This is a genomic window from Streptomyces sp. NPDC014995, from assembly GCF_043080745.1.
Classification (GTDB): domain Bacteria; phylum Actinomycetota; class Actinomycetes; order Streptomycetales; family Streptomycetaceae; genus Streptomyces.
Genome location: NZ_JBIBVX010000004.1, coordinates 336,419 through 391,682, shown reverse-complemented (window position 1 = coordinate 391,682; position 55,264 = coordinate 336,419). Strand labels below are relative to the sequence as shown.

57 protein-coding genes and 2 pseudogenes (2 of these 59 cut by a window edge) are annotated in these 55,264 nt (G+C 71.5%); 42 read left to right on the top strand and 17 right to left on the bottom strand.

Annotation, left to right across the window (positions count from 1 at the left end; all coding sequences use genetic code 11):
* On the bottom strand, positions 1-201 hold the start of the coding sequence (locus ACF1A1_RS11475; RefSeq protein ID WP_391999068.1) for a nucleoside deaminase. It extends 249 nt beyond the left edge of the window; only the first 201 of its 450 coding nucleotides appear in the window; it begins with the start codon at positions 199-201; its stop codon lies beyond the left edge, outside the window.
* A gap of 329 nt (positions 202-530) precedes the next feature.
* Between ACF1A1_RS11475 and ACF1A1_RS11470 the strand changes: the two genes are divergently transcribed.
* On the top strand, positions 531-1,316 hold the full coding sequence (locus tag ACF1A1_RS11470; protein ID WP_391998956.1) for a CDP-alcohol phosphatidyltransferase family protein: 786 nt from the start codon (positions 531-533) through the stop codon (positions 1,314-1,316).
* A gap of 479 nt (positions 1,317-1,795) precedes the next feature.
* Here the strand turns inward: ACF1A1_RS11470 and ACF1A1_RS11465 are convergent, their stop codons facing one another.
* On the bottom strand, positions 1,796-2,563 hold the full coding sequence (locus tag ACF1A1_RS11465; protein WP_391998954.1) for a MerR family transcriptional regulator: 768 nt from the start codon (positions 2,561-2,563) through the stop codon (positions 1,796-1,798).
* A gap of 285 nt (positions 2,564-2,848) precedes the next feature.
* Positions 2,849-3,823, bottom strand: coding sequence for a zinc-binding alcohol dehydrogenase family protein (locus ACF1A1_RS11460; RefSeq protein WP_391998952.1), 975 nt, complete (start codon positions 3,821-3,823; stop codon positions 2,849-2,851).
* A 107-nt stretch (positions 3,824-3,930) separates the two neighbouring features.
* On the opposite strand from ACF1A1_RS11460, the gene ACF1A1_RS11455 reads away from it, so the two are divergent.
* The gene (locus ACF1A1_RS11455) at positions 3,931-4,260 is read left to right on the top strand and encodes an ArsR/SmtB family transcription factor (RefSeq protein WP_391998950.1); all 330 of its coding nucleotides are present in this window, start codon (positions 3,931-3,933) and stop codon (positions 4,258-4,260) included.
* A gap of 70 nt (positions 4,261-4,330) precedes the next feature.
* Here the strand turns inward: ACF1A1_RS11455 and ACF1A1_RS11450 are convergent, their stop codons facing one another.
* Positions 4,331-4,678 (bottom strand): PLD nuclease N-terminal domain-containing protein, encoded by a 348-nt coding sequence (locus ACF1A1_RS11450; RefSeq protein WP_391998949.1) that lies wholly within the window; start codon positions 4,676-4,678, stop codon positions 4,331-4,333.
* Positions 4,679-4,767: 89 nt separating this feature from the next.
* On the opposite strand from ACF1A1_RS11450, the gene ACF1A1_RS11445 reads away from it, so the two are divergent.
* The 9 genes from ACF1A1_RS11445 (at position 4,768) to ACF1A1_RS11405 (ending at position 12,150) form a co-directional block, all read left to right on the top strand.
* On the top strand, positions 4,768-6,219 hold the full coding sequence (locus ACF1A1_RS11445; protein WP_391998947.1) for a menaquinone biosynthesis decarboxylase: 1,452 nt from the start codon (positions 4,768-4,770) through the stop codon (positions 6,217-6,219).
* Positions 6,216-7,118 carry a menaquinone biosynthesis prenyltransferase MqnP gene (gene mqnP, locus ACF1A1_RS11440; RefSeq protein WP_391998946.1) on the top strand — a complete coding sequence of 301 codons (903 nt, stop codon included), beginning with the start codon at positions 6,216-6,218 and terminating at the stop codon, positions 7,116-7,118. Before ACF1A1_RS11445 ends, mqnP begins: the two co-directional genes overlap by 4 nt.
* Positions 7,119-7,243: 125 nt before the next feature.
* Entirely contained in the window at positions 7,244-7,897 is a 654-nt protein-coding gene (locus ACF1A1_RS11435) for a UbiX family flavin prenyltransferase (RefSeq protein ID WP_391999067.1), read from the top strand.
* Positions 7,898-7,988: 91 nt separating this feature from the next.
* On the top strand, positions 7,989-8,444 hold the full coding sequence (locus ACF1A1_RS11430; RefSeq protein WP_391998945.1) for an Lrp/AsnC family transcriptional regulator: 456 nt from the start codon (positions 7,989-7,991) through the stop codon (positions 8,442-8,444).
* 47 nt (positions 8,445-8,491) lie between these two features.
* Positions 8,492-9,655, top strand: coding sequence for an aminofutalosine synthase MqnE (mqnE, locus tag ACF1A1_RS11425; RefSeq protein WP_391998943.1), 1,164 nt, complete (start codon positions 8,492-8,494; stop codon positions 9,653-9,655).
* 129 nt (positions 9,656-9,784) lie between these two features.
* A complete protein-coding gene (locus tag ACF1A1_RS11420; protein ID WP_391998941.1) occupies positions 9,785-10,435 on the top strand; it encodes a UdgX family uracil-DNA binding protein in 651 nt (216 codons plus the stop codon).
* 43 nt (positions 10,436-10,478) lie between these two features.
* Positions 10,479-11,003 (top strand): GNAT family N-acetyltransferase, encoded by a 525-nt coding sequence (locus ACF1A1_RS11415; RefSeq protein WP_391998940.1) that lies wholly within the window; start codon positions 10,479-10,481, stop codon positions 11,001-11,003.
* 95 nt (positions 11,004-11,098) lie between these two features.
* The gene (locus ACF1A1_RS11410) at positions 11,099-11,410 is read left to right on the top strand and encodes a DUF4229 domain-containing protein (protein ID WP_391998938.1); all 312 of its coding nucleotides are present in this window, start codon (positions 11,099-11,101) and stop codon (positions 11,408-11,410) included.
* A gap of 95 nt (positions 11,411-11,505) precedes the next feature.
* Positions 11,506-12,150, top strand: a complete 645-nt coding sequence (locus tag ACF1A1_RS11405) for a TetR/AcrR family transcriptional regulator (protein WP_391998936.1) — start codon at positions 11,506-11,508, stop codon at positions 12,148-12,150.
* A gap of 26 nt (positions 12,151-12,176) precedes the next feature.
* Here ACF1A1_RS11405 and ACF1A1_RS11400 read toward each other — a convergent pair whose 3' ends face one another.
* Together ACF1A1_RS11400 and ACF1A1_RS11395 are read right to left on the bottom strand one after the other, a co-directional pair.
* Positions 12,177-13,025 (bottom strand): MaoC/PaaZ C-terminal domain-containing protein, encoded by an 849-nt coding sequence (locus tag ACF1A1_RS11400; RefSeq protein ID WP_391998934.1) that lies wholly within the window; start codon positions 13,023-13,025, stop codon positions 12,177-12,179.
* Positions 13,025-14,332: a 3-oxoacyl-ACP reductase gene (locus ACF1A1_RS11395; RefSeq protein ID WP_391998932.1), complete on the bottom strand. Its 1,308-nt coding sequence runs from the start codon at positions 14,330-14,332 to the stop codon at positions 13,025-13,027. The genes ACF1A1_RS11400 and ACF1A1_RS11395 overlap by 1 nt, the downstream gene beginning before the upstream one ends.
* 153 nt (positions 14,333-14,485) lie before the next feature.
* On the opposite strand from ACF1A1_RS11395, the gene ACF1A1_RS11390 reads away from it, so the two are divergent.
* The 3 genes from ACF1A1_RS11390 to ACF1A1_RS11380 all read left to right on the top strand — a co-directional run bounded on the left by ACF1A1_RS11390 (position 14,486) and on the right by ACF1A1_RS11380 (position 18,515).
* The gene (locus ACF1A1_RS11390) at positions 14,486-15,772 is read left to right on the top strand and encodes an acetyl-CoA C-acetyltransferase (protein WP_391998930.1); all 1,287 of its coding nucleotides are present in this window, start codon (positions 14,486-14,488) and stop codon (positions 15,770-15,772) included.
* Between the two features lie 302 nt (positions 15,773-16,074).
* Entirely contained in the window at positions 16,075-17,988 is a 1,914-nt protein-coding gene (locus tag ACF1A1_RS11385) for an AMP-dependent synthetase/ligase (RefSeq protein ID WP_391998929.1), read from the top strand.
* 41 nt (positions 17,989-18,029) lie between these two features.
* Entirely contained in the window at positions 18,030-18,515 is a 486-nt protein-coding gene (locus ACF1A1_RS11380) for a hypothetical protein (protein WP_391998927.1), read from the top strand.
* 1 nt (position 18,516) lies between these two features.
* Here ACF1A1_RS11380 and ACF1A1_RS11375 read toward each other — a convergent pair whose 3' ends face one another.
* Positions 18,517-18,765, bottom strand: a complete 249-nt coding sequence (locus ACF1A1_RS11375) for a DUF397 domain-containing protein (RefSeq protein ID WP_391998926.1) — start codon at positions 18,763-18,765, stop codon at positions 18,517-18,519.
* Positions 18,762-19,625, bottom strand: a complete 864-nt coding sequence (locus ACF1A1_RS11370; protein WP_391998925.1) for a helix-turn-helix domain-containing protein — start codon at positions 19,623-19,625, stop codon at positions 18,762-18,764. Before ACF1A1_RS11370 ends, ACF1A1_RS11375 begins: the two co-directional genes overlap by 4 nt.
* 146 nt (positions 19,626-19,771) lie before the next feature.
* On the opposite strand from ACF1A1_RS11370, the gene ACF1A1_RS11365 reads away from it, so the two are divergent.
* Genes ACF1A1_RS11365 through ACF1A1_RS11355 form a run of 3 tightly spaced genes read left to right on the top strand, consistent with a single transcriptional unit; the run spans position 19,772 to position 20,994 of the window.
* The gene (locus tag ACF1A1_RS11365; RefSeq protein ID WP_391999065.1) at positions 19,772-20,263 is read left to right on the top strand and encodes an ATP-binding protein; all 492 of its coding nucleotides are present in this window, start codon (positions 19,772-19,774) and stop codon (positions 20,261-20,263) included.
* A gap of 2 nt (positions 20,264-20,265) precedes the next feature.
* Positions 20,266-20,829 (top strand): DUF6817 domain-containing protein, encoded by a 564-nt coding sequence (locus ACF1A1_RS11360; RefSeq protein ID WP_391998924.1) that lies wholly within the window; start codon positions 20,266-20,268, stop codon positions 20,827-20,829.
* A gap of 12 nt (positions 20,830-20,841) precedes the next feature.
* A complete protein-coding gene (locus ACF1A1_RS11355; protein WP_391998923.1) occupies positions 20,842-20,994 on the top strand; it encodes a hypothetical protein in 153 nt (50 codons plus the stop codon).
* A 14-nt stretch (positions 20,995-21,008) separates the two neighbouring features.
* Here the strand turns inward: ACF1A1_RS11355 and ACF1A1_RS11350 are convergent, their stop codons facing one another.
* From ACF1A1_RS11350 to ACF1A1_RS11340, 3 genes are all read right to left on the bottom strand, one after another.
* Positions 21,009-21,659 carry a class I SAM-dependent DNA methyltransferase gene (locus tag ACF1A1_RS11350; RefSeq protein ID WP_391998922.1) on the bottom strand — a complete coding sequence of 217 codons (651 nt, stop codon included), beginning with the start codon at positions 21,657-21,659 and terminating at the stop codon, positions 21,009-21,011.
* 91 nt (positions 21,660-21,750) lie between these two features.
* Positions 21,751-22,065, bottom strand: coding sequence for an AzlD domain-containing protein (locus ACF1A1_RS11345; protein ID WP_391998921.1), 315 nt, complete (start codon positions 22,063-22,065; stop codon positions 21,751-21,753).
* Complete coding sequence (locus tag ACF1A1_RS11340) at positions 22,062-22,760, bottom strand: AzlC family ABC transporter permease (RefSeq protein WP_391998920.1); 699 nt, start codon at positions 22,758-22,760, stop codon at positions 22,062-22,064. Before ACF1A1_RS11340 ends, ACF1A1_RS11345 begins: the two co-directional genes overlap by 4 nt.
* 68 nt (positions 22,761-22,828) lie before the next feature.
* Here ACF1A1_RS11340 and ACF1A1_RS11335 point away from each other — a divergent pair, with 68 nt between their 5' ends.
* Positions 22,829-23,392 carry a helix-turn-helix domain-containing protein gene (locus ACF1A1_RS11335; RefSeq protein WP_391998919.1) on the top strand — a complete coding sequence of 188 codons (564 nt, stop codon included), beginning with the start codon at positions 22,829-22,831 and terminating at the stop codon, positions 23,390-23,392.
* Between the two features lie 259 nt (positions 23,393-23,651).
* Here the strand turns inward: ACF1A1_RS11335 and ACF1A1_RS11330 are convergent, their stop codons facing one another.
* Positions 23,652-23,855, bottom strand: coding sequence for a cold-shock protein (locus ACF1A1_RS11330; RefSeq protein WP_003992177.1), 204 nt, complete (start codon positions 23,853-23,855; stop codon positions 23,652-23,654).
* A 286-nt stretch (positions 23,856-24,141) separates the two neighbouring features.
* Between ACF1A1_RS11330 and ACF1A1_RS11325 the strand changes: the two genes are divergently transcribed.
* From ACF1A1_RS11325 to ACF1A1_RS11300, 6 genes are all read left to right on the top strand, one after another.
* A complete protein-coding gene (locus ACF1A1_RS11325) occupies positions 24,142-24,990 on the top strand; it encodes a menaquinone biosynthetic enzyme MqnA/MqnD family protein (protein WP_391998918.1) in 849 nt (282 codons plus the stop codon).
* A gap of 44 nt (positions 24,991-25,034) precedes the next feature.
* Positions 25,035-26,825 carry a protein kinase gene (locus tag ACF1A1_RS11320; RefSeq protein WP_391998917.1) on the top strand — a complete coding sequence of 597 codons (1,791 nt, stop codon included), beginning with the start codon at positions 25,035-25,037 and terminating at the stop codon, positions 26,823-26,825.
* A gap of 63 nt (positions 26,826-26,888) precedes the next feature.
* Positions 26,889-27,470 carry a hypothetical protein gene (locus ACF1A1_RS11315; protein WP_391998916.1) on the top strand — a complete coding sequence of 194 codons (582 nt, stop codon included), beginning with the start codon at positions 26,889-26,891 and terminating at the stop codon, positions 27,468-27,470.
* 223 nt (positions 27,471-27,693) lie between these two features.
* A complete protein-coding gene (locus ACF1A1_RS11310; protein WP_391998915.1) occupies positions 27,694-28,527 on the top strand; it encodes a prepilin peptidase in 834 nt (277 codons plus the stop codon).
* Positions 28,528-28,616: 89 nt separating this feature from the next.
* Complete coding sequence (mqnC, locus tag ACF1A1_RS11305) at positions 28,617-29,831, top strand: cyclic dehypoxanthinyl futalosine synthase (protein WP_391998914.1); 1,215 nt, start codon at positions 28,617-28,619, stop codon at positions 29,829-29,831.
* A 7-nt stretch (positions 29,832-29,838) separates the two neighbouring features.
* Positions 29,839-30,444 (top strand): hypothetical protein, encoded by a 606-nt coding sequence (locus ACF1A1_RS11300; RefSeq protein ID WP_391998913.1) that lies wholly within the window; start codon positions 29,839-29,841, stop codon positions 30,442-30,444.
* A 48-nt stretch (positions 30,445-30,492) separates the two neighbouring features.
* Here ACF1A1_RS11300 and ACF1A1_RS11295 read toward each other — a convergent pair.
* Positions 30,493-30,687 (bottom strand): annotated as a pseudogene (locus ACF1A1_RS11295) (hydrolase); the annotation flags it as partial.
* On the opposite strand from ACF1A1_RS11295, the pseudogene ACF1A1_RS11290 reads away from it, so the two are divergent.
* A pseudogene (locus ACF1A1_RS11290) lies at positions 30,688-30,987 on the top strand (acyltransferase); the annotation flags it as partial.
* Between the two features lie 30 nt (positions 30,988-31,017).
* Positions 31,018-31,713 (top strand): demethylmenaquinone methyltransferase, encoded by a 696-nt coding sequence (locus ACF1A1_RS11285; protein ID WP_391998912.1) that lies wholly within the window; start codon positions 31,018-31,020, stop codon positions 31,711-31,713.
* Positions 31,714-31,740: 27 nt separating this feature from the next.
* Here the strand turns inward: ACF1A1_RS11285 and ACF1A1_RS11280 are convergent, their stop codons facing one another.
* Together ACF1A1_RS11280 and ACF1A1_RS11275 are read right to left on the bottom strand one after the other, a co-directional pair.
* Positions 31,741-32,055 (bottom strand): PASTA domain-containing protein, encoded by a 315-nt coding sequence (locus ACF1A1_RS11280; protein WP_391998911.1) that lies wholly within the window; start codon positions 32,053-32,055, stop codon positions 31,741-31,743.
* Between the two features lie 110 nt (positions 32,056-32,165).
* Positions 32,166-32,690 carry a GNAT family N-acetyltransferase gene (locus ACF1A1_RS11275; RefSeq protein WP_391998910.1) on the bottom strand — a complete coding sequence of 175 codons (525 nt, stop codon included), beginning with the start codon at positions 32,688-32,690 and terminating at the stop codon, positions 32,166-32,168.
* Between the two features lie 104 nt (positions 32,691-32,794).
* On the opposite strand from ACF1A1_RS11275, the gene ACF1A1_RS11270 reads away from it, so the two are divergent.
* Positions 32,795-34,081, top strand: a complete 1,287-nt coding sequence (locus ACF1A1_RS11270) for a geranylgeranyl reductase family protein (protein ID WP_391999063.1) — start codon at positions 32,795-32,797, stop codon at positions 34,079-34,081.
* 630 nt (positions 34,082-34,711) lie between these two features.
* On the opposite strand, the gene ACF1A1_RS11265 is transcribed toward ACF1A1_RS11270, so the two are convergent.
* Positions 34,712-35,536 (bottom strand): C40 family peptidase, encoded by an 825-nt coding sequence (locus ACF1A1_RS11265; RefSeq protein WP_391998909.1) that lies wholly within the window; start codon positions 35,534-35,536, stop codon positions 34,712-34,714.
* Positions 35,537-36,249: 713 nt separating this feature from the next.
* Between ACF1A1_RS11265 and ACF1A1_RS11260 the strand changes: the two genes are divergently transcribed.
* The 15 genes from ACF1A1_RS11260 to recQ all read left to right on the top strand — a co-directional run bounded on the left by ACF1A1_RS11260 (position 36,250) and on the right by recQ (position 54,556).
* On the top strand, positions 36,250-36,609 hold the full coding sequence (locus ACF1A1_RS11260) for an NADH-quinone oxidoreductase subunit A (RefSeq protein ID WP_030494815.1): 360 nt from the start codon (positions 36,250-36,252) through the stop codon (positions 36,607-36,609).
* Between the two features lie 13 nt (positions 36,610-36,622).
* Positions 36,623-37,177 carry an NADH-quinone oxidoreductase subunit B family protein gene (locus ACF1A1_RS11255; RefSeq protein ID WP_055635348.1) on the top strand — a complete coding sequence of 185 codons (555 nt, stop codon included), beginning with the start codon at positions 36,623-36,625 and terminating at the stop codon, positions 37,175-37,177.
* Positions 37,174-37,929, top strand: coding sequence for an NADH-quinone oxidoreductase subunit C (locus ACF1A1_RS11250; RefSeq protein WP_391998908.1), 756 nt, complete (start codon positions 37,174-37,176; stop codon positions 37,927-37,929). Before ACF1A1_RS11255 ends, ACF1A1_RS11250 begins: the two co-directional genes overlap by 4 nt.
* A complete protein-coding gene (locus ACF1A1_RS11245; protein ID WP_391998907.1) occupies positions 37,926-39,248 on the top strand; it encodes an NADH-quinone oxidoreductase subunit D in 1,323 nt (440 codons plus the stop codon). The genes ACF1A1_RS11250 and ACF1A1_RS11245 overlap by 4 nt, the downstream gene beginning before the upstream one ends.
* A complete protein-coding gene (nuoE, locus tag ACF1A1_RS11240) occupies positions 39,245-40,114 on the top strand; it encodes an NADH-quinone oxidoreductase subunit NuoE (RefSeq protein WP_391998906.1) in 870 nt (289 codons plus the stop codon). Before ACF1A1_RS11245 ends, nuoE begins: the two co-directional genes overlap by 4 nt.
* Positions 40,114-41,460: an NADH-quinone oxidoreductase subunit NuoF gene (nuoF, locus tag ACF1A1_RS11235; RefSeq protein ID WP_391998905.1), complete on the top strand. Its 1,347-nt coding sequence runs from the start codon at positions 40,114-40,116 to the stop codon at positions 41,458-41,460. The genes nuoE and nuoF overlap by 1 nt, the downstream gene beginning before the upstream one ends.
* On the top strand, positions 41,457-43,961 hold the full coding sequence (locus ACF1A1_RS11230; protein ID WP_391998904.1) for an NADH-quinone oxidoreductase subunit G: 2,505 nt from the start codon (positions 41,457-41,459) through the stop codon (positions 43,959-43,961). Before nuoF ends, ACF1A1_RS11230 begins: the two co-directional genes overlap by 4 nt.
* A complete protein-coding gene (gene nuoH / locus ACF1A1_RS11225) occupies positions 43,958-45,319 on the top strand; it encodes an NADH-quinone oxidoreductase subunit NuoH (protein WP_391998903.1) in 1,362 nt (453 codons plus the stop codon). Before ACF1A1_RS11230 ends, nuoH begins: the two co-directional genes overlap by 4 nt.
* A complete protein-coding gene (gene nuoI, locus ACF1A1_RS11220; RefSeq protein WP_391998902.1) occupies positions 45,312-45,953 on the top strand; it encodes an NADH-quinone oxidoreductase subunit NuoI in 642 nt (213 codons plus the stop codon). Before nuoH ends, nuoI begins: the two co-directional genes overlap by 8 nt.
* Entirely contained in the window at positions 45,950-46,804 is an 855-nt protein-coding gene (locus ACF1A1_RS11215; protein WP_391998901.1) for an NADH-quinone oxidoreductase subunit J, read from the top strand. The genes nuoI and ACF1A1_RS11215 overlap by 4 nt, the downstream gene beginning before the upstream one ends.
* Positions 46,801-47,100: an NADH-quinone oxidoreductase subunit NuoK gene (gene nuoK / locus ACF1A1_RS11210; protein WP_003974374.1), complete on the top strand. Its 300-nt coding sequence runs from the start codon at positions 46,801-46,803 to the stop codon at positions 47,098-47,100. The genes ACF1A1_RS11215 and nuoK overlap by 4 nt, the downstream gene beginning before the upstream one ends.
* 15 nt (positions 47,101-47,115) lie before the next feature.
* On the top strand, positions 47,116-49,080 hold the full coding sequence (gene nuoL, locus ACF1A1_RS11205) for an NADH-quinone oxidoreductase subunit L (protein WP_391998900.1): 1,965 nt from the start codon (positions 47,116-47,118) through the stop codon (positions 49,078-49,080).
* 5 nt (positions 49,081-49,085) lie between these two features.
* Entirely contained in the window at positions 49,086-50,657 is a 1,572-nt protein-coding gene (locus ACF1A1_RS11200; protein WP_391998899.1) for an NADH-quinone oxidoreductase subunit M, read from the top strand.
* Entirely contained in the window at positions 50,654-52,303 is a 1,650-nt protein-coding gene (gene nuoN, locus ACF1A1_RS11195; protein WP_391998898.1) for an NADH-quinone oxidoreductase subunit NuoN, read from the top strand. The genes ACF1A1_RS11200 and nuoN overlap by 4 nt, the downstream gene beginning before the upstream one ends.
* 219 nt (positions 52,304-52,522) lie before the next feature.
* Entirely contained in the window at positions 52,523-54,556 is a 2,034-nt protein-coding gene (gene recQ / locus ACF1A1_RS11190) for a DNA helicase RecQ (protein WP_391999061.1), read from the top strand.
* 45 nt (positions 54,557-54,601) lie between these two features.
* Here the strand turns inward: recQ and ACF1A1_RS11185 are convergent, their stop codons facing one another.
* Positions 54,602-55,264, bottom strand: the 3' portion of a protein-coding gene (locus ACF1A1_RS11185; protein ID WP_391998897.1) for a M56 family metallopeptidase. Its footprint extends 276 nt past the window's final position; 663 of the gene's 939 nt are visible here — the last part of the coding sequence; the start codon falls outside the window, past its right edge — the gene reads right to left on this strand; the stop codon is at positions 54,602-54,604.

Below are 55,264 nucleotides of genomic sequence, written 5' to 3'. Positions count from 1 at the left end.
CCGGCCCGCCGCGCGGAACGCCGCCGTCTCCGCGTGCGTCGAGGGATCGCCGTCCTGGACGCGCCGGTTGTGGCCGCGGCCCAGGAGGGCGCCGTCGGGGCCGTAGAGCGCGGCGCCGATCGGGATGCCGCCCTCGGCGAGGCCGGTGCGGGCCTCCTCGACGGCGGTGGCGAGCCAGGTGCGTGCCGTGGCCTGATCCATGAGGTCCACCTCCGCGTGATCCATGCCTCACTCCGCCGGGGCGGAAACGCGGGGGCACCGTGCGGCGGACACGCTCCCGGGTCCGGGCGGAAGCCGTCGAGGACGGCCCCCTCGGATGACGACTCGGACGGCCGGAGGGTCACCCGGCTCGGGCCGTCGAACGGCGCCGGGCACAGCACCGTCCGCGGGGTGCGCAGGGTGTCGTCGCGGCCGGTGCCCCTCACGGTGCCGAAATCCCCCGGGAATCGTCCAGGAGCGGGTCAAGTAGCCTGTGCCGATCGCCGCCACCTGTGCGGCAGTTGAGGCCTGGGCGCGTGGGAGGAACGGTCATGGGTGCTGCTCCGGTACTGGAGGAGCTGCGGGAGGTCTGCCAGCCGCAGGCCAAGCTGGCGAGCCGCAACGGCGAACACTGGGCGGGCCGGCTCTACATGCGCCGTGTCTCGCTGCGGTTCACCCGCCAGCTCGTGCGCACCCCGGTCACCCCGGACCAGCTGACCTGGACGATGGTGGTGTGCGGGATCCTGTCCGGCGCCGCGCTGCTCGTCCCCGGCCTGACGGGCGCGGTCCTGGCCGCCCTCTTCATGCAGCTGTTCCTCCTCTTCGACTGCGTCGACGGCGAGGTCGCCCGCTGGAAGGGGCAGAACAGCGCGACCGGCATCTACGTCGACCGCCTCGGCGCCTACCTGGCCGACGCGGCGCTGATGACCGGCTTCGGCTTCCGGGCCGCCGAGTCGGGCCTCGGCGGCTGGGCCGGCTTCAACGGCTGGGTCTCGCTCGGCCTCGCGACCGCGCTCGGTGTGGTGCTGCTGAAGGCCTCCACCGACCTGGTGGACGTGGCCCGCGCCCGCCGCGGTCTCCCCGTCGCCGACGACGAGTCGACCCGTCCCCGCTCGCAGGGTGTCGCCTCGGTCCGCCGCCTGGCCGCCGCCTTCAAGATCCACCGCCTCACCAACGGCATCGAGGCCTCCCTGCTCCTGCTGGCCGTGGCGGTCGCGGACGCGGCCACCGGCGGCATCGAGCCGACCCGCTGGGCCCTTGCCGCCATCGCCGTGATCACGTGGGTGATGGTCCCGGCCCACCTGCTGTCGATCCTGTCCTCGTCCCGACTGCGCTGACCCGGCCTCTCGACGGCCCGGGTGACGGCCGGCCGAGGGGGCTCTTGGGCCCGTAGGAGTCGTGGCGCTGAAGTGGTTCTCGGCCCGGCCCGGGCCGTCCGAGCCGGGGGACTCCTCGATCGACCCAGGTCGTCCGAGCCGGGGGACTCGTCGATCGACCCGGGTCGTCCGAGCCGAGAGGGCTCCTCGGCCGGCCCGGGTCGTCCTCGCCGAGGCGGCTCGGCCCGGCCCGGACTCCGCGCCGACGCGGTCACCGGCGACCCGGGACCGCGCCCCCGTTCCGGTCCCCGGGCCGACGCCCGGGCCGACGCCCGGGCCGAGAGGTCCAGGACTGCTCGGTTCCGGCCGGCTGCCCGTCGGTTCGGGTCGTCCGCGTCGAGGTGGCTCGGCGGTCTCGGGCTGCGCGTTGACGTGGTCGCACCGGCGATCCGGGACCGCCCCCCGTTCCGGTCCCGTGGCCGACGCCCGGTCCGAGCGGTCTACGGATGCTCAGTCCCGCCCGGCTGCTCCGCTCCCCGCGCCCCCTCCGCCCCGAGGTAGCCGTGGAGCGCCCCCGCCCCCGCCAGCATCGCCCGTGTCCTGGCCGTCAGGGTCTCCCCGCGTGCCGCCAGCGTCGACCGCAGGGTGTCGGTGTCGCCCTCCCGGCGCAGGTCCTCCAGGACCGGGCGGATCCGGTCGAAGAGGTGGTGGCTGCGGCGCAGGGCGCGGATCACGCGGGCGTCGCGCACGTCGGCCGGCCCGTAGGCCCGGTAGCCGGTGCCGCGTTCGCGGGGCGGGGTGAGCAGTCCGGCCGCCTCCCACACCCGCAGCGCCGACGTCCGTACGCCGAGCAGCGCGGCGACCTCGCCGATGCGCAGGGGCGAGCGGGGCGCGGCGGCCGGGGGCTCCCCGGCCAGCTCCTCCAGTGCCTCCCCGGTGGCCCGAAGAGCGGCCCGCTCCTCGTGCAGCGCGGCGTGCGCGGCGTCGACGAGGGCGAGCGCGCCCGGCACGTCACCGGCGTGCACGGCCCGCATGATCCGGGTGGCCGCCACCGGCCCGTAGCCCGGTTGCAGCGCCCGGTACGTCAGCAGCGCCCGCCGGTGCGGGGCCCCGAAGGTCCGGTACCCCGACGCGGTGCGCCCGGCCGGGGGCAGCACACCGGCCTCCTCGTAGTTGCGGATCTGCTGCGTCGAGAGCCCGGCGAGGCGGGCCAGGTCGACGGTACGGAGACGGACGGCGCGCCGACCGTCGTCGTTCTGAGGCGTCATCACGGTCGGTTCTACGGCAACGGGGCACTCCCGCGGGTGACTTCCGACGCGGAAGACGGCAGTCACGCAGGCCGCAGGCGCGGGCGCCCCGCCAGACGCCCCCGGGCGCCAGACGCCCCCGGGCGCCAGACGCCAGACGGCAGGCGCCCCACCAGGCCGACGCCGCACACGCCCGCGCAGGCCTCAGGCGCGGGCGCCCCGCCAGGCGCCGCAGGCCCCAAACGGCTGGCGCCCCGCCAGGCCGACGCCCCATCAGGCCGACGCCGCACAAGCCCGACGCCCGGCCTACCCGGTCACCCTCAGCAGCAGCTTCCCCGTGCTCGTCCGGGCGCCCATCAGGCGGTGTGCCTCCGCCGCCTCCGGCAGCGTGAACTCGGCGGTGACGGGCAGCGAGACCGTCCCGTCGGCCACCGTCGCGAACGCCCGCTCGGCCAGCGCCCGCAGCGCGGTCGGGGCGGTCCTGGCCAGGCTCAGGACGGAGAAGCCGCCCACCGAGACGCCCGTCGGGTACAGCTCCGGCTGTCCCACGCTCCACGGCTCGGCCGAGCTCGCGTTGCCGAAGGAGACCAGGCGCCCGAAGACCGCGAGGGAGGCCAGGGAGGCGCGCAGGGTGTCGCCGCCGACGGGGTCCAGGGCCAGGTCCACCCCGCGGTCGCCGGTCGCCGCGCGGACCGCCTTCTCGAAGTCGCCGACGAACACCTCGTCGTAGCCGTGGGAGCGGGCGTACTCGGCCTTCGGCGCCGAGGACACCACGCCGTACACCGCGCCCGCGCCCGCCGCCTTCGCCAACTGGCCCACCACCGTGCCGATCCCGCCCGCCGCGCCCTGCACGAGGACGCTCTCGCCGGGCTGGAGCCGGCCCACGGCGTGGACGAGGGCGTACGCCGTCGGCAGGACCGTGGGCAGGGTGGCCGCCGTGCGCAGGTCCACCCCGGCGGGCAGCGGGAACACGGTCACCGCGTCGGCCACCGCGACGTCCGCGTACGCACCGCCGTCCGTCAGCGCGGTCACCTCCTGGCCGACGGTCAGGCCCTCGACGCCCGCGCCGAGCGCCCGGACCCGGCCGGAGACCTCCAGGCCGGGGCGGAAGGGGAGCGCGGCGACCCGGTAGCCCTCCGCCCGGGCCTTCAGGTCGGCGAAGTTCACGCCCGTGTAGGCGACGTCGACGCTCACCTGACCGGGGCCCGGCTCGGGCACGCCGGCCTCCACCACCTTCAGGACCTCGGGACCGCCGTACTCCTGGAACTCGATCGCGCGCATGCCGGACTCCCGCTCGACTGTTCAACGAAAAGCGAACAGTCGCGAGTGTATGGTTTTCATCGAACAGCCGGCAAGCCGCGCAGGCGGGTCCACGGAAGGAGTCGGGCGTGGCACAGCGCACCGCGAGTCATCGGGCCGCCCCCGAGCACACCCACCCCGACGACGTCCCGCTCCTCACCGCGCTCGCCGCCCTCGCCGATCCCGTACGGCTCACCCTCGTCCGGGAGTTGGCGGGCTCGCCCGAGTGGTCGCGGGCCTGCGGCAGCTTCGACGTGCCGGTCGGGAAGGCGGCCCTCAGTCACCACTTCGCCGTACTGCGCGGAGCCGGCCTGGTCGAGCAGCGCGACGAGGGGCCCAAGCGGGTCAACCGGCTGCGCCGGGCGGAGTTCGACGCCCGTTTCCCCGGGCTGCTGGACCTGGTCCTCGGGGTCGACTGAGCCGACCGGGCCCGGGCCGCCGCGCACTCACCGCGCACCGGGGCGGCAGCCGGTCACCGGCGGGGACGGCTCAGCTCTCGTCCCGCCCGTCGTCCCCCTTGTCCTGCTTGTCCCGCCCGTTCCCCTTGTCCCCGCCGTCCTCGTCCAGGGACTTCAGGAACTCGGGGTTGTCGTCGGGGGCGACCCACTGTCGCTGCGGGCGGCCGCTGCGGACGCCCGACCAGCCCTCGGCGGCCGGGCTGCGCCGCTTGCCCGCGATGAGCCAGGAGATCGAGCCGACGAGGGGGAACAGCAGCACGAGGATCGCCCACAGCGGCTTCGGCATGTGGCGGATCTCGTCGTCCTTCGTGCTGATGCAGTCGATGAACGCGTACACGCTCAGCGCCAGCGGCACGAGGAACATCAGTACCCGGAGCATGGGGGCCTCTCCAGCGAAGTGGTCGTCGGGGCCACGAGCACGGGCCCCAGGTACTGGGCCAGGGTAGCCCCTCGGGGATACTTGACCCCATGGCTTACGACGATCTTCGTTCCCTGCTCAGGGCACTGGAACGTGAAGGCGACCTCAAGCGCGTCAAGGCGGAGGTCGATCCGTACCTGGAGGTCGGGGAGATCGTCGACCGGGTCCAGAAGTCCGGCGGTCCCGCGCTGCTCTTCGAGAACGTGAAGGGCTCCGCGATGCCCCTCGCGATGAACGTCTTCGGCACCGACCGCCGCCTGCTGAAGGCGCTCGGGCTGAAGTCGTACGCGGAGATCACCGACAGGATCGGCGGACTGCTCAAGCCCGAACTGCCGCACGGCTTCGTCGGCGTCCGGGAGGCCTTCGGCAAGCTCGGCGCGATGACGCACGTCCCGCCGAAGAAGGTGAAGGACGGTCCCGTGCAGGAGGTCGTCCTGCACGGCGACGACGTCGACCTCGAGCAGCTGCCCGCCCTCTTCACCTGGCCGAAGGACGGCGGCTCCTTCTTCAACCTGGGCCTGACCCACACCAAGGACCCCGAGAGCGGGATCCGCAACCTCGGTCTGTACCGCCTCCAGCGCCACGACAGGCGCACGATCGGCATGCACTGGCAGATCCACAAGGACAGCCGGAACCACTACCAGGTGGCGGCGCGCAGGGGGGAACGCCTCCCGGTCGCCATCGCCTTCGGCTGCCCGCCCGCCGTCACGTACGCCTCCACCGCCCCCCTCCCCGGGGACATCGACGAGTACCTCTTCGCCGGGTTCATCGCGGGCCGGCGGATCGAGATGGTCGACTGCAAGACGGTGCCGCTCCAGGTGCCGGCGCAGGCGGAGGTCGTCCTGGAGGGCTGGCTGGAGCCGGGGGAGATGCTCCCCGAGGGCCCCTTCGGCGACCACACCGGCTTCTACACCCCGCAGGAGCCGTTCCCGGCGCTGAGGATCGACTGCGTGACGATGCGCAAGCGGCCGCTGCTCCAGTCGATCGTGGTCGGCCGCCCCCCGACGGAGGACGGCCCGCTGGGCCGCGCGACGGAGCGTTTCTTCCTGCCCCTGCTGAAGATCATCGTCCCGGACATCGTGGACTACCACCTCCCCGAGGCCGGCGGCTTCCACAACTGCGCGATCGTCTCGATCGACAAGAAGTACCCCAAGCACGCGCAGAAGGTGATGCACGCGATCTGGGGCGCCCACATGATGTCCCTCACCAAGCTGATCGTCGTCGTCGACTCCGACTGCGACGTCCACGACCTGCACGAGGTCGCCTGGCGCGCCCTCGGCAACACCGACTACGCCCGCGACCTGTCGGTCGTGGAGGGCCCCGTCGACCACCTCGACCACGCCTCCTACCAGCAGTTCTGGGGCGGCAAGGCGGGCATCGACGCGACGAGGAAGTGGCCCGAGGAGGGCTACACGCGCGACGGGGGCTGGCCGGACATGGTGCTGCCGGACCCGGAGACGGCGGCGAAGGTGGACCGCCGCTGGAAGGAGTACGGCCTGTGAGCAGTGCGTCCGCAGCCCTCCCGCAGCCGGGACGCACCAAGGCGTTCCTGCGCCTGGTCATGATCGAGCACTCGGTCTTCGCCCTGCCCTTCGCCTACATCGCCTCCCTGACGGCGATGTTCCAGCTGGACCGGAACATCCACTGGGGCCGGCTGCTCCTGGTCACCGTCTGCATGGTGGGCCTGCGGACCTTCGCGATGGCCGTCAACCGGATCATCGACCGCGAGATCGACGCGAGGAACCCGCGCACGGCCCAGCGCGAGCTGGTGACCGGCGCGATGTCGGTGAAGCACGCCTGGACCGGCGCCCTGATCGCGCTGGTGGTCTTCCTCGGCGCGGCGGCGCTGCTGAACCCGCTCTGCCTGGCGCTGGCCCCGGTCGCGGTCGTCCCGATGGTCGTCTACCCCTACGGCAAGCGCTTCACGAACTTCCCCCAGGCGATCCTGGGCCTGGCCCAGGCGATGGGACCGGTCGGCGGCTGGCTGGCCGTCACCGGCGAGTGGTCCTGGGACGCGGTGATCCTGGGCCTGGCCGTCGGCGTCTGGATCGGCGGCTTCGACCTGATCTACGCCTGCCAGGACGTCGAGGCCGACCGCGAGACCGGCGTCATGTCGGTCCCGGCCCGCTTCGGCATCCCGGCGGCGATCCGGAGCGCGCGGGTCTGCCACGCGGTCACGACGGCCCTGCTCGTCTGGTACGCGCTGGCCACCGGCGCGGGCGCCTTCTTCTGGCTCGGTCTGCTGATCGTCGCGGGCGCCTTCGGCTACGAGCACACCATCGTGCGGCCGCACGACCTGTCCCGTCTGAACAGGGCGTTCTTCAGTGTCAACGGCTTCATCGGGATCGCCCTGTTCGGGTGCGCGCTGCTGGACCTGCTGGTGCGCGGACTCACCGTGTAGTCCGTTCGGGTGAGTTCGGGGGCCCGGGAGGGAAGGCACCCACGGGGACCGCGGGCCCGACCCGTCCTGAAGACCTTTCCGCCCACCGGTACGCTCAAGGTGTGAACGCAGGAGAAACGCAGCGCGTGCCTTGGATCGTGGGGGTGTCCGGGGCGTCCGGTACGCCCTATGCCGCCGCTGTCCTGCGCGCGCTGCTCGCGGGGGGCGAGAGCGTCGACCTGGTCGTCAGCCGGGCCTCGCGGCTCACGCTGCTCGACGAGACACGGATCTCCTTCCGGGACGCGCACTGGCGGGACGACCTCCGGGAATGGCTCGCGCGAGGGGCCGACGGGAAACCGGGCACCTTCGACGTGGACCTGGACGGGGTGCGGTACTGGGGCGCGGGGGACCTGGCCGCCGGGCCGTCCTCGGGGTCGTATCCGACGAAGGGGATGCTGATCGTCCCCGCCTCGACGGCCTGCGTCGCGGGAGTCGCCCTCGGGCTGTCCAAGGACCTCCTCCAGCGGGCGGCGGGCGTGACGCTCAAGGAGCGCCGGCCCCTGGTCGTCGCCGTACGCGAGACCCCGCTGAACGGGCAGACCCTGCGGCACCTCGTCGCCCTGGACGACGCGGGCGCGAGCGTCGTCCCCGCCTCCCCGGCCTTCTACGCGGGCGCCACCCACATCCAGGACCTGGTCGACTTCGTCGCCGGGCGGGTCCTCGACGCGGCGGGCGTCCCGCACCGGCTCTACCGCCGGTGGGAGGGCGAGCTGGGCGGCGGCTCACCACACCCCGCCTGAACACCGGGCAGCGCCGGCAGCACCACCTCGCAGCACCACCTCCAGGAACTCCACGAACTCTCAGACCTCATTCATCGGAAGGCTCGATCGCATGGACGCGGTGGACAGGCAGCTCATCCAGGCCCTGAGGGAGAACGGCCGGGCCTCCTACGCGGAGCTGGGACGCCTCGTCGGCCTGTCGGGACCCAGCGTCACCGACCGCATCAACCGGCTGGAGGCGGCCGGTGTCATCACCGGCTACCGCGCCACCGTGAACGCCGCCTCCCTCGGCCTCGGCGTCACCGCCCTCATCGGGATCTCCCTCTCCGACGCCGCCGACCACGAGGACGTGGCCGCCCGGCTGAAGGACTTCCACGAGATCGAGGACTGCTGGTTCATCGCCGGCGACGACTCCTTCATGCTCAAGGTCCGGGCCAACGACGTCGACGGCCTGGAGAAGATCATCCGGCGGCTCAGCGGGACCAAGGGGGTCTCCCGCACCCGTACCACCATCGTGCTCTCCACGAAGTGGGAGAACCGGGTGGGTGACCTTCCCGAAGAGGTCTAGCGGGCTGGGCGTACGGTTTACACAGACTGTCTACGAGAGGGATGACCATGGACGTCGGGCTCAAGCGCGAGCTGGAGGAGAAGGTCCGCTCCGGTGAGCGGCTGACCCGCGAGGACGGCATCGCGCTGTACGAGTCGGACGACCTGGCCTGGCTCGGCGGGCTCGCCCACGAGGTGCGGACGCGCAAGAACGGCGACGTCGTCCACTTCAACGTCAACCGGCACCTCAACATGACCAACGTCTGTACGGCCTCCTGCGCGTACTGCTCCTTCCAGCGCAAGCCGGGCGAGAAGGACGCGTACACGATGCGCATCGAGGAGGCCGTCAAGCTCGCCAAGGCGATGGAGTCGGAGAACCTCACCGAGCTGCACATCGTCAACGGGCTGCACCCCAACCTGCCGTGGCGCTACTACCCGCGTTCCCTGCGGGAGTTGAAGGCCGCCCTGCCGGACGTCTCGCTGAAGGCCTTCACCGCCACCGAGATCCACCACTTCGAGACCATCTCCGGCCTCAGCGCCTCGGAGATCCTCGACGAGCTGATCGACGCGGGTCTGGAGTCCCTCACCGGCGGCGGCGCGGAGATCTTCGACTGGGAGGTCCGGCAGCACATCGTGGACCACCGCACCCACTGGGAGGACTGGTCCCGGATCCACCGCCTGGCGCACGAGAAGGGGCTCAGGACCCCGTGCACCATGCTCTACGGCCACATCGAGGAGCCCCGTCACCGCGTCGACCACGTGCTGCGGCTCCGCGAACTCCAGGACGAGACCGGCGGTTTCCAGGTCTTCATCCCGCTGCGCTACCAGCACGACTTCGTGGACGTGCGGGACGGCAAGGTCCGCAACCGCCTCCAGGCCCGCACCCAGATGGCCACCGGCGCCGAGGCGCTCAAGACCTTCGCGGTCTCCCGCCTGCTCTTCGACAACGTCCCGCACGTCAAGGTCTTCTGGGTCATGCACGGCGTCCAGACCGCGCAGCTCGCCCTCCAGCACGGCGCGGACGACATGGACGGCTCGGTCGTCGAGTACAAGATCACGCACGACGCCGACAACTACGGCACCCCGAACAAGCTGACCCGCGAGGACCTGCTGGACCTGATCCGCGACGCGGGCTTCCGGCCGGTGGAGCGCAACACGCGCTACGAGATCATCCGCGAGTACGACGGCCCGGACCCGGCCCGCAGGGAGTCGCCGCAGCCGATGCGGGTGTGACGCGACAGGCATGAGTGGAGCTGCCCGGGGGCGCGGGGAACTGCGCGGCAGGCCCCCCGCGACCCGCGGGCGGCGTCCGGACGAAGCCCCCCTCGTTCGCCCGCCGGGAACGAGGGGTACTCGTCGCGCATGGCTGTCACGAAGGCCCCCGAGGACGCCTACACCGCCGCCCCCTTCGTCCCGGACGGGGCCGGTCTCCCCGACCTGCGCCGGGCCGCCGCCGGCTGTCGGGGCTGCCCGCTGCACCGGGACGCCACGCAGACCGTCTTCGGTACCGGGAACGCCCACGCGCGGGTGATGCTCGTCGGCGAGCAGCCCGGCGACCAGGAGGACCGCCAGGGCGAGCCGTTCGTCGGCCCGGCGGGGAAACTGCTCGACCGGGCGCTCGCGGAGGCCGGCATCGACCCCGGCGAGGCGTACGTCACCAACGCGGTGAAGCACTTCAAGTTCACCCGGGCCGAGCCCCGCAAGCGCCGCATCCACAAGGCGCCGACGCTGCGCGAGATGACGGCGTGCGGCCCCTGGCTGGCCGCCGAGCTGGCGGTGGTGGAGCCGGAGCTGATCGTGGTGCTGGGGGCGACGGCGGGCAAGGCGCTGCTGGGCTCGGCGTTCCGGGTCACTCAGGTGCGCGGGACGGTCCTGGAGCGGGAGATCCACGGCCGCCCCGAGCGGCTGGTCCCGACGGTGCACCCGTCCTCGGTGCTGCGCGCCGACGACCGCGAGGCCGCGTACCAGGGCCTGGTCGCCGATCTGAGGGTGGCGGCTCGCGTCCTGTCGTGAGCATCACGGTGATCACCTCAGGCGTAAGGGCTACCATCCTCTCGTGTCCCTTACCTTCACCCTCGACCCCGCCGTCACCCCGACCCTGCGCGACGGCCTCCTCGACCTGTGGGCGGACGTCACCAACGCGGGCGGCGCCGTCGGCTTCGTGCCGCCGGTGACGCGGGAGGAGATCCGGCCCGAGGTGGTCCGGTACCTCGCGCAGCTGGCCGAGGGCCGTACCCGGCTGCTCGTCGGGCACGACGAGTCCGGGCAGCTCGCCGCGACCGTGTTCCTCACCTTCAACACGCACCGGCTGATGACGCACTGGCTGTGGCTGTACACGGTGATGGTGCACCCCCGGCACCAGGGCAGGGGCTACGGCCGCGACCTGCTGGCCGCCGCCGCGGACGCGGCCCGCACCTTCGACGGCATCGAGGCGGTACGCCTCACCTGCCGGGGCGGCCTGGGCCTGGAGGACTTCTACGGCTCCTGCGGATACAAGGAGGTCGGCCGCGTCCCCGGCGCGATACGCGTGGCGCCGGGCGACGAACGGGACGACATCACCATGCTGCTGCCGCTGCGCTGACGGGGCCGAGGGGGGCACCACCCCCCTCCAAGATCCGCGGCCCGGCGTGCTTCACTGGACGACGGCCCCTTTTGGAATCGGAAGAGTGGATTGAGATGCTCCGCTACACGTTGATGCGCCTCGGTGTCTTCGCAGGCTGCCTCGTGGCCGTCTGGGGGCTCGTCTACTTCGGTGTGGTCCCGCGCGGCCTCGGCTCCTCCAACGGCATGTGGATCATCCTGCTCGCGATGGTGATCTCCGCCCCGATCAGCTTCGTGGCGTTGCGCAAGGAGCGCGACCGCGCCTCGGAGACGGTCGTGCGCCGGGTGGACCGGATGAAGGCCGGCCTGGCGGCCAACCGCGCGCAGGAGGACGAGGCCGTGGACGCCGCCCACGGCCAGGTCCGGGCCCAGGAGCAGACGTCGTAAGGGAGTTGGGCCCGGCCGGCCCTCGCCGGAGGGCCGCTGCCGGATCCGGCCGTCGGGTCGCGGGGCCTGCTGCGCGCACCCCCTAGGCTGACCCCATGGGTGCCGTGAAGACCAAGCGGATGCCGCGGGCGGTCCGTGAGCAGCAGATGCTGGACGCAGCCGTGGAGATCTTCGGGCGGCGGGGGTACATGGCCGCGTCGATGGACGAGATCGCCGAACTGGCGGGCGTGTCCAAGCCGTTGGTCTATCTGTACCTGAACTCCAAGGAAGACCTGTTCACCGCCTGCATCCGGCGCGAGGCCAAGGCCCTCGTCGAGGCGGTGCGCGCGGGAGTCCACACCGGCCTGTCCGCCGACCGCCAGCTCTGGGACGGTCTGCTGGCGTTCTTCGCGCACACCGGCGAGCACCCGCACGCCTGGTCCGTGCTGCACCTCCAGGCCCGCACCCACGGCGAGCCGTTCGCCGCCGAGGTCGCGGCGATGCGCGCGGAGATCGTCGCGTTCGTCACCCAGCTGATCGTCGTCGCCGCCCGGGACGCGCACCGCGACCCCGACCTCCCCGAACGCGAGGTCGCCGGTCTCGCCGAGGCCCTGGTCGGCGCCGCCGAGTCGCTCGCCGCCTGGGCCAACGTCACCGACGGCGTCACGGCCCGCCAGGCGGCGGCGACGCTGATGAACTTCGCCTGGGCGGGGCTGGGGAACCTCATGGCCGGCCGGCCATGGTCACCGCCGGAGGCGTAGCCCATTGCCGCGGGCCCGGCCCCTGGTCAACCGAGCCGGTCCACCCGCCCGCTCACGTGCACCCGCCCCGCGTCCCCCGCCCCCCGCAGCTCGAACCGGCTCCCGTCCGCGGCGAAGGCCACCGTCGCCGGCAGCGGCACCGGTGCCCGGAACTCCGTGCGGATCCGCGCCGCCGGCGGGGTGCCGTGGGCGGCGAGGCAGCGGGCCGCGGTCCACATGCCGTGGGCGATGGCGCGCGGGAAGCCGAAGAGGCGGGCGGTGAGCGGGTACAGGTGGATGGGGTTGCGGTCGCCGGAGGCGGCACCGTAGCGGCGGCCCACGTCACCGGCGAGCCGCCACTCGTCGAGGACGGGCAGGGGGTCCGGCACGCGCCGTACGGGCTGCTCGGCCGAGGGCGTCCCGCTCGTGCGGTGCCGGGCCAGGTACGCGCTGGTCGACTCCCACACCGTCTCGCCCACGTCCCGCAGTTCGGTGACGACGCGGGCCTCGGTGCCGCGCCGGTGCGGGACCAGTCGGTCGACGTACACGGTGAGTTCGTAGGTGCCGGTGGCCGGCAGGGGCCGGTGGCGGGTGATCTCGATCGACGTGTGGACGAGGCCGAGCAGGGGCAGCGGGAAGGCCCGGTCGCTCATCAGCCGCATGGCCAGCGGGAAGCCGAGGACGTGCGGATAGGTGACCGGCAGACAGTCCTCGCCGGTGGGGAAGCCGCAGACCCGCTCGTAGGCGGCCAGCCGGGCCAGGTCGACCCGCAGGCCCGGCAGGAGCAGACGGGTCCGCGGGTGGCCGGCGTCCGGGCGCGGGCGCTTGAACGGGGACAGCAGGGCGCCGCGCGCGAGGAGCGGGCCGAGCGCGGGCGGGCTCGTCAGCGTCGGCATCACGCCCCCAGCAGGCTCTGGCCGCACACCCGCACGACCTGCCCGTTGACCGCCCCGGAGTCCGGACGGGCGAGCCAGGCCGTCGTCTCGGCGACGTCGACGGGCAGCCCGCCCTGGGCGAGGGAGTTCATCCGGCGTCCCGCCTCCCGGATGAACAGCGGCACCGCGGCCGTCATCCGCGTCTCGATGAAGCCCGGCGCGACCGCGTTCACCGTCACCCCGTGCTCGGCGAGCGCGCGGGGCGCGAGGGCGCGGACCAGTCCGGCGACGCCCGCCTTGCTCGCCCCGTAGTTCGTCTGGCCCGCGTTCCCCGCGAGCCCGGCGATGGAGGCGGTGGCCACGATGCGCCCGCCCGGCCGCAGGGCGCCCTTGGCGAGCAGCGCGTCGGTGGTCCGCAGCACGCTCGCGAGGTTGACGTCGAGCACCGCACTCCAGCGCTCGGCGGGCATGTTGACCAGCCGGCGGTCGCGGGTGATGCCCGCGTTGTGGACCAGCACGTCGAGCCCGTCGGGGAGTTCGGCGGCGATGCGCTCGCCCGCGTCGGCGGCCGTGATGTCGAGGGAGAGGGCGAGGGCACCGCCGCCGAGCCGTTCGGCGACCCCGCGGGCGTCCGCCTCGGCCTGCGGTACGTCGAGGACGACGACCCGGGCGCCGTCCCGGGCCAGGGTCCGCGCGACCGCCTCGCCGATGCCCCGGGCGCCGCCGGTGACGAGGGCGGTGCGGCCGGCGAGGGGGCGGTCCGGGTCGGCGCGGTCCCCGGCCGGCCCCGCGCCCACCCCGATCACCTGGCCGCTGACGTAGGCCGACTTGGGGGAGAGCAGGAAGCGCAGGGTGGACTCGGCGGCGGCCGCGTCGGTCAGGCGGACCAGGTTCACCGTCCTGCCCCGGCCGATCTCCTTGCCCAGGGAGCGTGTGAAGCCCTCCAGGGCCTGCTGTACGGCGGCCTGGTGGTGGTCGTCGGGGTCGAGGGGCGCGCCCAGCAGCACGACCCGCCCGCTCTCCGCGACGGACCGCACCACGGGATGCAGCAGGGCGTGCACCTCGGCGAGGGTGTCCACGTCCCGCACGCCGGTGGCGTCGAGGACGACGGCGGCCGGATCCGACGCGGCGGCCTCCGGCCCCGTGCGGGCCAGGACGGCGGCGAGGTCGAGGCGGGACGTCCCGGCCGTCAGGTGCAGCAGGCCGCCCGGCAGGGAGGACTGTGCGGGCGACCAGCGCCTGAGCACCGCCGGTTGCGGCAGGCCGAGCCGTCGGGTGAGGAAGCGGCCGGGTGCGGTGGCGGTGAAGCTCAGATAGCGGTCGGCCACGTCCAACTCCTGGGTGCCTGCTGTTCCGGTGGCTGTGTCGGTGTCGTGCTCCGGGGCGGGTCCGGGGCATGCCCCGGGTTCTTACCCCGTCTCCTTACTCTGGAGTAAGGTTACCGGCGGTAAGTCTATGCCACAGGTGAGGAGCAGGTCGAGATGAGCCCCCTGAAACGGCCGGAGGCCCGTCGCGTCGCGGTCGTCGGCGGCAGCCGCGTCCCCTTCGCCCGCTCCGACGGCCCGTACGCCACCGCCTCCAACCAGGAACTGCTCACGGCGGCGGTCGACGGACTGGCCACCCGCTACGGACTCGACGTGCCCGGCTCCGTGGGCGAACTGGTCGCCGGCGCCGTCCTCAAGCACAGCCGCGACTTCAACCTCGCCCGCGAGACCGTCCTCGGCTCGAAGCTGGACGCGCGCACCCCGGCGTACGACATCCAGCAGGCCTGCGGCACCGGGCTCCAGGCCGTCGTCGCCGCCGCCAACAAGATCGCCCTCGGCCAGACCGAGTCGGCCGTCGCGGGCGGCGCCGACACCGCCAGCGACGCCCCGCTGGGCGTCAACGACCGCCTGCGCCGCATCCTCCTCGAAGCCCGCAGGGCCAGGTCCACCGGCGCCCGCCTGAAGGCCCTCGCGCAGGTGCGCCCCTCCCACCTGATCCCCGACATCCCGCGCAACGCCGAGCCGCGCACCGGCCTGTCCATGGGGGAACACGCGGCGGTCACCGCCCGCGCCCGGGGCATCGGCCGCGCGGCGCAGGACGAACTGGCGGCGACCAGTCACCAACGGCTGGCGGCCGCCTACGAGCGCGGCTTCTTCCAGGATCTCGTCGTCCCCTTCCGCGGCCTCGCCCGCGACCAGAACCTGCGCCCCGACTCGACGGCGGAGAAACTCGCGCGGCTGAAGCCCGTGTTCGGCCTCGACGCCCCCGGCCCGACGATGACGGCGGGCAACTCGACGCCGCTGACGGACGGCGCGGCCGTGGTGCTCCTGGCCTCGCAGGAGTGGGCCGAAGCGCGGGGCCTGGAACCGCTGGCCTACCTGACCGCCTACGAGACGGCGGCCGTGGACTTCGTGCGCGGTGACGTCGCCGGCGGCGAGGACGGGCTGCTGATGGCGCCCGCCCACGCCGTGCCGCGCATGCTGGAGCGGGCCGGTCTCGGCATCGAGGACTTCGACCTGGTCGAGATCCACGAGGCGTTCGCCTCCCAGGTGCTGGCGACGCTGGAGGCCTGGGAGAAGCGGGGGCTGGCGCCGGTCGCCCGGGACCGCCTGAACGTGGCGGGCTCGTCCCTGGCGACCGGCCACCCCTTCGCGGCGACCGGCGCCCGGATCGTGGCCACCCTCGCCAAGCTGCTCGCCGAGCGGGAGGGGCCGTCGCGCGGCCTGATCTCGGTGTGCGCGGCCGGAGGGCAGGGGGTGACGGCGATCCTTGAGCGGCCGTGACGGTCCGGTGTGCACCCGGCGGGTCAAGGCGGGGTCAACGAAACGTCAAATCGCTGCCCCACCAGGGAGGTTGGCGCACCCGAGCGAACGTGAGCGCATTTCACACAACCCCCGACGTTGCACATCCCCGACCCCGGACCATCCCCGAAAACGCACAGCCTCCCCACGCGAACGCCGTACGATCCGCTACCTAACCGGTGGTAACCCCATTCTTCGGGTCCAACCGGTGAACGCCTCGGCATGCGAGGCACGTATCTCATGCAGCAAGCAGTGCCTCAGGCTGCACGCCCAGGGAGCCGCCCGTGTCCACCCCGTACCCCGCCTCCACCGATTTCTACGACGCTCCCCCCGCCCTGGTGGAACCCGAGACGCGGCGACTGGACGGGGCCGTACGGGAGGCGTCCGTACCGGCCTTCGCGCGGCCGGTGACCTACGGGTCGCTCGCCGACCTGCCCTTCGAGAACGCGGAGGCGGCCCCCGACGCGGTGGTCCTCAGCCGCAAGTCGCAGGACGGCCGGTGGACGGACGTGACGGCGCGGGAGTTCGCCGCCCAGGTGCACGCCGTGGCCAAGGGGCTGATAGCCGAGGGTCTGATGCCGGGCGACCGGATCGCCATCATGGCCCGTACGACGTACGAGTGGACGCTGCTCGACTTCGCCGCCTGGGCGGCCGGCCTGGTCACCGTCCCCGTCTACCCCACCTCCTCCGTCTTCCAGGTCCGCTGGATCCTCCAGGACTCCGGCGCGGTCGCCCTGGTCACCGAGACGGTCTCCCAGGCGGCGGCCGTCGGCCCCGAACGCGACCGGCTGCCCGACCTCCACCACGTATGGGTGATGGAGAAGGGCCACGTGGAGCGCCTCGCCGAGCTGGGCGAGCACACCCCCGACGCCGAGGTCGACGTCCGCCGGGGGATGCTGGTCCCCGACACCCTCGCGACCCTGATCTACACCTCCGGCACCACGGGCCGCCCCAAGGGCTGCGCCCTCACCCACGGCAACTTCTTCGCCGAGGTCGACAACGCGATCGAACTCCTCTATCCGGTCTTCAAGTCGGACACCGAGGACCTCTCCGTCCTCCTCTTCCTCCCCATGTCCCACGTCTTCGGCCGGATGGTCGCCATCGCCTGCGTCCGCGCCCGCGTCCGCCTCGGCCACGCCCCGAGCCTCAAGGCCGAGGACCTCCTGCCGGACCTGGCCGCGTTCAGACCCACCTGCCTCCTGGCGATCCCCTACATGCTGGAGAAGATCTTCAACGGGGCCCGCGCGAAGGCGGAGGCGGGCGGCCGGCTCTCCACCTTCGACCGCGCGGCGAACACGGCCATCCGCTACGGCGAGGCGGTCGAGGCGCAGAAGACCGCCACCGGCTCCGGCCCCGGCGCCGCCCTCCGCGCCGCCCGCACCTTCTACGACCCGCTGGTCTACCGCCGTATCCGCAACGCCATGGGCGGCCGCGTCCGCCACGCCATCTGCGGCGGCTCCCCGCTGGGCCGCCGCCTGGCCGCGTTCTACCTGGGCGCCGGCATCGAGATCTACGAGGGCTACGGCCTCACGGAGACCACGGGCGCGTCGACGGTCACCCCGCCGCTGAAGCCCCGCCTGGGCACGGTCGGCTGGCCCCTGCCCGGCACGAAGATCCGCATCGCGGCGGACGGCGAGATCCTCATCGCCGGCGACCACGTCCTGCGCGGCTACTGGGACCCGGCGGCCGGCGGCGTCGTCCCCGCCGCCCCCGACGGCTGGCTCGCCACCGGCGACCTCGGCGAACTCGACGACGAGGGCTATCTGACCATCACCGGCCGCAAGAAGGAGATGATCATCACGGCGGGCGGCAAGAGCGTCGCCCCCGCCCCGCTGGAGAACTGGCTGCGCTCCCACCCTCTGATCTCCCAGGCCATCGTCCTCGGCGACGGCCGCCCCTACGTCTCCGCCCTCATCACCCTCGACCCCGACGGTCTCACCCACTGGCGCCAGATGAACCGCAAGCACCCGGTACCGCCGGAGCTGCTGATCGGCGACGAGGAGCTGAACGCCGTCCTCCAGCGGGCCGTGGACGAGGCCAACAAACTCGTCTCGCGCCCCGAGTCCATCCGGCGATTCGCCGTCCTGCCCCGGGACTTCAGCGAGCAGGAGGGCCACCTCACCCCGTCCATGAAACTGCGGCGCGAGGTGATCATGCGGGACTTCGCGGACGCGGTGGAGGGACTGTACGCGCGGTAAAGGGCTCGCGTGGCGCGGTGCGGCGGGCGAGGATGCCGCTCGTGAACGGCATCCTCAACCGCGTCGAGTTCTTCCACTACCCCTGGGCCGACAACCCGGCCGACAACCCGGCGCACCTCCTCTGGGGCATCCGGATCGACGGCACCGACCTGCGCGCGTACGCGGCGGACGCGACGCGTGGCCTGTGGTGGGCGGAGCTGGAGGGGGAGTTCGAGGACGACGAGAAGGAGATCGAGGAGCACGTCCGGGACCAGCACGGCGGCCTGCCCGTGCGCGAGTTCGAGGACCGGCCGGACCACTTCCTGGCCCCCGCCGACGCCACGCCCCTCCTCGGCTGCCCGTGCGGCATCTGGGGCTGCTGGCCCCTCATGGCCCGCGTCACCGCGACCCCCACGACGATCACCTGGTCGTCCTTCCGCCAGCCGTACCGGGAGGAGTGGGGAGAGCTGCGGATCGGCCCGTTCACCTTCGACCGCACGGCGTTCGAGGCGGCGCTACTGGACGCCGCCTCGGTCCCGGGGCACTGAATCACGCCCTCGCGGCGGCGTACGTGACGAAGTCGGCCCAGGCGGTGGGGGAGAGGGCGAGGTGGGGGCCGTCCGTGTCCTTGGAGTCACGGACGTGGATGGTGGCGGGGCAGGCGGCCACCTCCAGGCATTCGCCGCCTTCGCCACCGCTGTACGTCGACTTGCGCCAGGTGTAGGCGGTTTCCACACAATCGCCACCCTCGCCGTCGCTGTAGCTGGACTTGAACCAGGTGAGGTTCTCGCTGTTCATAGCTCCTCCAGCTTCTTTTCGATCAACCTGCGGGTCTCCGTGGGCGAGAGAGCCATCGCCCGCATGATCCCATAGCGTTCGGCGATCTTCCTGACCTCTTCTGGGTCGGTAATAAGCCGGGGGTAGCCCTGTGCCTCCGTGTATGCCACCTGTGGATGCTTCTTGGGGGTCAGTAGGTTGAACGCGCTGCCCAGGTTGGGGTGGTCCTCCACCCTGGTCGGCATCACCTGAATCTCGACGCTCCGCATGGTGCTGACCATCAGCAAACGCTGCAACTGGGCCGTGTGAACCTCTCGTCCGCCGATCGGTCGCTCCAGTACAACTTCCTCGATCACATAGCTCACGACCGGCGCAGGCCAGCGTTCGAAGATCTGCTGGCGTGTGATCCGATCGGCGACACGCTTCTCGATCGTCTCCTCGCTCAGCAAGGGACGCCGTTTCGCGAACACGGCGTGCGCGTGCTCAGGCGTCTGAAGAAGCCCGTGCACTGCGTGGTTTGAGTAGTGGTGCAGCTCAACTGCCTCCGCCTCCAAGGCTGCGTACCCCCGATACCACTCCGGATGCCTAGTCCGAACCCGCCCCATCGCCTCCCGAACCTCGGGAATCGCCTGCCTGAACAGCCCGCCGGCGTCCAGCAAGCCATCCGCCTGTTCCAACACCTCAGGGCGGATGATTCGCACCCCCCTCTCCATGGAGGAGATCGCATCGGGCCCGTATCCGACCAGTTGCCCGAACTCCCTCTGGGTCAGCCCCTTCCGCTCCCTCAGAAGTTTCAGCATCTTGCCCAGCGCCGTGAACAACCCCGTCGTCCCGTCGGACTCCGCCGGTGTCTCCGGCCTCCGCTCCCGTTCGTCCTTCATGCCACCCCACCGCCTTCACGTCCCTGTGGTCACGACCGACGACCCGTACGGACACCCGATCGCAGCCGTACGGCTACGGAGAGTCGCCAAGTCGCCCCTGGCCAGCGTAGATACAACGGACCAGGCTCAGTCGGGTGAACTCCGAAATCTCCACCCAGATCTCCACCCCCCTCGGGGAACTGACCCTGCGCCTCAGCTCGACGCCCCGGGGCGCCCGCCTCGCCCGGCGGCTCACGGCGCAGCAGCTCGACGCGTGGGGTTACCCGCACGACGGCGAGGCGAGCGACATCGCCCAGCACGTCGTCGCGGAGCTGGCCGCCAATGCCGTCACGCACGGCAGGGTGCCGGGGCGGGACTTCGAACTGCGTCTGCTGCTGCTCCCGGGGGGCACGCTGCGGGTCGAGGTGAGTGACGCGCGGGGGGACCGGAGGCTGCGGATCGTGACGGACGCGGACGCGGAGGGCGGCCGGGGGCTGATCCTCGTGGCCGTCCTGGCCCGTACCTGGGGCGTCGCGGAGCGGGAGGTCGGCAAGACGGTGTGGGCCGAACTGCCGCTCAGCCCGCCGGAACGGCCCGCCTACGCTACTGGGGTGCTGACCTCCACGACGACCCGTCCGCTCCCGACGAAGGGAACCTGACCATGGCTGAGGACGATGCGGTCGCCCGAGCCGAGGCGCTGCTGCGGGAGTTGGGTGCGGGCGCGCTGGCCCATCCCGGCGGCACCCTCCTCGCCCACCTGCGCCGCGTGCGCTCCCGGCTCGCGGGCTGGCAGGCCCGTCCCGCCCTCCAGCTCGCCGGTCTCTGCCACGCCTTCTACGGCACCGACGGTTTCCCCACCGCCCTGCTCCCGCCGGCCCGCCGCAGCGAACTGGCCGACGTCATCGGCCGGGAGGCCGAGGCGATCGTGTACCTGTACGCGAGCTGGGACCGGGCGGCCGGCTATCCGACGCCCGCCGAACCCCAGGCCCGCTTCCGCGACCGCTTCACGGGCACCCGGCAGCTCCCGGCCCCACACCTGCTCCGCGACTTCGCCGACCTCACCGCCGCCAACGAACTCGACCTCGCCGACCACGACCCCGCCTTCCGCGACCGGTACGGCCCGGATCTCCTCGCCCTCTTCACCCGCCTCCGCCCACTGCTGAGCGAGGCCGCCTGGGACGACTGCCGACGGGTTCTCGCCGCCGAGGAGCCCCGGGAGCCGTGAAGGAGTTGACACATGGCGCTGCTCGCGCAGCCGGGTGGCTGCGCGAGCAGCGGGTGTGATGACCGGGTACCGCTTGGAGAAGCCGCCCTTGGCTTCGAGAATCGCCAAGTTGCGCCAGGCCGCATTCGGAACACCGCCGCGATCGTGCTGTGGGGGAAAAGCTGAGCGGTGTCGCGGCACTAGGCGGGCCTGCGGGCGATGAGGTAGGCCTGGGGGGCGCTCTCGTCGCGATCCGGTTCCGGCTCGCGAACCGTCCGGACACGGACGTCGAAACCGGCCGCTGCCAGCAGCTCGGCCATCCGCTCCGGCCTGCGCCGCTGGAAGTCCAGTGCCACCGGGTGGCCCCAGGGCCGGTCGAGGTGGCGGGGCTCGTCGCCGACCTGGAAGGCGAGGAGCAGATGCCCGCCCGGGGTCAGGACGCGGTGGAACTCGGCGAAGAGGGCGGGGAGTTCGTCCACCGGAGTGTGGATGGAGGAGTACCAGGAGACGACCCCGTCGAGCGAGCCGTCCGCGTGCCCTTCCAGCTTCAGCATCGAGCCGCGCTCGAACCGGATCCCCGGGTTCTCGCGGCGCGCGATCGCGAGCATCGACTCCGAGAGGTCGAGGCCGGACACCGACAGGCCGAGCGAAGCGAGGAGACCCGTGATCCCGCCCGGCCCGCAGCCCAGGTCGGCCACCCGCCCGCCCGTGCCGACCAGTTCGGCGTACACGGTGAGGACGGCCCGGTCCATCGGGTCGGCCGCATGCGCGTCGCGGAAGTGGTCGGCGTAGTCGTCGGCGATGGCGTCGTAGAAGGCGCGGGTGGCGGTGAGGTGGTCGGCGTGGGTCATGGCCGGAGCCTACTCAGGACGCTCCTCGCTCCGGCGCCCCTCTCGCCGCGCACGGGCGGCGAGGGCGGCGCCGCTGGCCGTGCCGGGCTTTTCATGCCACGCCCAGCGCCCGCAGCCCCGCCGTCGTCAGCGCGGCGCCCAGCACCACCACCGCGAACGGCGCCCGCCGCCACGCCAGTACGGCACCCACCAGCACCCCGGCCGGCCGGGCCCACCCGGCGAAGCCGCCGGCCTCGGTCAGCGCGCCCGTCGCCAGCAGCGCGACCAGCAGGACCACCGCACCCGCCGACAGCAACCCGCGGACCCGGGCGGGCAGTTCGACCCGCCCGTGCAGCGCGGGCCCGACCAGCCGGAAGGCGTACGTCCCCACCGCCAGGACCAGGATCACGGCGGCCGACGCACTCATACGGCGGCCCCCTCACGGCCGTACAGAAACAGCCCGGCGAGCGCCAGCAGCACCGGCACCCCGGCGGGGACGACGGGGGTCGCCGCCAGGGCGAGGAGTGCGCCGAGGGCCGCCGAGCGCCGTAGGGGCCGGTCCTCGCGGAGGGCGGGGAGGACCAGGGCCACCAGCACGGCGGGGAAGGCGGCGTCCAGGCCGTAGGTGGCGGTGTCGCCGAGGGCGGTGCCGGCGAGCGCTCCGGCCAGGACGCCCGCGTTCCACACGGCGAACAGGCCGAGCCCGGAGATCCAGAAGGCGGCGCGGCGGCGGGCCGGGTCCGGCTGTGCGAGGGCGAAGGCCACGGTCTCGTCGGTCACGAGGTGCGCGCCGAGGAGCCGGGCCGCGCGGCCGGGACCGAGGAGTTCGGCGACGGCGAGGCTGAAGGCGACCGTACGCGTGTTGAGGAGCAGACCGGTGGCCGCGGCGGCGAACGGCCCGCCCCCGGCCAGCAGCACGCCGACCGCGCTGAACTGCGCGGAGCCCGCGTACACCACCAGCGACATCACCACCGGCACCCAGACCGGCAGGCCGCCCGCGACGGAGATCGCGCCGAAGGAGACACCGACCACTCCACTGGCGAGCCAGACGAGGGAGCTGTCCCGGACGAGCGCTGTGCGAGCCTGGCGGGGAGTACGGGATGTTCGTTGTGGCGAACGCATGTTTTCTACAATGAACAGAGCCGACCGTGTTCGTCAAACCGAACGATCGTACCGTTGGAGCGAACGACATGTCCGATGTCCCCTCCCGCCTCCCCCTCGACTGGATCGCCGCCTCCCTGCGGCGCGAGCGCACCCGGGCCGGGCTGTCCCTGTCCGAGCTGGCCAAACGGGCCGGCATCGCGAAGTCCACGCTGTCGCAGCTGGAAGCGGCGAGCGGGAATCCGAGCATGGAGACGATCTGGGCGCTGGGTGTCGCGCTGGGGGTGCCGTTCAGCGCACTGGTGGAGCCGCCGGCGCCGGCCGTCCGGGTGATCCGGGCGGGGGAGGGACCCGCGGTCGCCTCGGAACAGGCGCCGTACGTGGCGACCCTGCTGTCGGCCAGCCCGCCGGGCGCCCGGCGGGACCTCTACCACCTGCGGGCCGAGCCGGGGGCCGCCCGGGTGTCGGAGCCGCACATCCCGGGCACGGTCGAGCATCTGATCGTGAGCACGGGGAGGGTCAAGGCGGGGCCGGCCGGGGAGACGGTGGAGCTGGAGCCCGGGGACTACATGACGTACCGGGGTGATGTGCCGCACTCGTACGAGGCGCTGGCGCCGGGGACGACCTTCGTGCTCGTCATGCAGCACGTGTGAGACGAGGCGGGGCACACGCGGGAGAGCGGAAGAGCGGAAGAGTTTGCCGGGAATTCACCGCCGAATGGCGGAAAGGGGGCCCGGGTGGCCGAAAGGGCTCGGGCGGCGGGAACGGACCGGGCGGCGGGAACGCCTCGGCCGGCCGAAAGGGCTCGGGCCCGGGAAAGGGGCCGTGCCGCGGAAAGGCAGGAGCCCCGGCCATGCGGCGCGGGGCTCCTTGGGTACTGCTCTCAGACTGCGATCACACGAGGTGTCACGATCACACGGGGGTGACGTTCTCCGCCTGCGGGCCCTTCGGGCCCTGGGTCACGTCGAAGGAGACCTGCTGGTTCTCCTCGAGGGAACGGAAACCCGAGGCGTTGATCGCGGAGTAGTGGACGAAGACGTCGGGGCCGCCGCCCTCCTGGGCGATGAAGCCAAAGCCCTTTTCGGCGTTGAACCACTTCACGGTTCCGGTAGCCATAAGCCCTCCTTGGGCCCAAAGGGTTGCCCTGCTCCAGAACCTGCAAGTGTGAAAACAGTGCTGCACAACTGCATACTTCTGAAAACGACGAGAGCCCGCGGTCACATGCTCCGCAGGCTCTGTACTGCAAGGGAAACCAAACTGCAACTTGCGGCGAGCCTAGCACGCGGGCAGCCGAAAGCAATAGAGGTCAAGATCACGTCACCCGAATGTTTGAACGTCGAGTCCGGTGGTTGACCCAGGGGGCGGAGTCCGCAGCGTACCCGGCGGGGTCTAGTCTCGCGATGTGGACATTTCTCGCACCCGGCCGCGTGTCGGCCACATCCAGTTCCTGAACTGCCTGCCCCTCTACTGGGGGCTCGCGAGAACCGGCACGCTCCTCGACTTCGAGCTGACCAAGGACACCCCGGAGAAGCTCAGCGAGCAGCTGGTGCGGGGAGACCTCGACATCGGTCCCATCACCCTCGTGGAGTTCCTGAGGAACGCGGACGACCTGGTCGCCTTCCCGGACATCGCCGTCGGCTGCGACGGCCCGGTGATGTCCTGCGTGATCGTCTCGCAGGTCCCGCTGGAGCGGCTGGACGGCGCCCGGGTCGCCCTCGGCTCCACCTCGCGCACCTCCGTGCGCCTGGCCCAACTGCTGCTCTCCGACCGCTTCGGCGTCCGGCCCGACTACTACACCTGCCCGCCCGACCTCAGCCTCATGATGCAGGAGGCGGAGGCGGGCGTCCTCATCGGCGACGCGGCGCTGCGGGCCAACCTGCTGGACGGGCCGAAGTACGGCCTGGAGGTGCACGACCTCGGGGCGCTCTGGAAGGAGTGGACCGGCCTGCCGTTCGTCTTCGCGGTCTGGGCCGCACGCCGCGACTACGTGGAACGCGAGCCGTTCATCACCCGCAAGGTCCACGAAGCCTTCCTCGACTCCCGCAACCTCTCCCTGGAGGAGGTCGGCAAGGTCGCCGAACAGGCGGCCCGCTGGGAGGCCTTCGACGAGCGGGTCCTGGAGGAGTACTTCACGACGCTCGACTTCCGCTTCGGGGGACCGCAACTGGAGGCGGTGACCGAGTTCGCCCGGCGGGTCGGGCCGACGACGGGCTTCCCGGCGGACGTGAAGGTGCGGCTGCTTCAGCCGTAGCGCCGTAGTCTGCCGGCGGGACGTACGGGGGAGGGATGGACGTCATGCAGCCGCTCGGAGCCGACGAACCCACCGGCGTGGGCCCCTACCGGCTGCTCGGCCGGCTCGGGTCCGGCGGGATGGGCCGCGTCTACCTGGGGCGCAGTGCCGGTGGCCGCACGGTCGCCGTGAAGATCGTGCACCCCCACCTCGCCCTCGACGAGGAGTTCCGCGCCCGCTTCCGGCGCGAGGTCGAGGCCGCCCGGCGGGTGGGCGGCGCCTGGACCGCGCCGGTGCTGGACGCCGACCCGGAGGCGGGCGTGCCCTGGGTCGCCACGGCGTACGCGGCCGGTCCCTCACTGGCGTCGGCGGTCGCCGGCGGCGGCGGACGCGCGGGTGGGGACGGAGGTGCGGGAGGGGGCGCACTGCCCGCGCACACGGTACGGGTGCTGGGGGCGGGGCTGGCGGAAGCGCTCGCGGCCGTCCACGAACTGGGGCTGGTGCACCGGGACGTCAAGCCGTCCAACATCCTGCTGACCGTCGACGGGCCCCTCCTCATCGACTTCGGCATCGCCCGGGCCACGGACGGCACGGCGTCACTGACGTCGACCGGGGTGTCCGTCGGCTCGCCCGGCTACATGGCCCCCGAGCAGATCCTCGGCAAGGGCGTCACGGGAGCGGCCGACGTCTTCTCCTTGGGGGCGGTGCTGGCGTACGCGGCGACCGGCGAGCCGCCGTTCCCCGGGGACTCCTCCGCTGCCCTTCTGTACAAGGTCGTCCACGAGGAGCCGGTGCTCGGGGAGTTGGACGGTGAGCTGCGGGAGGTGGCCGAGGCCTGCCTCGCGAAGGACCCGGGGGCCCGGCCGACCCCCGGGGAGGTCGCCCGGCGGCTCGCGCCTCAGGGGGCGGCGCGGCTGGTGGCGGGCGGGTGGCTGCCGGGGACGCTGGTGGAACAGGTGGGCCGCAGCGCCGTAGAACTGCTGAACCTCGAGGCGACGGGGGCGGGCCCGGTCTCCGGGCCGGTGGACTTCAGCAGTCCGTCGGTGACGGCGGGGCACCTCGGTTCGCCGCAGGCGCCGCCGACGCGGGCGCCGGCCACGGTGGGGGAGCCGGGGCCGCCGCGAACGCCGTCGACGGTGGGGGAGTCCGGGCCGCCGCGAACGTCGTCGACCGTCGGGGAGTTCGGGCCGCCGCCCGTGATGCCGGCTCCGGCGGACGCGGTTCCCGCGCCCCGGCGGGGCGGGGAGAGCAGGGAGCGGCCCGGAAAGGTCTCCGTGACCGTGGCGGCCGCCGCGACGCCCGGGGAGGGCGGACGCGGGCGGCGGCTGAGCTGCTCCGTCGCGCTGGCGGTCGCGGGAGCGATGGCCGCGGTGACGGTGGGGACGGTGTTCGTGCTCGACCTGCTGCCGGGGTCGTCCGGTGACGGCGGGAACGACGCCGCCGGCAGCGTGCCCTCCTCGGCCCCCACCGCCGGCCCGACCGCGGGCGAGGGCAGCACGCCCACCACCCTGCCCTCCGGTTACGTCGGCACCTGGGAGGGCCAGGGCAGCGGCCTGGACGGCAAGCTCCCCATGGGCACCTTCCGGGTGACGGTCCGCCAGGCGAAGGTGGGCGAGGAACTGGGGCAGCTGCGACAGACGGACCTGCTCGGCGGGGTCTGCCTCGACGTCCTGACCCTGAAGCAGGTGAAGCCGACCGAGGTCCTCGCCACGTCGGTCGGAGCGAAGACCAACCACGGCGGCTGCAACCCGACCCCCCACACCATCCACCTCACCCGCACCGGAGACGACCTCACCTACTCGTCGGACAGCACGGCGGAGGGCAAGCCGGTGGCGCGGATGTCGAGGGTCGGGTAGCGGGCTCCGGGGCGTCGGCCACCGCAGGGGTGTTCGGAACGCCCGGAAAGGGAGTGGGAGAGGATGCGAGACCCGAAGGCGACCCGTTTCCGGGCCCGTGACGGCTGGGGGATCGCCGGTGGCGTCCTCGTCGCCGCGCTCCTCCTGGTCGTCCTGCTGTCCGTGCTGGGCGTCCTGAAGCGGATCGTGCGGGCGACGGCCCCCCTGCTGGTGGACCTGCCCGGCGGAGGCTGGGCGGCCGGCGGTGTGCTCGGGCTGCTGTCCCTGGCCGGCTGGGCCGGCGGCGGGTGGTTCTCCGCCCGGGAACGAAAGCGGGCCCCCGGTACCCGTACGGGGCGAGCCGGGTTCGCGGTCGGGGGCGGGGTGTGCTGGACGGTGGGGTTCGGCGCGGCGATGTACGTCCTCGGCGCCCTGCCCGGCCGCAACTGCCGCTCCGGCGCCGCGATGTGCGCGTACATCCCGGGCACGGGCGGCGTCCTCCTGGCGTACGCGGCCACGGTGGCCGTCGGCGGCTGGCTCTGGTACCGCCGGTACCGGACGGCGACGGACACACACCGGGCCCAGGAGCGGGCCCGGCTGAAGAGGCTGCGCAAGAAGGGCAAGGGGAAGAGCCGCAGCGCGGTGCGGGCCCGTCAGGGACGCTGAGGCCCGAAGGGCGCGGCCCGGCATCCCGGTTGTTCGCGGGGTGTGGACGTTCCGGAGCGCGTGCCGCCGTACCCCGGTGGCAGTAGGCTCCATGCGCCCGAGCCCCGCCCCGGTAACGACCCTGCCCGCACCCGACCCAGGGCACCGCCATGGCGCGACACAGCACTTCACGCCCGACGGGAAGTCCGACGGGAAGTCCGACGGGAAGTCCGAGGGGTCCGGAATGAGCGAGGTCACACCGTTCGACGCCGTGCTGATCGCCGTCGCGGCGGTGTGGGGCGCGGTGACGGGGGCGCTGCTGCCACGGGCGGCCTACCGGTTCTCCGTGCCCCACGAGGAGGAGGACCGGGCCTCGGCCGGGGACCCGGGGCCGGTTGAGGATCCGGGGCCGGTCGAGGACCAGACGGCTGTCGGGGAACCGGCGGGCTGGCGGAGCACCTGTCCGAACGGGCACCCGCTCCGCGGCTGGACCGGCCCGGCCCGCTGCCGCGCGTGCGCCGGCACGGCCGCGTCGTACGGCCCTGGCACCCCCCTCCTCGCCACCCTCACCGCGCTCCTCTGCGTCACTCTCGCCCTCGCCACCGGCATCCGCCCCGAGCTGGCCGTCTGGCTGGTGCTCGCGCCCGTCGGCGTGCTGCTCGCGGTGGTCGACCTGCGGGTGCGGCGGCTGCCCGACCCGCTGACCCTCCCGCTCGCCGCCACCGCCCTGGCGCTGCTCGGTGTGGCCGCGCTGCTGCCCGAGCACGCCGGGGACTGGACGACCGCCCTGCTGGGCTCGGTCGCGCTGAGCGCCGGCTATCTCGTGCTGCACCTCCTCAACCCCGGCGGCATGGGCCTCGGAGACGTGAAACTGGCCCTCGGCGCGGGCGCCGCACTCGGCTGGTACGGCTGGGCCACCGTCATGCTGGGCACGTTCGCCGGGTTCCTGCTCGGCGCGCTGTACGGCGGCGCGCTCCTCGTCGCGGGCCGGGCCGGCCGCAAGACGGCGATCCCGTTCGGGCCGTTCCTGATCGCGGGCGCCTTCGTGGGGCTGCTGATCGGTGCGTACGCGGCCTGACACCCAGCAGCGGAAACGGCTGGCGTAGGCTGGTTCGGTCCGTGCGTCAACCCTTGACGATCCACACCCTTGACGAAAGGGACGCCCCGGTGACCGAGAAGGCCGACCTCACCTCTGTTGATGTCACAGCCGTCCTCGACCGAGCCGCCGCGGGCGGACGGATCACGCCCGAGGAAGCGCTCGCCCTCTACCGCGACGCGCCCCTGCACGCGCTGGGCGCCGCCGCCGACGCCGTACGCCGCCGCCAGTACGCCGGGACCGAGCACATCGCGACGTACATCATCGAGCGGAACATCAACTACACCAACGTGTGCGTCACGGCGTGCAAGTTCTGCGCCTTCTACGCCGCCCCGAAGGACCGGGCCAAGGGCTGGACGCGCGACCTGGACGACATCCTGCGCCGGTGCGCGGAGACCGTGGAACTGGGCGGCACCCAGATCATGTTCCAGGGCGGACACCACCCGGACTACGGCGTCGAGTACTACGAGAAGCACTTCTCCGCCATCAAGAAGGAGTTCCCGCAGCTCGTCATCCACAGCCTGGGGGCGAGCGAGGTCGAGCACATGGCGCGGATCTCGAAGGTGTCCGTGGAGGAGGCGATCCAGCGCATCCACGCCGCCGGTCTGGACTCCTTCGCCGGTGCCGGCGCCGAACTCCTGCCGGAGCGCCCGCGCAAGGCCATCGCGCCGCTGAAGGAGTCCGGCGAGCGCTGGCTGGAGATCATGGAGGCCGCGCACAACCTCGGCGTCGAGTCCACCTCCACCATGCTGATGGGCACGGGTGAGACGAACGCCGAGCGCATCGAGCACCTGCGGATGATCCGTGACGTGCAGGACCGGACGGGCGGCTTCCGCGCCTTCATCCCGTACACCTACCAGCCCGAGAACAACCACCTGAAGGGCCGCACCCAGGCGACCCTCTTCGAGTACCTGCGGATGATCGCGGTCGCCCGCCTCTTCCTCGACAACGTCCGCCACATCCAGGGCTCCTGGCTGACGACCGGCAAGGAGGTCGGCCAGCTGTCCCTGCACTACGGCGCGGACGACCTCGGCTCGATCATGCTGGAGGAGAACGTCGTCTCCTCGGCCGGCGCCAAGCACCGCTCCAACCGCCTGGAGATCATCGACCTGATCAGGAAGGCGGGCCGCGTCCCGGCGCAGCGCTCCACGACGTACGAGCACCTGGTCGTCCACGACGACCCGGCGAACGACCCCGTCGACGAGCGGGTCGTCTCCCACATCTCCTCGACGGCGATCGCGGGCGGCACGGCGCACCCCGAGCTGAAGATCCTCGCGTCCAACTAGCCGCCCCATGCTCACGATTCACGCGGACTCCACGGGATGGGCGCTCGCCGTCGAGGGCGCGTGGATCGCCGAGGCGGGCCCGCTGGAGAAGCTCGTCGCCGACCGGCCGCGGGCCCGGGTGCGCCAGTGGCCCGGCATCCTCACCCCCGGGCTCGTCAACCCGCACGGCACGGAGCTGCTGGAGGAGACGTACCACCCGGATCCGCGCGAGGCCGACGAGCTGGGCACCGAGCCGCTGACCGGGGACGCGCTCGCGGCCCTGGCCATGAACGACGCCCGCTGGGGGGCGAGCGCCCGGCGCGGGGTGCAGCGCATGCTGGCGAACGGCACCGTCGCGGCGGCCTGCGAGGAACTCCGCAACCGCGCCGTACGGGATGCTGTGCGCCGCTCCGGCCTGGGGGTCGTGGGGCGGCTCGGACGTCCGGGCGGGGTGCCCTCGCTCGACCCGTACGCCAGCGGCCTGCCGGTGGAGTTCGCGCAGCCGAGGGAGCGCGGCTCCGCCGCCCGGTTCGCCGTCTTCGACGTCCCGGACGAGGCCGCGCTCGCCGCACGCGGAGTCGCGACCTGCGTGGCGACGGTGGTCGAGGGGCGCCTGGTGTACCGACGGCGTTAGGGGCCCTCGCCCGATGGGCGACCCGGGCGGGCATGGCGCGAGGACCCCTCAGCCGGTGAACGCCTCCGCGAACGCCCCCGAACCCTGTTCCACCCCGCTGCACTTGGTCAGCGCGTCGTCCTGACCGGCGTCCCCGTCCGCACACTCCCGGTCGCGGAAGGTCGACCACATCGACACCCAGGAGATGCCCTTCCCCTCGGCGAACGTCCGCACCTGCGCCGCGTCCGCGAGCGTCAACGTCTCGCGAAGGCGTACTTCCGGATCGACTTCGCCCGGCTCAGCCGCTTCCGGCGCACGGACCGGGTCGTCACCGTCTTCGACGCGCGGGCGGTGACGATCTACCTCTGGCACGAGATCGCCCTGATCCTGGCGGTACCGCTGACCGACCGCTTCTGGGACGTGCCCGCGTTCGTGAGGTACCTGCCGCTGGACAGCCAGTGGTTCATGTTCGGCGTCGGCCGGCTGCTGATCGTGGTCTTCGTGCTGCTGTGCGGGTGGGTCGAGGACGTGGCGGCGAGAAAGAGGCCGAGGCTGCTGCCGTGATGCTCGGAGCGGCCCTGCCACAATGGGCGGGTGACCCGCGCCTCCCTGAACAAGCAGCCGCACGAAGTCGCCTCGATGTTCGACGACGTGGCGGAACGGTACGACCTGACGAACGACGTCCTCTCGCTCGGCCAGGACCGGAGATGGCGCAAGGAGGTCGCCCGGGCGGTCGACGCCCGTCCCGCGCAGAAGGTCCTGGACCTGGCGGCGGGCACGGCCACCTCCTCGCTGCCGTTCGCGCGGACCGGCGCCTACGTCGTCCCCTGCGACTTCTCCCTCGGCATGCTCCAGGTCGGCAAGAAGAAGCACACCTGGCTGCCGTTCACCGCGGGTGACGCGACGAGGCTGCCGTTCAAGGACGACACCTTCGACGCCGTCACCATCTCCTTCGGGCTGCGCAACGTGCAGGACTTCGACGCCGCCCTGCGGGAGATGTACCGGGTGACGCGGCCCGGTGGACGGGTCGTGATCTGCGAGTTCTCGCACCCGACCTGGGCGCCCTTCCGCACCGTGTACACCGAGTACCTGATGCGCGCCCTGCCGCCGGTCGCGCGCACGGTGTCCTCGAACCCCGACGCGTACGTCTACCTCGCCGAGTCCATCCGAGCCTGGCCCGACCAGCCCGCCCTGGCCGAGCACCTGCGCAAGGCCGGCTGGTCCAAGGTCGCCTGGCGCAACCTGACCGGCGGCGTGGTGGCCCTGCACCGGGGCTTCAAGGAGAGCTGAGGGGCTGAGGGGCCCGGGGGGCCGTGACTACCCGCTGATCGCCTCGAAGGCGTCTCCCGGCCGGTCCAGCTCGCGTTCCAGCCCGCCCCCGCCGGGTTTCGGCAGACGCGGCTCGCGTACGCCCGCACCCCCGCCGCCCTCGCCCTCGGCGAAGTCGAACCACACGGTGACGACCGCGCCGCGCGGCACCTCGACACCGGGCGGCGGGTACTGCCGTACGACGTAGTCGACGACCGTGCGGTGGAAGTCGGGCCGGTCGGGTGCGGCCAGCAGCACTCCTCGCGCCGTAGCCGCTTCGCGCGCGTCCATGGCCATCAGGCCGACGAGCCTCGGCACGCGCACTTCGGGTGTTTTGGGCCGTATGAGCACAGATGTCACCCCCAGCGGTACCGGAAGGGTAACCGCCTGGAGGTGCCGTCCGGAAGCGTCCGGTGTCTTTCTGTAGCAATCGACTACAGAGAGTCGCCATCCTGGAGGTCGAGGCGGTAACAGTGCCCCTCCCGGCGCGACTCGGGCGTCGAGAAGACCTCCGCCAGCCGCATACCGAGCCGTCGCGTGACCGCGATGGAGCGGGCGTTGCGCGCGTCGACCATGGCCACGACGCTCGGCACCCCGGCCGCCCGAAGCCGCTCCAGCGTCATCCGCGCGGCCGCGGTGACATACCCCTGGCCCCAGTGCTCCCGCCCGAGCCGCCAGCCGATCTCGATCTCACCCGTGGGACCCCACTCCCGCTCCCAGGGCTGGGCGCCGGTGAAGCCGATGACCCGACCGGACTCGTCGAGCATGGTCCACAGACAGAAGCCGCGCTCGGCGTCGTGCCGGCGCTGGCGGGCGGTGAGCTCCTCGTAGACCGACAGCCCGGCGGACCTGCCGCCGTGGAACTCCATGACGTCCGGATGGTCGAAGACCCGGTGCCACGCGACCGCGTCCTCGTCCGTGGGGACACGCAGCCGTACTACGGGGAGAACTCGGTTCACGGGGGCAGCCCTTCAGATGGGTGATCAATTCTGCTGAATAGACTGCCCGTGTCCAGTGCCGGTCGGCACGAAGATGTCGAACTTGGGGAGATCCCGCCGTGACCGTGACTGAGCCCCTCTCCGAAAACACCGCCGATGTGATCGTCGTCGGGGCGGGGCCGGCCGGCTCCACGACCGCGTACCACCTCGCCAAGGCCGGACTCGACGTACTCCTGCTGGAGAAGACCGAGTTCCCGCGCGAGAAGGTCTGCGGCGACGGCCTCACCCCGCGCGCCGTCAAGCAGCTCGTGGCCATGGGCATCGACATCTCCGAGGAGGCCGGCTGGCTGCGCAACAAGGGCCTGCGCATCATCGGTGGCGGCGTGCGCCTCCAGCTGGACTGGCCGGATCTCGCCTCCTTCCCCGACTACGGTCTCGTCCGCAAGCGCGACGACTTCGACGAGCAACTGGCCCGGCAGGCGCAGAAGGCGGGCGCGCGGCTGTACGAGCGCTGCAACGTCGGCGCCCCGATCATCGACGACCGCACCGGCCGCATCACCGGCGTGCACGCCAAGCTGGGCGAGGAGAAGCGCGAGGTCACCTTCCACGCCCCGCTCGTGGTCGCCGCCGACGGCAACTCCACCCGGCTGTCCCTGGCGATGGGCCTGCACCGCCGTGAGGACCGCCCGATGGGCGTCGCGGTGCGCACGTACTTCACCTCCCCGCGTCACGAGGACGACTACCTGGAGTCCTGGCTGGAGCTGTGGGACCGGCGCGGGCCGGGCGAGGACCGCCTCCTCCCGGGCTACGGCTGGATCTTCGGCATGGGTGACGGCACCTCCAACGTCGGCCTGGGCGTCCTCAACACCTCCGACTCCTTCAAGGAACTGGACTGGCGCGAGGTCCTGAAGGCCTGGTGCGCCTCCATGCCGGAGGACTGGGGCTACACGCCGGAGAACATGACGGGCCCGATCCGCGGCGCCGCCCTGCCCATGGCCTTCAACCGCAAGCCCCACTACACCAAGGGCCTGCTGCTCGTCGGTGACGCCGGCGGCCTGGTGAACCCCTTCAACGGCGAGGGCATCGCCTACGCCATGGAGTCCGGCCAGCTCGCCGCCGACGTCATCGTCCAGGCCCACGCCCGCGCCACCCCCGGCCAGCGCGAACTGGCCCTGCGGCGCTACCCGCAGATCCTGGCGGACACCTACGGCGGCTACTACACGCTGGGCCGCGCCTTCGTGAAGCTCATCGGCAACCCGAAGGTCATGAAGATCGCCGCCCAGCGGGGCCTGACCCACCCCCTGCTGATGAAGTTCACCCTGAAGCTGCTCGCGAACCTCACGGACCCGACGGGCGGCGACGCGATGGACCGCATCATCAACGGCCTCAGCAAGGTGGCACCCAAGGCGTGACGCGGACGGACGGTCCGTGGGACGACCGGTCCGGCGGTGGGATGACCGGTCCGTGGGACGACCGGCCGTCGGAACGACCGGTCCGTCGGACGACCTGACCGGCGGGCGGACGTGACCGGGAGGCGAACGTGACCGGGCGGGGGCAGGCCCGGTCACGCGGTGAGGGAGTGCTGCCCGGCGGCCCCCTCCGGGGTGGACGTTACTGGCGCCGAGTTGACGCCGTATCCGGCATGTCGGACACGGATTGTGTGGCGGGTATGTCGCCGAAATGTGATGGGGAGTTCGGGGCCGGGGGCCGAGGGTCGGGGGTCGGAGGTCGGGGGCGGCAGGTCCGGAAGCCGGGAGGTCCGGAAGCCGGAGGCCCAGGAGGCCGGGCGCCAAGAGGCCGGGGACCAGGAGACCAGGGGTCCGGGCAGCTCGGGGGCAGGGGGCACGGGGCAGGGGTCACGGAGGCCCGGGGCAGCGGGCAGGGAGGCCCGGACGCCTGGTGCCAGGGGCCGGGAGGCCGGAAACACCTGGAGGGAAGCCGGGGCCCGGGGACCGGGGGCCGGCAGGCGCACGGCAGCCGGAAGGGCCGCTGCCCCCGAGCGGCTGCGGCCCTTCGTCCCGTCTGTCGTGCGCGGGCGCGCGTCAGAGCACGCGCACCGCACCCGACGCCGGGTAACCGGACAGGTCCTGGATGACGACGCCCTTGGACGGGTTGGCCGCGTCGAGGTACTGGCCGTCGCCGATGTAGACGCCCACGTGGTAGGCGGAACCCTTGCCGCCCCAGTACAGGATGTCGCCGACCTGGAGGTTGGACAGGGACACGTCGGTGCCGACCATCGACTGGTCCTGCGAGACCCGCGGCAGGTCGACGCCGACCTGCTTGAACGCGGCCTGGACGAGCGAGGAGCAGTCCCACGCGTTGGGTCCGGTGGCGCCCATGACGTAGGCGTCGCCCACCTGGGCCTTGAGGAAGGCGATGACCGTCGCCACGCTGCCGCTGGCCGGCGCGGAGACGGACGTGGACGCGGAAGCGGACAGGACGGTCCGCTCCGAGGAACGGGAGGCAGCGGCTTCGGCGGCCGCCCTGCGGGCCTCCTCGGCCTTCTTCTTCGCCTCGGCCTTCTTGGCGGCGACGAGGTCCTTCTTGGCCTCCTTGGCCGCCGCGGCGGCGGCCGCGTCGCGCTCGGCCTCCAGCTGGTAGTTGGCCGCGGCCTGCTGCGTGGCCTGGGCGGACTGCGCGACCTGAGCGGCCACGTCACCCGTGAGCACGGGCAGTTCGAGCGTCTGCGTCACCGGCTCGGCGGCGTTGGCCGAACCAGCCGCCGTGGCGACGGCCAGCGTGCCGAGGACACCACTGGCGACTCCGGCCCGCATCGCGATCGTCGACGCGCTGCGGCGGGGCTTCCGGTGGCTGCGTATGTGAGCGGTGTGGGACATGGGTACAACCGGTACCAGGGGCTCCTTCATACCTTCAAGAAACGTGTGCTGCGCCACATTTACTCAATGGCACCTCCGAACACCGGGCACGCCGCTCTTTATTGACGCCGTAACGGACATTGCGGACTCGGGTGATCAAGCCTGTGATCATGGGCTTTCGCTGTTACGCCCGAATTGCCCCGCACCTACCACTGGTTGCGACTGTTGGCCAAGCCCGGTTCCTGGGCGCCCCTCGCGGATGTGGTGGAGGTCACGGAACGGTTACCCGTCCGCCCGCGTCCCGCGCGAACGGAGTGGCCGGTTCCGCTCGTGAACGCGTGCACGTGCCCAGACCTGCCTTCTCGGCTCCCCCCGAGGCGTGAACGCATCCTCTAGCAGGGGGTCACGTCCAGCGCCAATTTGCATGCAAGGGAAGTTTCTTGATATGGAGACGCCCCCGTCTGGCCTGCGGTGACGAGCATGAATGTCACTTCTTGTGATCACTCTGACGCTTCCCGTACGAAGATCACCACTGGTATGACTTCATGATCCTTCGTCAGGTGGTGGAGATCACAAAGCTTGTGCAATACCCCGTGTCGCAGATCACAGAGCGGCAGGCATAAGATGCGAGGCAGTTGGGCTTGTGACCTGCTTCACATGTTCGCGATCTTCGCCGGGACCAGCGGGGCTTGTGGGTCATGTGAGACGGAAGTGAGTCCATGCCATCGCCAGCAGTCAGTGCCGACTGAGAGGAGCGAGGAGCGGTGAACGCGTATGCGCCCATCCTCGTACTGGGAGCCCTCGGGGCAGGCTTTGCGATCTTCTCCGTGGTCATGGCCACGTTGATCGGGCCGAAGCGGTACAACCGCGCCAAGCTCGAGGCCTACGAGTGCGGTATCGAGCCGACCCCCACGCCGGCCGGCGGCGGGCGCTTCCCCATCAAGTACTACCTGACGGCGATGCTCTTCATCGTCTTCGACATCGAGATCGTCTTCCTCTACCCCTGGGCCGTCACCTTCGACGCCCTGGGGCTTTTCGGGCTCGTGGAGATGCTGCTCTTCGTGCTCACCGTCTTCGTCGCCTACGCGTACGTGTGGCGGCGCGGCGGCCTGGAATGGGACTGAGGGGCCTTTAGTCATGGGACTCGAAGAAAAGCTGCCGAGCGGATTCCTGCTGACCACCGTCGAGCAGGCCGCGGGCTGGGTGCGCAAGGCGTCGGTCTTCCCCGCCACGTTCGGCCTCGCCTGCTGCGCCATCGAGATGATGACCACCGGTGCCGGCCGCTACGACCTGGCGCGCTTCGGCATGGAGGTCTTCCGCGGTTCGCCCCGCCAGGCGGACCTGATGATCGTCGCGGGCCGGGTCAGCCAGAAGATGGCGCCGGTGCTCCGGCAGGTCTACGACCAGATGCCGAACCCGAAGTGGGTGATCTCCATGGGCGTGTGCGCGTCCTCGGGCGGCATGTTCAACAACTACGCGATCGTCCAGGGCGTCGATCACATCGTCCCCGTCGACATCTACCTCCCCGGCTGTCCACCGCGCCCGGAGATGCTCATGGACGCGATCCTCAAGCTCCACCACAAGATCCAGAACTCCAAGCTGGGCGTGAACGCCGAGGAGGCGGCCCGCGAGGCGGAGGAGGCGGCTCTCAAGGCCCTGCCCACGATCGAGATGAAGGGGCTGCTGCGGTGAGCGACGCTAACGGCACCGGCGGAGAGGCGAACGGGACCAACCCCGAGCGGGACCTCTCCGCGTCCAACCTCCCCGGCCAGCGAGGCCAGGGCGGCGAGGAGATCCGCGTCCAGCGCGGCATGTTCGGCGCCAACAACGGCGGCGACACCTCCGGCTACGGCGGCCTGGTCCGCTCGGTCCGGCTCCCGGGACCGGCGAGCCGGCCCTACGGCGGCTGGTTCGACGAGGTCGCCGACGAACTCGAGGGCGCGCTGGAGGAACAGGGCCTCCTCCCCGAGAACGCGATCGAGAAGACGGTCGTCGACCGCGACGAACTCACCTTCCACATCGAACGCGAGCACCTGCCGCGGGTCGCCCGCACCCTGCGCGACGACCCGGCCCTGCGCTTCGAACTCTGCACCGGCGTCAGCGGCGTCCACTACCCGAACGACAAGGGCCGCGAACTGCACGCCGTCTACCACCTGCGCTCGATCACCCACAACCGGCTGATCCGCCTCGAAGTCAGCGCCCCGGACGGCGACCCGCACGTCCCGTCCCTGGTCTCCGTCTATCCGACCAACGACTGGCACGAGCGCGAGACCTACGACTTCTTCGGAATCGTCTTCGACGGTCACCCGGCCCTGACGCGGATCATGATGCCGGACGACTGGCAGGGCCATCCCCAGCGCAAGGACTACCCCCTCGGCGGCATCCCCGTCGAGTACAAGGGCGCCCAGATCCCGGCTCCGGACCAGCGGAGGTCGTACTCGTGAGCACGCAGTCAGCATCGGCACGCGAGACCACCGAGGGGACCGTCTACACGGTCACCGGTGGCGACTGGGACGAGGTCGTCCAGTCCGCGGCCCGCGCCGACGACGAGCGCATCGTCGTCAACATGGGCCCCCAGCACCCCTCCACCCACGGGGTGCTCCGCCTGATCCTGGAGATCGAGGGCGAGACGGTCACCGAGGCCCGCTGCGGCATCGGCTACCTCCACACCGGCATCGAGAAGAACCTCGAGTACCGGACCTGGACGCAGGGCACCACGTTCGTGACGCGCATGGACTACCTGACGTCCTTCTTCAACGAGACCGCCTACTGCCTCGCCGTCGAGAAGCTCCTCGGCATCGAGGACCAGATCACCGAGCGAGCCAAGATCATCCGGGTGCTCCTGATGGAGCTGAACCGGATGTCCTCCCACCTGGTGTGCATCGCCACCGGCGGCATGGAGCTGGGCGCCACCACGATCATGATCTACGGATTCCGTGATCGTGAAATGATTCTCGACATCTACGAGCTCATCACGGGCCTCAGGATGAACCACGCGTACATCCGCCCCGGCGGACTCGCCCAGGACCTGCCGCCCGGCGCGGTGGACCAGATCCGCGAGTTCGTGAAGAAGATGAAGAAGAACCTCCCGGAGTACGACAAGCTCGCCACCGGGAACCCCGTCTTCAAGGCCCGCATGCAGGACATCGGCTACCTCGACCTGGCCGGCTGCATGGCCCTCGGCGTCACCGGCCCGATCCTGCGCTCCACCGGCCTGCCGCACGACCTGCGCAAGGCACAGCCCTACTGCGACTACGAGACGTACGACTTCGACGTCCCGACCGCCGACTCCTCCGACGCCTACGGCCGCTTCCTGGTCCGCCTCGAGGAGATGCGCCAGTCCCTCAGGATCGTCGAGCAGTGCCTGGACCGGCTACAGCCCGGCCCGGTCATGGTCGGCGACAAGAAGATCGCCTGGCCGGCCCAGCTCGCCCTGGGCCCGGACGGCCTCGGCAACTCCCTCGACCACATCAAGAAGATCATGGGCACCTCCATGGAGGCCCTGATCCACCACTTCAAGCTGGTCACCGAGGGCTTCCGCGTCCCGCCGGGACAGACGTACGCGGCCGTCGAGTCGCCCAAGGGCGAGCTCGGGGTGCATGCCGTGTCCGACGGCGGCACCCGCCCCTACCGGGTCCACTTCCGCGACCCGTCCTTCACCAACCTTCAGGCCATGGCGGCGATGTGCGAAGGCGGCCAGGTCGCCGACGTCATCGTCGCCGTCGCGTCCATCGACCCCGTGATGGGAGGCGTCGACCGGTGACCACCTCTTCTTCCGAGCGGGGCGTCAGCCTGGGCATGCCCGAGCTGCCCGCGCCCGCGTACCCGGACGACGTCCGAGCCCGGCTCGAGCGGGACGCGCGCGAGATCATCGCCCGCTACCCCGACTCCCGGTCCGCGCTCCTGCCGTTGCTGCACCTCGTGCAGTCGGAGGAGGGACACGTCACGCGCACCGGGATGCGGTTCTGCGCGGACATGCTGGACCTGACCACCGCCGAGGTCACCGCGGTCGCCACCTTCTACACCATGTACCGGCGTCGGCCGAGCGGTGACTACCAGGTGGGCGTCTGCACCAACACCCTCTGCGCGGTGATGGGCGGCGACGCCATCTTCGAGGAGCTCCAGGAGTACCTCGGCGTCGGCAACGGCGAGACCACCGGCGACGGAAAGATCACCCTGGAGCACATCGAGTGCAACGCGGCCTGTGACTACGCGCCGGTCGTGATGGTCAACTGGGAGTTCTTCGACAACCAGACCGTGCAGAGCGCGAAGCGCCTGGTGGACGACCTGCGGACCGGACGTACGGTCTCGCCCACGCGCGGGGCGCCGCTGTGCACCTTCAAGGAGACCGCCCGGATCCTGGCGGGCTTCCCCGACGAGCGCGAGGGCGCCGTCGAGGCGAGCGGCAGCGCGGGACCGGCGTCGCTGGTGGGCCTTCGCCTGGCGAGGGGAGAGACCGCACCCGCGCGCGTGGTCCACCCGCGCGACGGCGGACCGCACGACGAACCGCAGCGGGCCGTGCACGAGCCGTCGCCGGCCGAGCACCTCAGTTCGCACGACGCGCCGCAGGACACATCGGCCTCCGACCCGGCCCACCCGGCAGGGCCTACCGCCGAGGAGGGGGAGTGATGACCTTGGCACCCGAGCTGAAAGACACCGGCCCCGAGAAGCTGCTCGCACCCGTGCTGTCGGCCTTCTGGGACGAGGACAGGTCCTGGACGCTGGACGTCTACCGGAGGCACGAGGGGTACGAGGGGCTCCGCAAGGCGCTCGCCATGTCGCCGGACGACGTGATCGCGTACGTCAAGGAGTCCGGTCTGCGCGGGCGCGGTGGCGCGGGATTCCCGACGGGAATGAAGTGGCAGTTCATTCCGCAGGGTGATGGAAAACCGCACTATCTAGTTGTCAACGCCGACGAGTCGGAGCCCGGAACCTGCAAGGACATCCCGCTCCTCTTCGCGAACCCGCACAGCCTCATCGAGGGCATTGTCATCGCGTGTTATGCCATCAGGTCGTCGCATGCCTTCATCTATCTGCGTGGTGAAGTCGTCCCCGTGTTGCGGCGGTTGCACGAGGCCGTGCGCGAGGCCTATGCGGCCGGCTACCTCGGCGAGAACGTCCTGGGCAGCGGACTCGACCTCGAACTCACCGTGCACGCGGGCGCGGGCGCGTACATCTGCGGTGAGGAGACCGCGCTGCTGGACTCGCTCGAAGGCCGCCGGGGTCAACCGCGGCTCCGTCCCCCCTTCCCTGCTGTCGCGGGCCTCTATGCCTGCCCGACTGTGGTGAATAACGTCGAATCGATCGCGTCAGTTCCCGCCATTCTGAACAACGGCAAAGAATGGTTCAGGTCGATGGGCAGCGAGAAGTCCCCGGGCTTCACGCTGTACTCGCTCAGCGGGCATGTCGCCAGCCCAGGCCAGTACGAGGCCCCGCTCGGCATCACCCTCCGCCAGCTCCTCGAGATGAGCGGCGGCATGCGACCGGGCCACCGCCTCAAGTTCTGGACGCCGGGCGGCTCCTCGACACCGATGTTCACCGACGAGCACCTCGACGTCCCTCTTGATTACGAAGGAGTGGGCGCCGCGGGTTCCATGCTCGGCACGAAAGCTCTCCAGTGCTTCGACGAGACGACCTGCGTCGTGCGTGCCGTCACCCGCTGGACCGAGTTCTACGCCCACGAGTCCTGCGGCAAGTGCACGCCGTGCCGCGAAGGCACCTACTGGCTCGTCCAGTTGCTGCGGGACATCGAGGCCGGCAAGGGCGTCATGTCCGACCTCGACAAGCTCAACGACATCGCCGACAACATCAACGGCAAGTCCTTCTGCGCCCTCGGCGACGGTGCCGCCTCGCCGATCTTCTCCTCGCTCAAGTACTTCCGCGAGGAGTACGAGGAGCACATCACGGGCCGCGGCTGCCCCTTCGACCCGGCCAAGTCGACGGCCTGGGCCGACCGCACGGAGGTGAACGCATGACCGTGACCACCAACGCTCCCGCCGGTGGGGGAGAGGCGGCGGTCCCGCCGGAGGACCTCGTCACGCTGACCATCGACGGCGCGGAGATCAGCGTGCCCAAGGGCACGCTGGTCATCCGGGCCGCCGAACAGCTCGGCATCGAGATCCCGCGCTTCTGCGACCACCCCCTCCTCGACCCGGCCGGCGCCTGCCGCCAGTGCATCGTCGAGGTCGAGGGCCAGCGCAAGCCCATGGCGTCCTGCACGATCACGTGTACGGACGGAATGGTGGTGAGGACCCACCTCACCTCGCCCGTGGCCGAGAAGGCACAGCACGGCGTGATGGAGCTGCTCCTCATCAACCACCCGCTGGACTGCCCGGTCTGCGACAAGGGCGGCGAGTGCCCCCTGCAGAACCAGGCCATGTCGCACGGCAACGCCGAGTCCCGCTTCGAGGGCCGCAAGCGCACGTACGAGAAGCCCGTGCCCATCTCCACGCAGGTGCTGCTCGACCGCGAGCGGTGCGTGCTGTGCGCCCGCTGCACCCGCTTCTCCAACCAGATCGCGGGCGACCCGATGATCGAGCTGATCGAGCGGGGCGCGCTCCAGCAGGTCGGCACCGGTGAGGGCGACCCCTTCGAGTCGTACTTCTCCGGCAACACCATCCAGATCTGCCCGGTCGGCGCGCTGACGTCGGCGGCGTACCGATTCCGCTCCCGGCCCTTCGACCTGATCTCCTCGGACTCGGTGTGCGAGCACTGCTCCGGCGGCTGCGCCACGCGCACCGACCACCGGCGCGGCAAGGTCATGCGGCGCCTGGCCGCCCCGGACCCCGAGGTCAACGAGGAGTGGATCTGCGACAAGGGGCGCTTCGCGTTCCGGTACGCGCAGCAGCGGGACCGGCTCGAGACGCCCCTCGTGCGGAACGCCGAAGGGGTCCTGGTACCGGCGTCCTGGCCGGAGGCGTTGCAGATCGCGGCCCAGGGGCTGCTCGCCTCGCGCGGCCGGACCGGTGTCCTGACCGGCGGCCGCCTCACCATCGAGGACGCGTACGCGTACAGCAAGTTCGCGCGCGTGGCGCTCGACACCAACGACATCGACTTCCGCGCGCGCGTGCACAGCAGCGAGGAGGCCGACTTCCTGGCGGCGAGGGTGGCCGGACACGGCCGCGACCTCGACGGTACGGGCGTCACGTACACCTCGCTGGAGAAGGCACCCGCCGTCCTGCTGGTCGGGTTCGAGTCGGAGGAGGAGGCGCCCGGCGTCTTCCTGCGGCTGCGCAAGGCCTGGCGCAAGCACGGGCAGCAGGTGTTCTCGCTGGCCACGCACGCCACCCGGGGTCTGGAGAAGGCGGGCGGCACGCTGCTGCCGGCCGCTCCGGGCACCGAGACCGAGTGGCTCAACGCGCTGTCCGCGGGGGTCGGCCTGGAGGGGGCCGGCAGCAGGGCCGCCGAGGCACTGCGCACCGAGGGCGCGGTGATCGTCGTCGGCGAGCGGCTGGCCGCCGTGGCCGGCGGGCTCACCGCCGCCGCACGGGCCGCGACCGCGACCGGGGCCGACCTGGTGTGGATTCCGCGCCGGGCCGGCGAGCGGGGCGCGATCGAGGCCGGTGCGCTGCCGTCGCTGCTGCCGGGCGGACGTCCGGCCACCGACCCGCGCGCGCGTGAGGAGGTCGCGGCCGTCTGGGGGCTCGCCGAACTCCCGCACCGCTACGGCCGGGCCACCGAGCAGATCATTGAGGCCGCCGTCGGTGGGGAGCTGCAGGCCCTGCTCGTCGCCGGGGTGGAGATCGCCGACCTGCCCGACCCGGCACGCGCGCGTGAGGCGCTCACCGAGGTCGGCTTCCTGGTGTCGCTGGAGCTGCGGCCCACCGAGATCACCGAGCACGCCGACGTCGTCCTGCCCGTGGCCGCGGTCGCCGAGAAGGCGGGCGCCTTCCTCAACTGGGAAGGCCGGGTGCGCTTCTTCGAGGCCGCGCTCAAGCCCGACCAGCTGACCCGCCGCCTGGCGTCGGCCGACGCGCGCGTGCTCCAGATGCTGGCCGACGCCATGGACGTCCACCTGGGCCTGCCGGACCTGCGCACCGCGCGCGCGGAGCTGGACCGGCTCGGCGCCTGGGACGGGCCGCGGGCCACCGAGCCGCTGGAGGGCGCGGGCTTCCTGCCGCGGCCCGCCGCCGGTGAGGCGGTGCTCGCCGGACACCGGCTGCTGCTCGACCAGGGCGTCCTCCAGCAGGGCGACGAGGCGCTCGCCGGGACGCGGCACGCCGCGTACGCGCGCGTGTCCGCTGCCACGGCCGCCGAAGCCGGCGTCGGGGACGGCGACGTGCTCGCCGTGACCGGCCCCGTCGGAACGGTGGAGCTGCCCGTCAGGATCACCGAGATGCCCGACCGGGTGGTGTGGCTCCCGCTCAACTCCGTCGGTGGGGGCGTCGCCTCCGACACCGGGGCCCGGCTCGGTTCCCTCGTCCGCATCGGCCCGGCGACGCTCGCCGCCGAAGCCCCCCAGGAGGTGGAGGCATGAGCCCGTACCTCGCCCTTGAAGACCTCTCGATGTTCGGCCGCGACCCCTGGTGGCTGGTCCTCGTCAAGGCGGTCTTCTGCTTCGCCTTCCTGATGGTGACCGTGCTGTTCTCCATCGTCTGGGAGCGCAAGGTCGTCGCCTGGATGCAGCTGCGCATCGGCCCCAACCGGCACGGCCCCTGGGGCATGCTCCAGTCGCTCGCCGACGGCGTGAAGCTGATGCTGAAGGAAGACCTCATCGTCAAGCGCGCGGACAAGGTCGTCTACGTCCTCGCACCGATCGTCGCGGCCATCCCGGCCTTCATGGCGATCGCGGTGATCCCCTTCGGCCCGGCCGGCAACGAGGTCTCGATCTTCGGCCAGCGCACCACCATGCAGCTCACCGACCTGCCGATCGCGATGCTCTACATCCTCGCGGTCGCCTCGATCGGCATCTACGGCATCGTCCTGGCGGGCTGGAGTTCCGGATCCACCTATCCGCTGCTGGGCGGCCTGCGCTCCTGCGCGCAGATGATCTCCTACGAGATCGCCATGGGTGCCGCCTTCGCCTCGGTGTTCCTCTACTCCGGGTCGATGTCGACGTCGACGATCGTCGAGCAGCAGCAGGACCGCTGGTACATCATCCTGCTGCCGGTCTCCTTCATCCTCTACATCGTCACGATGGTCGGCGAGACCAACCGCGCCCCCTTCGACATGCCGGAGTCCGAGGGCGACCTGGTCGGCGGCTTCAACACCGAGTACTCGTCGATCAAGTTCGCGATGTTCATGCTCGCCGAGTACGTGAACATGGTGACGGTCTCGGCCGTGTCGGTGACGCTGTTCCTCGGCGGCTGGCGGGCACCCTGGCCGATCAGCACCTTCTGGGAGGGCGCGAACCACGGCTGGTGGCCGATGCTCTGGTTCACGGTCAAGGTGCAGCTGCTGCTGTTCTTCTTCATCTGGCTGCGCGGCACGCTCCCGCGGGTCCGCTACGACCAGCTGATGAAGCTCGGCTGGAAGGTCCTCATCCCCGTCTCGGTGACGTGGCTGATGCTCGTCGCGACCGTGCGGACCCTGCGCAACGAGAACTACGACTTCGCCGACATCGCCCTCTACGTCGGCGGCGCTGTCCTGGTCCTGCTGCTGCTCTCCTTCATCGCGGACATGTTCCGCGAGCGCGGCAAGCAGGCCGAGGCGCCCGCCGAGCCCGCCGGCTTCGACCCGATGGCGGGCGGGTTCCCCGTACCGCCGATGCCGGGGCAGGAACTGCCACCGGTCCCCAGGCGCCGCCCGCGCCGGGAGCGGGAGCTGATTGTCAGTGGCGGGTCGGACACTGTCAGTGACGGATCGCTGGATGGAAAGGAGGCGTCCGATGGCTGAGGAGCCCAAGGAGACCAAGCCCGGTTTCCAGAACCCCGTCGCCGGCTTCGGCGTGACCTTCAAGGCCATGTTCAAGAAGCGGCTGACCGAGCAGTACCCGGAGCAGAAGAAGACCACGGCTCCGCGGTTCCACGGACGGCACCAGCTCAACCGCCATCCGGACGGCCTGGAGAAATGCGTCGGCTGCGAGCTGTGCGCCTGGGCCTGCCCCGCCGACGCGATCTACGTCGAGGGAGCGGACAACACCGACGAGGAGCGCTACTCGCCGGGCGAGCGGTACGGGCGCGTCTACCAGATCAACTACGCCCGCTGCATCCTGTGCGGCCTGTGCATCGAGGCGTGCCCCACGCGCGCGCTCACGATGACCAACGAGTTCGAGCTCGCCGACTCCAGCCGCGCCAACCTGATCTACACCAAGGAGCAGCTGCTGGCCGGCCTCGAGGAGGGCATGGTCGACACGCCGCACGCCATCTACCCGGGGATGGACGAGCAGGACTACTACCGGGGCCTGGTGACGGAGGCCGCGCCCGGCACCGAGCGGCAGGTCGCCGTCTCCAAGGGCGAGGTCCCGCAGGAGGCCGCCTCGACGTTCGGTGACGGCGAGCCCGCCTCCGAGGAGGTGATCGGCCGATGAGCGCGCAGCTCGCCGCCTACTCCACCTCCACCGGCGAGGCGTTCCAGTTCTGGGTGCTCGGCACCGTCGCGGTGATCGGCGCCCTGTGCACCGTCTTCATGAAGAGGGCCGTGCACAGCGCGCTCTGTCTCGCCGGCACCATGATCGTCCTGGCGGTGTTCTACCTCGCCAACGGCGCCTACTTCCTGGGCATCGTGCAGATCGTCGTCTACACCGGCGCGATCATGATGCTGTTCCTGTTCGTGGTGATGCTCGTCGGCGTCACGGCGGCGGACTCCCTGAAGGAGACCATCAAGGGCCAGCGCTGGCTGGCCCTCGTCTGTGGCCTCGGATTCGGCATCCTGCTCGTCGCCGGTATCGGCAACGCCTCCCTGACGGAGTTCAACGGCCTGGCCGACGCCAACGCGGGCGGCAACGTGGAGGGACTCGCGGCCCTCATCTTCACCAAGTACGTCTTCGCCTTCGAGATCACCGGCGCCCTGCTGATCACGGCCGCCGTCGGCGCCATGGTGCTCACCCACCGCGAGCGCACCGAGCGGGCCAAAACCCAGCGTGAGCTGGCCGAACAGCGCGTCCGCGAGGGCAAGCACGTACCCCCGCTGCCGGCGCCCGGTGTGTACGCGCGGCACAACGCCGTGGACATCGCGGGCCTGCTGCCCGACGGCACCCCGTCGGAGCTCACGGTCAGCAAGACGCTGCGCGAGCGCGGTCAGATCCGTGACGTGTCCACCGAGGCGCTCAACGACCTCAAGGCGCTGGAGCGGCGCGCGGAGGAGCGCCTGGACCGGACCGCGATCGAGCCGCCGCTCTTCAAGGGGAACTCCCAGCGGACCGAGGAGGCGTCGAAGTGAACCCGGTCAACTACCTCTACCTCGCCGCCCTGCTGTTCACGATCGGCGCGACGGGCGTGCTGATCCGGCGCAACGCGATCGTCGTGTTCATGTGCATCGAGCTGATGCTCAACGCCTGCAACCTCGCGTTCGTCGCCTTCTCCCGGATGCACGGCAATCTCGACGGCCAGATCATCGCCTTCTTCACGATGGTCGTCGCCGCCGCGGAGGTCGTGGTCGGACTCGCGATCATCGTGTCGCTGTTCCGTTCCCGCCACTCGGCCTCGGTCGACGACGCCAGCCTGATGAAGCTGTAAGGGGTCGGAAGAATCGTGGAGAACCTGATTGCGCTGCTGATCGCGGCGCCCCTGCTCGGAGCGGCCGTCCTGCTGGTCGGCGGCCGCCGGCTCGACGCCGTCGGCCACTGGATCGGCACGCTGCTCGCGGCCGTCTCCTTCGCGCTCGGCCTCGTCCTCTTCGCCGACCTGCTCGGCAAGGACGCCGGCCACCGGACGCTGACGCAGCACCTGTTCAGCTGGGTCCCGGTCGAGGGCTTCCAGGCGGACGTCGCCTTCCGCCTCGACCAGTTGTCGATGACGTTCGTGCTGCTGATCACGGGCGTCGGCTCGCTGATCCACCTGTACTCGGTCGGGTACATGGAGCACGACGAGCGGCGCCGCCGCTTCTTCGGCTACCTGAACCTGTTCCTCGCGGCGATGCTCCTGCTCGTCCTCGCCGACAACTACCTGCTGCTGTACGTCGGCTGGGAGGGCGTCGGTCTCGCCTCCTACCTGCTCATCGGCTTCTGGCAGCACAAGCCCAGCGCCGCCACCGCCGCGAAGAAGGCCTTCCTGGTCAACCGCGTCGGCGACATGGGCCTGGCGATCGCCATCATGCTGATGTTCACCACCTTCGGCACCTTCGCCTTCGGCCCGCTGCTCGGCACGCACGAGGAGGCGGGGCTCGCCGGTGACGCGACCGAGGGCCAGCTCACGGCCATTGCCCTGATGCTGCTGCTCGCGGCCTGCGGCAAGTCCGCCCAGGTGCCGCTGCAGTCCTGGCTCGGGGACGCGATGGAGGGCCCGACCCCGGTCTCGGCCCTCATCCACGCGGCGACGATGGTCACGGCGGGCGTCTACCTGATCGTCCGCTCCGGAGCGATCTTCAACGCGGCGCCCGACGCGCAGCTCGTCGTCACGATCGTCGGTGCCGTCACGCTCCTGTTCGGTGCGATCGTCGGTTGCGCGAAGGACGACATCAAGAAGGCGCTGGCCGGCTCGACCATGTCGCAGATCGGCTACATGGTGCTGGCCGCGGGCCTCGGCCCCATCGGCTACGTCTTCGCGATCATGCACCTGGTGACGCACGGCTTCTTCAAGGCCGGCCTGTTCCTCGGCGCCGGCTCGGTCATGCACGGCATGAACGACGAGGTCGACATGCGCAAGTACGGCGGCCTGCGCAAGTACATGCCGGTCACCTTCGTCACCTTCGGCCTCGGCTACCTCGCCATCATCGGCTTCCCGGGCCTGTCCGGCTTCTTCTCCAAGGACAAGATCATCGAGGCGGCGTTCGCCAAGGGCGGCACCGAGGGCTGGATCCTCGGCGGCTGCGCGCTGCTGGGCGCGGCCATCACCGCGTACTACATGACGCGCGTGATGCTGATGACGTTCTTCGGCGAGGAGCGCTGGAGGAACCAGCCCACTCGCTCACCGGAGGCGCCGAGTGCCGAGCCCGCGGCCGAGCACCGCGGGGAGCACGCCGAGCCGCACCCGCACGAGTCGCCCAAGGTCATGACGATCCCGATGATCGTGCTGGCCGTCGGCTCCGTCTTCGGCGGCGCCTTCTTCAGCATCGGCGACCGCTTCCTGCACTGGCTGGAGCCCGTCACCGGGCACGATCACGGGCACCCCCCGGTCAGCGCCCTGACGGTCACCCTCGCCACCATGGTGGTCCTGGCGCTCGGCGTCGCCCTCGCCTACCTCCACTACGGCCGCCGCCCGGTCCCGGTCGTCGCCCCGCGCGGGTCTCTGCTCATCCGGGCCGCCCGGCGCGACCTGCTCCAGGACGACTTCAACCACGTCGTCCTGGTCCGCGGCGGCGAGCACCTCACGCGGTCCCTGGTGTACGTCGACCACACCCTGGTCGACGGCGTCGTCAACGGCACGGCGGCCTCGGTCGGCGGCCTCTCCGGGCGCATGCGCAAGCTCCAGAACGGCTTCGCGCGCTCCTACGCGGTCTCGATGTTCGGCGGTGCGGCGGTCCTCATCGCCGCGACCCTGCTGATGAGGGCGGTCTGATACCGATGTCCTTTCCTCTGCTGACAGCGACGGCGGCGCTCCCCGCGATCGGGGCGGTCGCCACGGCCGCCGTCCCGGCCGCGCGGCGCAACGCCGCCAAATCACTGGCGCTGCTCTTCTCGCTCGCCACGCTCGCCCTGGCGATCGTCGTCCTGGTCCGCTTCGACCCGGGCGGCGACCGCTACCAGCTCACCGAGTCCCACTCCTGGATCGCGGACTTCGGGGTCAGGTACGAGCTGGGTGTGGACGGCATCGCGGTGGCGCTCATCGCGCTCACGGCGCTGCTGATCCCGTTCATCATCCTGGCGGGCTGGCACGACGCCGACCCGCTGGAGACCGGCAGCAGGCGCTGGCGGCCGACCCAGGGCTTCTTCGCCCTGATCCTGGCCGTCGAGGCGATGGTGATCCTCTCCTTCGAGGCCACCGACGTCTTCCTCTTCTACATCTTCTTCGAAGCCATGCTGATCCCGATGTACTTCCTCATCGGCGGTTTCGGGGACCGTGCCCACGAGCACGGCGAGGAGACGGCGTCCACGCAACGGTCGTACGCGGCCGTGAAGTTCCTGCTCTACAACCTGGTCGGCGGGCTGATCATGCTGGCCGCGGTGATCGGGCTGTACGTGGTCGCGGGGAACTTCTCGCTCACGGAGATCGCCGAAGCCCGGGCCAACGGTTCGCTCGAGATGGCGACGAACACCGAGCGCTGGCTGTTCCTGGGCTTCTTCTTCGCCTTCGCGGTGAAGGCGCCCCTGTGGCCGCTGCACACATGGCTGCCCAACGCCATGGGGGAGGCCACCGCCCCGGTCGCCGTCCTGATCACGGCGGTCGTCGACAAGGTCGGCACCTTCGCGATGCTCCGCTTCTGCCTCCAGCTCTTCCCGGAGGCGTCGAAGTGGGCGACGCCCGCCATCCTCGTCCTCGCCGTCATCAGCATCATCTACGGCGCGCTGCTCGCCGTCGGCCAGCGCGACATCAAGCGGCTGGTGGCGTACGCGTCGATCTCGCACTTCGGGTTCATCATCCTGGGCATCTTCGCGATGACCAGCCAGGGCCAGTCCGGTGCGACGCTCTACATGGTCAACCACGGCATCTCGACGGCCGCGCTGATGCTGGTCGCCGGCTTCCTGATCTCTCGGCGCGGCTCGCGGCTCATCGCCGACTACGGCGGTGTGCAGAAGGTCGCTCCGGTGCTCGCCGGCACGTTCCTGATCGGCGGACTCGCGACCCTCTCGCTTCCGGGCCTGGCTCCCTTCGTGAGCGAGTTCCTGGTCCTGGTCGGCACGTTCGCGCGGTACCCGGCGATCGGCGTCATCGCCACCTTCGGCATCGTCCTGGCCGCGCTCTACACCCTCGTCCTCTACCAGAGGACGATGACGGGCCCGGTGAAGCCCGAGGTCTCCACGATGCCGGACCTCCGCGTGCGTGAGCTCGTGGTCGTCACCCCCTTGATCGTGCTGCTGATCTTCCTGGGCGTCTACCCGAAGCCCGTCACGGACATCATCGATCCGGCGGTCAAACAGACCCTGTCGGACGTACAGAAGAAGGACCCCCAGCCCGAGGTGGAGGCGGCCAAGTGAGCACAGCAGCCGTCCACAGCCTGTGGACAACCGCGGCCGACCCGATCTCGAAGATCGACGCGCCGAAGATCGAATACGCGCAACTGTCGCCCACCCTGATCGTCGTGGGAGCGGCGATCATCGGGATCCTGGTCGAGGCCCTCGTGCCGCGCAAGTCCCGCTACTACACCCAACTCTTCGTGTCCGTCGTCGCGTTGACCGCCGCGTTCGCCGCGGTGGTGGCGCTGGCGGCGGACGGGTACGGCACCACCAAGGCGCGCATCGCGGCGATGGGCGCGATCGCCGTCGACGGGCCGGCCCTGTTCCTCCAGGGCACCATCCTGCTGGCCGCCCTGGTCGGTCTGTTCACCTTCGCCGAGCGTCGGCTCGACCCGGCGGCACACGGCAACCGCGTCGACTCCTTCGCCGCGCAGGCCGCGTCCGTGCCGGGCAGCGACAGCGAGAAGGCCGCGGTCAAGGCGGGCTTCGCGACCACCGAGGTCTTCCCGCTGCTGCTCTTCGCGGTCGCGGGCATGCTGGTCTTCCCGTCGGCCAACGACCTGCTGACCCTCTTCATCGCCCTGGAAGTCTTCTCGCTGCCGCTGTACCTGCTGTGCGCGCTGGCCCGCCGCAAGCGGCTCATGTCGCAGGAGGCAGCGGTCAAGTACTTCCTGCTCGGCGCCTTCGCCTCCGCGTTCACCCTGTTCGGCATCGCCCTGCTCTACGGCTACGCGGGCTCCGTCTCGTACGCGACGATCGCGCAGGTCGTCGACGGCACGGTCACCAACGTCAGCCCGGCCCTCGCCGACACCATGGGCAACGACGCGCTGCTGCTCGTCGGCGCCGCGATGATCGTCATGGGTCTGCTGTTCAAGGTGGGCGCGGTGCCGTTCCACATGTGGACGCCGGACGTCTACCAGGGCGCGCCGACCCCGGTCACCGGCTTCATGGCCGCCGCGACCAAGGTGGCCGCCTTCGGCGCGCTGCTGCGCATCCTGTACGTCGTCCTGCCCGGCCTGCGCTGGGACTGGCGGCCGGTCATGTGGGGCGTCGCGATCGTCACCATGCTGGGCGGCGCGATCGTCGCGATCACGCAGACCGACATCAAGCGGCTGCTGGCGTACTCGTCCATCGCGCACGCCGGATTCATCCTCGCGGGTGTCATCGCGACCACCCCGGACGGCGTCTCGTCCGTCCTCTTCTACCTGGCGGCGTACTCGTTCGTGACGATCGGCGCGTTCGCGGTGGTGACGCTGGTGCGGGACGCGGGCGGCGAGGCCACCCACCTGTCCAAGTGGGCCGGACTCGGCCGTCGTTCGCCGCTGGTGGCGGCCGTCTTCGCGGTGTTCCTGCTCGCCTTCGCCGGCATCCCGCTGACCTCCGGCTTCGCCGGGAAGTTCGCCGTGTTCAAGGCGGCGGCGGAGGGCGGCGCGGCGCCGCTGGTCGTGGTCGGCGTGATCTCGTCGGCGATCGCGGCGTTCTTCTACATCCGGGTCATCGTGCTGATGTTCTTCAGCGAGCCGCGGCCGGAGGGGCCGACGGTGGCCGTGCCGTCGCCGCTGACGACGACGGCGATCGCGGTGGGCGTGGCGGTCACCCTGGTGCTCGGTGTGGCACCGCAGTACTTCCTGGACCTGGCGGGCCAGGCGGGGGTGTTCGTGCGCTGAGGCTCTCCGGACCGTGCAGGCCGGCCCGGCACCCGTTCGCGGGGTGCCGGGCCGCTGTGCTGCCGGGAGTCTCGCCCGATCGGACACCAGGTCATCACCGCACGCAACTGATCGGATACGGAGCGGGTGAGGGTGAGCCTGTGGATAACTCCGGCGGTGTCGGTGCGGGCCCCTATCGTGGAGGCAGTGGTCGAGGGACCACGTACGGGGGACGGGACTATGCGCGGGACGGGCGGGATCATCGAGATGCCAGGAACCACCGGGACACCGGGGACGGAGAGCGAGGCGCTGGCCACGCTGCACCGGGTCTTCGGCTACGACGCTTTCCGCGGCGAGCAGGAAGCCGTCATCGAGCACGTGGTGGCCGGCGGGGACGCCGTCGTCCTCATGCCGACCGGCGGCGGCAAGTCGCTGTGCTACCAGATCCCGGCCCTGGTGAGACCGGGTACGGGTGTCGTCGTCTCGCCGCTGATCGCGCTGATGCAGGACCAGGTGGACGCCCTGCGGGCCCTGGGTGTGCGCGCCGGGTTCATGAACTCCACGCAGGACTTCGACGAGCGGCGCGTGGTCGAGGCCGAGTTCCTGGCCGGCGAGCTGGACCTGCTGTACCTGGCGCCGGAGCGGCTGCGCCTGGACTCCACGCTGGACCTGCTCTCGCGCGGCAAGATCGCGGTCTTCGCGATCGACGAGGCGCACTGCGTGTCCCAGTGGGGCCACGACTTCCGCCCCGACTACCTCACCCTGTCCCTGCTCGGCGAGCGCTGGCCGGACGTCCCGCGCATCGCGCTCACGGCGACGGCCACGCACGCGACGCACCAGGAGCTCACCCAGCGGCTGAACATGCCGACGGCCCGGCACTTCGTGGCGAGCTTCGACCGGCCCAACATCCAGTACCGGATCGTGCCGAAGGCCGACCCCAAGAAGCAGTTGCTGAGCTTCCTGCGCGAGGAACACGCGGGCGACGCGGGCATCGTGTACTGCCTCTCGCGCAACTCCGTGGAGAAGACGGCCGAGTTCCTCTCCCGCAACGGCATCGAGGCGGTGCCGTACCACGCGGGCCTGGACGCGGGGACGCGCGCGGCGCACCAGTCCCGGTTCCTCAGGGAGGAAGGCCTGGTCGTGGTCGCGACCATCGCCTTCGGCATGGGCATCGACAAGCCGGACGTGCGGTTCGTCGCCCACCTCGACCTGCCGAAGTCGATCGAGGGCTACTACCAGGAGACCGGTCGTGCGGGCCGTGACGGACTGCCGTCGACGGCCTGGATGGCGTACGGCCTCAACGACGTCATACAGCAGCGCAAGCTGATCCAGTCCGGAGAGGGCGACGAGGCGTTCCGGAGGCGGGCGGCGGCGCACCTGGACTCGATGCTGGCGCTGTGCGAGACGGCCCGGTGCCGCCGCGGACAACTCCTCGCCTACTTCGGGCAGGAACCCGACCCGGCGGGCTGCGGCAACTGCGACACCTGCCTGACGCCCCCGGAGACCTGGGACGGCACGATCGCGGCACAGAAGGTGCTGTCGACGGTGGTGCGGCTGCAGCGCGAGCGCGGACAGAAGTTCGGCGCGGTGCAGATCGTCGACATCCTGATGGGCAAGCGCACGGCCAAGGTGATCCAGTTCGACCACGACCAGCTGTCCGTGTTCGGCATCGGCGAGGAGCTGACCGAGGGCGAATGGCGCGGCGTCGTACGGCAGTTGCTGGCGCAGGGGCTGCTGGCGGTCGAGGGGGACTACGGCACGCTGGTGCTGACGGAGGACAGTGGCGCGGTGCTTCGGCGCGAGCGGGAGGTGCCGCTGCGCAAGGAGCCGAAGAAGCCGACGGCCGCCAAGTCGGGCTCGTCGTCCGCGTCGGGCCGCGGGGACCGCAAGGCCAGGACGGTCGCGGCCGAGCTGCCCGGGGAGCTGCTTCCCGCCTTCGAGGCCCTGCGTGCCTGGCGCGCCGAACAGGCCCGCGAGCAGGGCGTCCCGGCGTACGTCATCTTCCACGACGCCACGCTGCGGGAGATCGCCACGGTGTGGCCGACGTCGGTGTCGCAGCTCGGCGGGATCAGTGGCGTCGGCGAGAAGAAGCTGGCGACGTACGGGGAGGGCGTGGTCGCGGTGCTGGCGTCGCTGGGCGGTGCGCCGGGCTCGACTCCGGGTGCCGCGTCGGAAGCGGACGGTCCGGACGGCCCGGGCGGCTCCGACGGCCCCCATGGCCCGCACGACTGGCCCGACATGGAGGCGGAGCCGGAGCCCGAGGACTGGATGTAGGGGATCGGACGTAGAGGACTGGCTGTAGAGGACTGGACGTGGTGTTCAGGCCAGCGCCGTCAGTCCGGGTGCGAAGGTGATCAGCAGGGGCAGCAGCGGGACGAGCGCCGCCACCGTCGTCGTCAGCGCGCGGTGCCGGCGGAGCAGCCGTGGGGGCGGCTGGAGGAGACGGTCCACGCGTTCGCCCAGGAGGCGTCGGCTGGACGCGCAGGACAGGACGCCCCGGTGCTGGTTCAGCTCGATCAGGGCCAGGGCCGTTGTCAGGTGGCCGCAGCGGCGGGACGCCGTGTCGTCGGCGGCGAGTTCGACCAGCCGGTGGGTCTGGTCGCAGAAGTGGGCGAACAGCGGCACGCGCGGGAAGCCGGTCGCCAGGGCGGTCGACAGGTGCAGCAGCCAGTCGTGGTGGGCGCGGGCGTGGTCGCGTTCGTGGGCGAGGACCGCATCGAGTTGATGGGAGGTGAGGCGGTGCAGGGCACCGGTGGTCACGATCAGCTGGGGAGGGTTGCCGGGCATCCACCAGGCGTCCGGGTACTCGTCCTCCAGGACGAGCAGCGGGCCCCGGGCCGAGGGCAGGCCCGCGGGAAGGTCCGGGGCGCGTTCCCGCAGGTGCGCGCGGGCCCGACCGCGGCGTCGTCGCGCCTCGACCAGCTCGCGGGCGAGCATCGCGGTGGTCCAGGCTGCTCCGCAGGCCAGCAGCAGGGTCAGGGC

What these genes read in the sequence shown, in the direction of transcription:
- ACF1A1_RS11420 (WP_391998941.1), top strand. Translation starts at nt 9,785, where the DNA reads ATGGCTGTCACGAAGGCCCCCGAGGACGCCTACACCGCCGCCCCCTTC.
- ACF1A1_RS11255 (WP_055635348.1), top strand. Translation starts at nt 36,623, where the DNA reads ATGGGACTCGAAGAAAAGCTGCCGAGCGGATTCCTGCTGACCACCGTC.
- ACF1A1_RS11445 (WP_391998947.1), top strand. Translation starts at nt 4,768, where the DNA reads ATGGCTTACGACGATCTTCGTTCCCTGCTCAGGGCACTGGAACGTGAA.
- ACF1A1_RS11400 (WP_391998934.1), bottom strand. Translation starts at nt 13,025, where the DNA reads ATGCCGACGCTGACGAGCCCGCCCGCGCTCGGCCCGCTCCTCGCGCGC.
- ACF1A1_RS11430 (WP_391998945.1), top strand. Translation starts at nt 7,989, where the DNA reads ATGGACGCGGTGGACAGGCAGCTCATCCAGGCCCTGAGGGAGAACGGC.
- ACF1A1_RS11335 (WP_391998919.1), top strand. Translation starts at nt 22,829, where the DNA reads ATGTCCGATGTCCCCTCCCGCCTCCCCCTCGACTGGATCGCCGCCTCC.
- nuoI (WP_391998902.1), top strand. Translation starts at nt 45,312, where the DNA reads ATGGCTGAGGAGCCCAAGGAGACCAAGCCCGGTTTCCAGAACCCCGTC.
- ACF1A1_RS11350 (WP_391998922.1), bottom strand. Translation starts at nt 21,659, where the DNA reads ATGACCCACGCCGACCACCTCACCGCCACCCGCGCCTTCTACGACGCC.
- ACF1A1_RS11330 (WP_003992177.1), bottom strand. Translation starts at nt 23,855, where the DNA reads ATGGCTACCGGAACCGTGAAGTGGTTCAACGCCGAAAAGGGCTTTGGC.
- ACF1A1_RS11310 (WP_391998915.1), top strand. Translation starts at nt 27,694, where the DNA reads ATGAGCGAGGTCACACCGTTCGACGCCGTGCTGATCGCCGTCGCGGCG.
- ACF1A1_RS11345 (WP_391998921.1), bottom strand. Translation starts at nt 22,065, where the DNA reads ATGAGTGCGTCGGCCGCCGTGATCCTGGTCCTGGCGGTGGGGACGTAC.
- ACF1A1_RS11470 (WP_391998956.1), top strand. Translation starts at nt 531, where the DNA reads ATGGGTGCTGCTCCGGTACTGGAGGAGCTGCGGGAGGTCTGCCAGCCG.
- ACF1A1_RS11200 (WP_391998899.1), top strand. Translation starts at nt 49,086, where the DNA reads ATGTCCTTTCCTCTGCTGACAGCGACGGCGGCGCTCCCCGCGATCGGG.
- recQ (WP_391999061.1), top strand. Translation starts at nt 52,523, where the DNA reads ATGCGCGGGACGGGCGGGATCATCGAGATGCCAGGAACCACCGGGACA.
- ACF1A1_RS11360 (WP_391998924.1), top strand. Translation starts at nt 20,266, where the DNA reads ATGGCTGAGGACGATGCGGTCGCCCGAGCCGAGGCGCTGCTGCGGGAG.
- ACF1A1_RS11265 (WP_391998909.1), bottom strand. Translation starts at nt 35,536, where the DNA reads ATGAAGGAGCCCCTGGTACCGGTTGTACCCATGTCCCACACCGCTCAC.
- ACF1A1_RS11340 (WP_391998920.1), bottom strand. Translation starts at nt 22,760, where the DNA reads ATGCGTTCGCCACAACGAACATCCCGTACTCCCCGCCAGGCTCGCACA.
- ACF1A1_RS11355 (WP_391998923.1), top strand. Translation starts at nt 20,842, where the DNA reads ATGGCGCTGCTCGCGCAGCCGGGTGGCTGCGCGAGCAGCGGGTGTGAT.
- mqnE (WP_391998943.1), top strand. Translation starts at nt 8,492, where the DNA reads ATGGACGTCGGGCTCAAGCGCGAGCTGGAGGAGAAGGTCCGCTCCGGT.
- ACF1A1_RS11315 (WP_391998916.1), top strand. Translation starts at nt 26,889, where the DNA reads ATGCGAGACCCGAAGGCGACCCGTTTCCGGGCCCGTGACGGCTGGGGG.
- ACF1A1_RS11320 (WP_391998917.1), top strand. Translation starts at nt 25,035, where the DNA reads ATGCAGCCGCTCGGAGCCGACGAACCCACCGGCGTGGGCCCCTACCGG.
- ACF1A1_RS11410 (WP_391998938.1), top strand. Translation starts at nt 11,099, where the DNA reads ATGCTCCGCTACACGTTGATGCGCCTCGGTGTCTTCGCAGGCTGCCTC.
- ACF1A1_RS11460 (WP_391998952.1), bottom strand. Translation starts at nt 3,823, where the DNA reads ATGCGCGCGATCGAGTTCCAGGAGTACGGCGGTCCCGAGGTCCTGAAG.
- ACF1A1_RS11465 (WP_391998954.1), bottom strand. Translation starts at nt 2,563, where the DNA reads ATGACGCCTCAGAACGACGACGGTCGGCGCGCCGTCCGTCTCCGTACC.
- ACF1A1_RS11300 (WP_391998913.1), top strand. Translation starts at nt 29,839, where the DNA reads ATGCTCACGATTCACGCGGACTCCACGGGATGGGCGCTCGCCGTCGAG.
- ACF1A1_RS11230 (WP_391998904.1), top strand. Translation starts at nt 41,457, where the DNA reads ATGACCGTGACCACCAACGCTCCCGCCGGTGGGGGAGAGGCGGCGGTC.
- ACF1A1_RS11375 (WP_391998926.1), bottom strand. Translation starts at nt 18,765, where the DNA reads ATGAACAGCGAGAACCTCACCTGGTTCAAGTCCAGCTACAGCGACGGC.
- nuoH (WP_391998903.1), top strand. Translation starts at nt 43,958, where the DNA reads ATGAGCCCGTACCTCGCCCTTGAAGACCTCTCGATGTTCGGCCGCGAC.
- ACF1A1_RS11450 (WP_391998949.1), bottom strand. Translation starts at nt 4,678, where the DNA reads ATGCTCCGGGTACTGATGTTCCTCGTGCCGCTGGCGCTGAGCGTGTAC.
- ACF1A1_RS11370 (WP_391998925.1), bottom strand. Translation starts at nt 19,625, where the DNA reads ATGAAGGACGAACGGGAGCGGAGGCCGGAGACACCGGCGGAGTCCGAC.
- ACF1A1_RS11405 (WP_391998936.1), top strand. Translation starts at nt 11,506, where the DNA reads ATGGGTGCCGTGAAGACCAAGCGGATGCCGCGGGCGGTCCGTGAGCAG.
- nuoF (WP_391998905.1), top strand. Translation starts at nt 40,114, where the DNA reads ATGACCTTGGCACCCGAGCTGAAAGACACCGGCCCCGAGAAGCTGCTC.
- ACF1A1_RS11390 (WP_391998930.1), top strand. Translation starts at nt 14,486, where the DNA reads ATGAGCCCCCTGAAACGGCCGGAGGCCCGTCGCGTCGCGGTCGTCGGC.
- ACF1A1_RS11215 (WP_391998901.1), top strand. Translation starts at nt 45,950, where the DNA reads ATGAGCGCGCAGCTCGCCGCCTACTCCACCTCCACCGGCGAGGCGTTC.